Origin of the sequence: Paenibacillus aquistagni, from assembly GCF_900177815.1 — a bacterium.
Taxonomy (GTDB): domain Bacteria; phylum Bacillota; class Bacilli; order Paenibacillales; family Paenibacillaceae; genus Paenibacillus_B; species Paenibacillus_B aquistagni.
Map to the genome: position 1 here is coordinate 173,014 of NZ_FXAZ01000003.1, position 56,990 is coordinate 230,003.

General features: G+C 48.9%; 60 protein-coding genes (1 of these 60 running past the window's edge). 28 read left to right on the plus strand and 32 right to left on the minus strand.

The genetic code is table 11. From position 1 onward, the window contains the following. Positions 1-28: 28 nt before the first annotated feature. The 5 genes from B9Y93_RS12250 to B9Y93_RS12270 are packed head-to-tail and all read right to left on the minus strand — an operon-like array spanning position 29 to position 3,881. Positions 29-499 (minus strand): DinB family protein, encoded by a 471-nt coding sequence (locus tag B9Y93_RS12250; protein ID WP_085494711.1) that lies wholly within the window; start codon positions 497-499, stop codon positions 29-31. Between the two features lie 42 nt (positions 500-541). Further along, on the minus strand, positions 542-1,051 hold the full coding sequence (locus B9Y93_RS12255; protein ID WP_085494712.1) for a HugZ family pyridoxamine 5'-phosphate oxidase: 510 nt from the start codon (positions 1,049-1,051) through the stop codon (positions 542-544). 15 nt (positions 1,052-1,066) lie between these two features. Next, complete coding sequence (locus B9Y93_RS12260) at positions 1,067-1,846, minus strand: ABC transporter ATP-binding protein (RefSeq protein WP_085494713.1); 780 nt, start codon at positions 1,844-1,846, stop codon at positions 1,067-1,069. A 1-nt stretch (position 1,847) separates the two neighbouring features. Beyond that, entirely contained in the window at positions 1,848-2,843 is a 996-nt protein-coding gene (locus B9Y93_RS12265; RefSeq protein ID WP_085494714.1) for a FecCD family ABC transporter permease, read from the minus strand. 15 nt (positions 2,844-2,858) lie between these two features. Beyond that, positions 2,859-3,881 carry a helical backbone metal receptor gene (locus B9Y93_RS12270; RefSeq protein WP_085494715.1) on the minus strand — a complete coding sequence of 341 codons (1,023 nt, stop codon included), beginning with the start codon at positions 3,879-3,881 and terminating at the stop codon, positions 2,859-2,861. A 277-nt stretch (positions 3,882-4,158) separates the two neighbouring features. Between B9Y93_RS12270 and rlmN the strand changes: the two genes are divergently transcribed. Together rlmN and B9Y93_RS12285 are read left to right on the plus strand one after the other, a co-directional pair. Beyond that, positions 4,159-5,214: a dual-specificity RNA methyltransferase RlmN gene (rlmN, locus tag B9Y93_RS12280; RefSeq protein ID WP_085494717.1), complete on the plus strand. Its 1,056-nt coding sequence runs from the start codon at positions 4,159-4,161 to the stop codon at positions 5,212-5,214. Between the two features lie 309 nt (positions 5,215-5,523). Next, the gene (locus tag B9Y93_RS12285; RefSeq protein WP_085494718.1) at positions 5,524-6,360 is read left to right on the plus strand and encodes a YitT family protein; all 837 of its coding nucleotides are present in this window, start codon (positions 5,524-5,526) and stop codon (positions 6,358-6,360) included. Between the two features lie 213 nt (positions 6,361-6,573). On the opposite strand, the gene B9Y93_RS12290 is transcribed toward B9Y93_RS12285, so the two are convergent. Then, a complete protein-coding gene (locus B9Y93_RS12290; protein WP_085494719.1) occupies positions 6,574-7,065 on the minus strand; it encodes a DUF4912 domain-containing protein in 492 nt (163 codons plus the stop codon). Between the two features lie 460 nt (positions 7,066-7,525). Between B9Y93_RS12290 and B9Y93_RS12295 the strand changes: the two genes are divergently transcribed. From B9Y93_RS12295 to B9Y93_RS12315, 5 genes are all read left to right on the plus strand, one after another. Next, positions 7,526-7,714, plus strand: coding sequence for a hypothetical protein (locus tag B9Y93_RS12295; RefSeq protein ID WP_085494720.1), 189 nt, complete (start codon positions 7,526-7,528; stop codon positions 7,712-7,714). Positions 7,715-7,906: 192 nt separating this feature from the next. Beyond that, the gene (locus B9Y93_RS12300) at positions 7,907-9,103 is read left to right on the plus strand and encodes a ParM/StbA family protein (protein WP_085494721.1); all 1,197 of its coding nucleotides are present in this window, start codon (positions 7,907-7,909) and stop codon (positions 9,101-9,103) included. Between the two features lie 81 nt (positions 9,104-9,184). After that, positions 9,185-9,553, plus strand: a complete 369-nt coding sequence (locus B9Y93_RS12305; protein WP_244903404.1) for a hypothetical protein — start codon at positions 9,185-9,187, stop codon at positions 9,551-9,553. A gap of 473 nt (positions 9,554-10,026) precedes the next feature. Beyond that, the gene (locus B9Y93_RS12310) at positions 10,027-10,470 is read left to right on the plus strand and encodes a hypothetical protein (RefSeq protein WP_085494723.1); all 444 of its coding nucleotides are present in this window, start codon (positions 10,027-10,029) and stop codon (positions 10,468-10,470) included. 251 nt (positions 10,471-10,721) lie between these two features. Beyond that, complete coding sequence (locus B9Y93_RS12315; protein WP_342351859.1) at positions 10,722-11,468, plus strand: MerR family transcriptional regulator; 747 nt, start codon at positions 10,722-10,724, stop codon at positions 11,466-11,468. 121 nt (positions 11,469-11,589) lie between these two features. On the opposite strand, the gene B9Y93_RS12320 is transcribed toward B9Y93_RS12315, so the two are convergent. From B9Y93_RS12320 to B9Y93_RS12330, 3 genes are all read right to left on the minus strand, one after another. Then, positions 11,590-12,261: a GNAT family N-acetyltransferase gene (locus tag B9Y93_RS12320; RefSeq protein ID WP_085494724.1), complete on the minus strand. Its 672-nt coding sequence runs from the start codon at positions 12,259-12,261 to the stop codon at positions 11,590-11,592. Between the two features lie 74 nt (positions 12,262-12,335). After that, entirely contained in the window at positions 12,336-13,010 is a 675-nt protein-coding gene (locus B9Y93_RS12325) for a GNAT family N-acetyltransferase (RefSeq protein ID WP_085494725.1), read from the minus strand. A 132-nt stretch (positions 13,011-13,142) separates the two neighbouring features. Continuing rightward, a complete protein-coding gene (locus tag B9Y93_RS12330; RefSeq protein WP_085494726.1) occupies positions 13,143-14,000 on the minus strand; it encodes a carbon-nitrogen hydrolase family protein in 858 nt (285 codons plus the stop codon). A gap of 219 nt (positions 14,001-14,219) precedes the next feature. On the opposite strand from B9Y93_RS12330, the gene B9Y93_RS12335 reads away from it, so the two are divergent. After that, the gene (locus B9Y93_RS12335) at positions 14,220-14,651 is read left to right on the plus strand and encodes a peptidoglycan-binding domain-containing protein (protein ID WP_244903388.1); all 432 of its coding nucleotides are present in this window, start codon (positions 14,220-14,222) and stop codon (positions 14,649-14,651) included. A 209-nt stretch (positions 14,652-14,860) separates the two neighbouring features. On the opposite strand, the gene phnE (B9Y93_RS12340) is transcribed toward B9Y93_RS12335, so the two are convergent. The 5 genes from phnE (B9Y93_RS12340) to B9Y93_RS12360 all read right to left on the minus strand — a co-directional run bounded on the left by phnE (B9Y93_RS12340) (position 14,861) and on the right by B9Y93_RS12360 (position 18,832). Then, entirely contained in the window at positions 14,861-15,673 is an 813-nt protein-coding gene (gene phnE / locus B9Y93_RS12340; protein WP_085494727.1) for a phosphonate ABC transporter, permease protein PhnE, read from the minus strand. Next, positions 15,670-16,491 carry a phosphonate ABC transporter, permease protein PhnE gene (phnE, locus tag B9Y93_RS12345; protein ID WP_085494728.1) on the minus strand — a complete coding sequence of 274 codons (822 nt, stop codon included), beginning with the start codon at positions 16,489-16,491 and terminating at the stop codon, positions 15,670-15,672. Before phnE (B9Y93_RS12345) ends, phnE (B9Y93_RS12340) begins: the two co-directional genes overlap by 4 nt. Then, the gene (gene phnC / locus B9Y93_RS12350; RefSeq protein WP_085495123.1) at positions 16,488-17,261 is read right to left on the minus strand and encodes a phosphonate ABC transporter ATP-binding protein; all 774 of its coding nucleotides are present in this window, start codon (positions 17,259-17,261) and stop codon (positions 16,488-16,490) included. The genes phnE (B9Y93_RS12345) and phnC overlap by 4 nt, the downstream gene beginning before the upstream one ends. Before the next feature lie 142 nt (positions 17,262-17,403). Continuing rightward, complete coding sequence (locus tag B9Y93_RS12355) at positions 17,404-18,390, minus strand: phosphate/phosphite/phosphonate ABC transporter substrate-binding protein (protein WP_085494729.1); 987 nt, start codon at positions 18,388-18,390, stop codon at positions 17,404-17,406. Positions 18,391-18,529: 139 nt separating this feature from the next. Beyond that, positions 18,530-18,832, minus strand: coding sequence for a hypothetical protein (locus tag B9Y93_RS12360; RefSeq protein WP_085494730.1), 303 nt, complete (start codon positions 18,830-18,832; stop codon positions 18,530-18,532). Positions 18,833-19,020: 188 nt separating this feature from the next. Here B9Y93_RS12360 and B9Y93_RS12365 point away from each other — a divergent pair, with 188 nt between their 5' ends. Then, positions 19,021-20,619 carry a bifunctional metallophosphatase/5'-nucleotidase gene (locus B9Y93_RS12365; protein ID WP_085495125.1) on the plus strand — a complete coding sequence of 533 codons (1,599 nt, stop codon included), beginning with the start codon at positions 19,021-19,023 and terminating at the stop codon, positions 20,617-20,619. Between the two features lie 154 nt (positions 20,620-20,773). On the opposite strand, the gene B9Y93_RS12370 is transcribed toward B9Y93_RS12365, so the two are convergent. The 3 genes from B9Y93_RS12370 to B9Y93_RS12380 are packed head-to-tail and all read right to left on the minus strand — an operon-like array spanning position 20,774 to position 22,610. Then, the gene (locus B9Y93_RS12370) at positions 20,774-21,388 is read right to left on the minus strand and encodes an ABC-2 transporter permease (RefSeq protein ID WP_085494731.1); all 615 of its coding nucleotides are present in this window, start codon (positions 21,386-21,388) and stop codon (positions 20,774-20,776) included. Next, positions 21,385-22,233, minus strand: a complete 849-nt coding sequence (locus B9Y93_RS12375) for an ABC transporter ATP-binding protein (RefSeq protein ID WP_085494732.1) — start codon at positions 22,231-22,233, stop codon at positions 21,385-21,387. The genes B9Y93_RS12370 and B9Y93_RS12375 overlap by 4 nt, the downstream gene beginning before the upstream one ends. A 2-nt stretch (positions 22,234-22,235) precedes the next feature. Then, a complete protein-coding gene (locus tag B9Y93_RS12380; protein ID WP_085494733.1) occupies positions 22,236-22,610 on the minus strand; it encodes a GntR family transcriptional regulator in 375 nt (124 codons plus the stop codon). 278 nt (positions 22,611-22,888) lie between these two features. Here B9Y93_RS12380 and B9Y93_RS12385 point away from each other — a divergent pair, with 278 nt between their 5' ends. Genes B9Y93_RS12385 through B9Y93_RS12400 form a run of 4 tightly spaced genes read left to right on the plus strand, consistent with a single transcriptional unit; the run spans position 22,889 to position 26,056 of the window. Then, positions 22,889-23,515, plus strand: a complete 627-nt coding sequence (locus B9Y93_RS12385) for a TetR/AcrR family transcriptional regulator (RefSeq protein ID WP_085494734.1) — start codon at positions 22,889-22,891, stop codon at positions 23,513-23,515. 34 nt (positions 23,516-23,549) lie between these two features. Further along, positions 23,550-24,434 carry an ABC transporter ATP-binding protein gene (locus B9Y93_RS12390; RefSeq protein WP_085494735.1) on the plus strand — a complete coding sequence of 295 codons (885 nt, stop codon included), beginning with the start codon at positions 23,550-23,552 and terminating at the stop codon, positions 24,432-24,434. Between the two features lie 6 nt (positions 24,435-24,440). Next, positions 24,441-25,238 carry an ABC transporter permease subunit gene (locus B9Y93_RS12395; RefSeq protein ID WP_085494736.1) on the plus strand — a complete coding sequence of 266 codons (798 nt, stop codon included), beginning with the start codon at positions 24,441-24,443 and terminating at the stop codon, positions 25,236-25,238. A gap of 14 nt (positions 25,239-25,252) precedes the next feature. Beyond that, on the plus strand, positions 25,253-26,056 hold the full coding sequence (locus B9Y93_RS12400; RefSeq protein ID WP_085494737.1) for an ABC transporter permease subunit: 804 nt from the start codon (positions 25,253-25,255) through the stop codon (positions 26,054-26,056). A 155-nt stretch (positions 26,057-26,211) separates the two neighbouring features. Here the strand turns inward: B9Y93_RS12400 and B9Y93_RS12405 are convergent, their stop codons facing one another. Together B9Y93_RS12405 and B9Y93_RS12410 are read right to left on the minus strand one after the other, a co-directional pair. Then, positions 26,212-26,709 carry a ferritin-like domain-containing protein gene (locus B9Y93_RS12405; RefSeq protein WP_085494738.1) on the minus strand — a complete coding sequence of 166 codons (498 nt, stop codon included), beginning with the start codon at positions 26,707-26,709 and terminating at the stop codon, positions 26,212-26,214. Positions 26,710-26,885: 176 nt separating this feature from the next. Then, a complete protein-coding gene (locus B9Y93_RS12410) occupies positions 26,886-27,263 on the minus strand; it encodes a VOC family protein (RefSeq protein WP_085494739.1) in 378 nt (125 codons plus the stop codon). A 116-nt stretch (positions 27,264-27,379) separates the two neighbouring features. On the opposite strand from B9Y93_RS12410, the gene B9Y93_RS12415 reads away from it, so the two are divergent. The 11 genes from B9Y93_RS12415 (at position 27,380) to arcC (ending at position 42,196) form a co-directional block, all read left to right on the plus strand. Next, on the plus strand, positions 27,380-29,704 hold the full coding sequence (locus B9Y93_RS12415) for a helicase C-terminal domain-containing protein (protein WP_085495127.1): 2,325 nt from the start codon (positions 27,380-27,382) through the stop codon (positions 29,702-29,704). A 459-nt stretch (positions 29,705-30,163) separates the two neighbouring features. After that, entirely contained in the window at positions 30,164-31,705 is a 1,542-nt protein-coding gene (locus B9Y93_RS12420; protein ID WP_244903390.1) for a PucR family transcriptional regulator, read from the plus strand. Next, on the plus strand, positions 31,636-31,842 hold the full coding sequence (locus tag B9Y93_RS24885) for a helix-turn-helix domain-containing protein (protein ID WP_244903391.1): 207 nt from the start codon (positions 31,636-31,638) through the stop codon (positions 31,840-31,842). The genes B9Y93_RS12420 and B9Y93_RS24885 overlap by 70 nt, the downstream gene beginning before the upstream one ends. A 545-nt stretch (positions 31,843-32,387) precedes the next feature. Then, positions 32,388-33,620 carry an allantoate deiminase gene (gene allC, locus B9Y93_RS12425; protein WP_085495128.1) on the plus strand — a complete coding sequence of 411 codons (1,233 nt, stop codon included), beginning with the start codon at positions 32,388-32,390 and terminating at the stop codon, positions 33,618-33,620. Positions 33,621-33,679: 59 nt separating this feature from the next. After that, positions 33,680-34,924 (plus strand): MFS transporter, encoded by a 1,245-nt coding sequence (locus tag B9Y93_RS12430; protein WP_085494740.1) that lies wholly within the window; start codon positions 33,680-33,682, stop codon positions 34,922-34,924. Between the two features lie 133 nt (positions 34,925-35,057). Further along, positions 35,058-35,825 carry a (S)-ureidoglycine aminohydrolase gene (gene allE / locus B9Y93_RS12435; protein WP_085494741.1) on the plus strand — a complete coding sequence of 256 codons (768 nt, stop codon included), beginning with the start codon at positions 35,058-35,060 and terminating at the stop codon, positions 35,823-35,825. Between the two features lie 204 nt (positions 35,826-36,029). Further along, positions 36,030-37,079: an ureidoglycolate dehydrogenase gene (gene allD / locus B9Y93_RS12440; protein ID WP_085494742.1), complete on the plus strand. Its 1,050-nt coding sequence runs from the start codon at positions 36,030-36,032 to the stop codon at positions 37,077-37,079. Positions 37,080-37,145: 66 nt separating this feature from the next. Further along, positions 37,146-38,906 carry an acyl-CoA synthetase FdrA gene (fdrA, locus tag B9Y93_RS12445; protein ID WP_085494743.1) on the plus strand — a complete coding sequence of 587 codons (1,761 nt, stop codon included), beginning with the start codon at positions 37,146-37,148 and terminating at the stop codon, positions 38,904-38,906. 174 nt (positions 38,907-39,080) lie between these two features. Continuing rightward, positions 39,081-40,340, plus strand: a complete 1,260-nt coding sequence (locus B9Y93_RS12450) for a YlbE family protein (RefSeq protein WP_085494744.1) — start codon at positions 39,081-39,083, stop codon at positions 40,338-40,340. Next, positions 40,315-41,295, plus strand: a complete 981-nt coding sequence (locus B9Y93_RS12455) for an oxamate carbamoyltransferase subunit AllH family protein (RefSeq protein ID WP_085494745.1) — start codon at positions 40,315-40,317, stop codon at positions 41,293-41,295. The genes B9Y93_RS12450 and B9Y93_RS12455 overlap by 26 nt, the downstream gene beginning before the upstream one ends. Beyond that, positions 41,261-42,196, plus strand: coding sequence for a carbamate kinase (gene arcC, locus B9Y93_RS12460; protein WP_085494746.1), 936 nt, complete (start codon positions 41,261-41,263; stop codon positions 42,194-42,196). Before B9Y93_RS12455 ends, arcC begins: the two co-directional genes overlap by 35 nt. A gap of 128 nt (positions 42,197-42,324) precedes the next feature. Here the strand turns inward: arcC and rsiV are convergent, their stop codons facing one another. From rsiV to B9Y93_RS12500, 8 genes are all read right to left on the minus strand, one after another. Further along, a complete protein-coding gene (rsiV, locus tag B9Y93_RS12465; protein ID WP_085494747.1) occupies positions 42,325-43,200 on the minus strand; it encodes an anti-sigma-V factor RsiV in 876 nt (291 codons plus the stop codon). Next, a complete protein-coding gene (locus tag B9Y93_RS12470) occupies positions 43,193-43,708 on the minus strand; it encodes an RNA polymerase sigma factor SigV (RefSeq protein WP_085494748.1) in 516 nt (171 codons plus the stop codon). Before B9Y93_RS12470 ends, rsiV begins: the two co-directional genes overlap by 8 nt. 240 nt (positions 43,709-43,948) lie before the next feature. Then, the gene (gene qoxD, locus B9Y93_RS12475) at positions 43,949-44,236 is read right to left on the minus strand and encodes a cytochrome aa3 quinol oxidase subunit IV (RefSeq protein WP_085495130.1); all 288 of its coding nucleotides are present in this window, start codon (positions 44,234-44,236) and stop codon (positions 43,949-43,951) included. Between the two features lie 4 nt (positions 44,237-44,240). Then, positions 44,241-44,837 (minus strand): cytochrome aa3 quinol oxidase subunit III, encoded by a 597-nt coding sequence (gene qoxC / locus B9Y93_RS12480; RefSeq protein WP_085494749.1) that lies wholly within the window; start codon positions 44,835-44,837, stop codon positions 44,241-44,243. Next, positions 44,834-46,777: a cytochrome aa3 quinol oxidase subunit I gene (gene qoxB / locus B9Y93_RS12485; protein ID WP_085494750.1), complete on the minus strand. Its 1,944-nt coding sequence runs from the start codon at positions 46,775-46,777 to the stop codon at positions 44,834-44,836. Before qoxB ends, qoxC begins: the two co-directional genes overlap by 4 nt. Before the next feature lie 30 nt (positions 46,778-46,807). Beyond that, a complete protein-coding gene (qoxA, locus tag B9Y93_RS12490) occupies positions 46,808-47,767 on the minus strand; it encodes a cytochrome aa3 quinol oxidase subunit II (protein WP_085494751.1) in 960 nt (319 codons plus the stop codon). A 637-nt stretch (positions 47,768-48,404) separates the two neighbouring features. After that, a complete protein-coding gene (locus B9Y93_RS12495; RefSeq protein WP_085494752.1) occupies positions 48,405-49,274 on the minus strand; it encodes an AraC family transcriptional regulator in 870 nt (289 codons plus the stop codon). 56 nt (positions 49,275-49,330) lie between these two features. Further along, positions 49,331-50,056 carry a class I SAM-dependent methyltransferase gene (locus B9Y93_RS12500; protein ID WP_085494753.1) on the minus strand — a complete coding sequence of 242 codons (726 nt, stop codon included), beginning with the start codon at positions 50,054-50,056 and terminating at the stop codon, positions 49,331-49,333. 460 nt (positions 50,057-50,516) lie between these two features. Here B9Y93_RS12500 and B9Y93_RS12505 point away from each other — a divergent pair, with 460 nt between their 5' ends. Beyond that, positions 50,517-51,554, plus strand: a complete 1,038-nt coding sequence (locus B9Y93_RS12505) for a glycoside hydrolase family 18 protein (protein ID WP_085494754.1) — start codon at positions 50,517-50,519, stop codon at positions 51,552-51,554. Between the two features lie 87 nt (positions 51,555-51,641). Here the strand turns inward: B9Y93_RS12505 and B9Y93_RS12510 are convergent, their stop codons facing one another. Both B9Y93_RS12510 and B9Y93_RS12515 read right to left on the minus strand, forming a co-directional pair. Continuing rightward, complete coding sequence (locus B9Y93_RS12510) at positions 51,642-52,565, minus strand: lipoate--protein ligase family protein (protein WP_085494755.1); 924 nt, start codon at positions 52,563-52,565, stop codon at positions 51,642-51,644. Positions 52,566-52,619: 54 nt separating this feature from the next. After that, complete coding sequence (locus tag B9Y93_RS12515; RefSeq protein ID WP_139829168.1) at positions 52,620-53,072, minus strand: hypothetical protein; 453 nt, start codon at positions 53,070-53,072, stop codon at positions 52,620-52,622. 312 nt (positions 53,073-53,384) lie between these two features. Here B9Y93_RS12515 and B9Y93_RS12520 point away from each other — a divergent pair, with 312 nt between their 5' ends. Continuing rightward, positions 53,385-53,816, plus strand: coding sequence for an EamA family transporter (locus B9Y93_RS12520; RefSeq protein WP_085494757.1), 432 nt, complete (start codon positions 53,385-53,387; stop codon positions 53,814-53,816). 157 nt (positions 53,817-53,973) lie between these two features. Here B9Y93_RS12520 and B9Y93_RS12525 read toward each other — a convergent pair whose 3' ends face one another. Continuing rightward, complete coding sequence (locus B9Y93_RS12525; protein ID WP_085494758.1) at positions 53,974-54,516, minus strand: GNAT family N-acetyltransferase; 543 nt, start codon at positions 54,514-54,516, stop codon at positions 53,974-53,976. A 258-nt stretch (positions 54,517-54,774) separates the two neighbouring features. On the opposite strand from B9Y93_RS12525, the gene B9Y93_RS12530 reads away from it, so the two are divergent. Beyond that, the gene (locus B9Y93_RS12530) at positions 54,775-55,731 is read left to right on the plus strand and encodes a 1,4-dihydroxy-2-naphthoate polyprenyltransferase (protein WP_085494759.1); all 957 of its coding nucleotides are present in this window, start codon (positions 54,775-54,777) and stop codon (positions 55,729-55,731) included. A 56-nt stretch (positions 55,732-55,787) separates the two neighbouring features. Continuing rightward, positions 55,788-55,925, plus strand: coding sequence for a DUF4023 domain-containing protein (locus B9Y93_RS12535; RefSeq protein WP_085494760.1), 138 nt, complete (start codon positions 55,788-55,790; stop codon positions 55,923-55,925). A 271-nt stretch (positions 55,926-56,196) separates the two neighbouring features. On the opposite strand, the gene B9Y93_RS12540 is transcribed toward B9Y93_RS12535, so the two are convergent. Together B9Y93_RS12540 and B9Y93_RS12545 are read right to left on the minus strand one after the other, a co-directional pair. Beyond that, on the minus strand, positions 56,197-56,553 hold the full coding sequence (locus tag B9Y93_RS12540; protein WP_085494761.1) for an MmcQ/YjbR family DNA-binding protein: 357 nt from the start codon (positions 56,551-56,553) through the stop codon (positions 56,197-56,199). Positions 56,554-56,639: 86 nt separating this feature from the next. After that, positions 56,640-56,990 carry the 3' portion of a nitrous oxide-stimulated promoter family protein gene (locus B9Y93_RS12545; protein ID WP_085494762.1) on the minus strand. It continues 3 nt past the right edge of the window, so 351 of the gene's 354 nt are visible here — the last part of the coding sequence; its start codon lies beyond the right edge, outside the window; the stop codon is at positions 56,640-56,642.

Consider the following 56,990-nt stretch of genomic DNA (forward strand, 5'->3'; position numbering starts at 1 on the left):
GGTCACAATCGTCATAAGAAAGGGGGCCTTAGGACTCAGATTCTACAGCGCGCTCTGCATGCTTGCGGATTAATGAGATCTGACCCGCATGTATGCCGGTATGATACATGAGCCTGCCGATGGCTTCTATTGGGGTAGAAGGGCCCATTGGGGAATTCTTCGGCTCATGCCAGGCTTCTTCGGAGAGGCGATTCATCCCCTCGACAAGGTGAGTATAGGAGGCTTCAAGCAGCTGCATGAGCTCTTGATGATTCGTGAACGCATGCTCGCTTGCAGCAGCGCCTCGGTTCGTTAGAAGCTTAAGATCCGCGGGCATGGGCTGCTCGAAGAACCATTCTGCAAACATATACTCCACTTCGGCATTGTGGCGAAGCATGTAGCCGATGGATGCAGGCCCAATTCGAAGCGGCAGCTCTTCTTCGGCAAGCTCCTTGGCCGTCTTGTGGAATCTCAGCTGCAGCGCATCCCATACGGGGATGATCGCTTGACATGTATGCATACGAATAACCTCCTATTATGGCTGAGCGATCAGAACAAACTATTATTTGTCCGAGGATTGACCATGTCCGTCTCTAGCGATATGCAAGAACGTATCGGCAGTCAGATCAATATCGAACGCTTGCCCGAAGCCGGCTACATATCTTCCCTTGGAAGGAGTCAATTCAAACAAAGAGAAATCGAGGGATCTCAGCATATTCATCATGTTCTTATTGAACTGGCGATCGAATTGCGCAAATACCTCTTCATGGCCATCGTTGCCAAGATTGCAAGCAGTGCAGATGAAGCGCGCGCGCTGTCGTGCAAATAGATTCGGCGTGCTCGCTTCATCTTCGATCAGCATGACATCCACTGCGGAATTGGCTTCAAGATGACGATAGTGATTCGCAATCTTGCTGATATAGATATAGAACTTCCCGTTCTGGTTCACAAAGGGCGCATAGGAGATGAAGGGCTGGCCTTCCTCGTCTAAGGTGCTTAACATTACCGTCTTCAAGCGGCTGGCAAAGTCCAAATATTGAAATTTCATCGTTTCTAGATCCATCGCCTTCATCCACATTCCCCATTTCTATTTCATTTTGTGCAGCACATGAATGCGCGGGTGCTCGCTGTCCGTTCGTGTATCGATCTCGGTCTCCACTCCGTATACACGCCGAATGAGCTCTTCTGTAAATACTTCGCTTGGTCTGCCGTAGCGCTCGATGGTGCCTTGTTGGATCACGCATACCTTGTCGCTGTAAGTGCTGGCATGATTAAGATCATGAAGCACCATGACGACAGTCAATCCAAGCTCTTGGTTCAGTTGGCGAACCAGACCAAGGACTTCAAGCTGGTGTCCGATGTCTAGATACGTTGTCGGCTCATCAAGGAGCAGCAGCTTAGGTCGCTGTGCCAGAGCCATAGCGAGCCATGCTCGCTGCGCTTCTCCTCCAGACAGAGAAGCCATCAGTCTATCCTTATAACCGGTCATGCCGGTTTTGTCTAATGCCCATGCAATGATCTCATAGTCCTTGTGATCCAAGCGCTCATACCACTTCTTATGTGGAGAGCGGCCATAGCCGACAAGCTCCTGAACGGTCATATCCGCAGGACTGATATTCGCCTGACAGAGCATGCACATCACTTGCGAGACATGCTTCGCTGTCATTTGGGCAAGATGCTGGTCCGCGATGCAGACCTGGCCGCTGACACAAGGGAGCATGCCGGATACTCCCTTTAGGATCGTCGACTTGCCAGAGCCGTTTGGACCGATGATGGACACGATCTCGCCTTCTTCCACCTCAAGCGAGAAGTCTTGAACGACAGCGCGTTCCCTGAATTCCATGCGAAGAGAGTGAATCTTAAGCATGCTATGCTCCTCCTTTGCGCATAAGATAGAGGAAATACGGCCCTCCTGCCATCGCCATCACGATGCCCGCCGGAATCTCAAGCGGACTGAATACCGATCTTCCGATTGTATCCGCAATAATAAGGATGACTGGGCCAAGCATGAGGCTGAGCGGCAGACTGTACTTATAGTCCGATCCGATCACCATCCGAGCAATATGAGGAACGATTAAGCCAACGAATCCCACGAGTCCGACCTTGGCTACGGATACTGCCGCTAGAAAGACGGCCACAAAGGAAAGGGTGAAGCGCACCCGATTCAAATTCTGTCCCAGGTTGTGGGCGGTCTGTTCGCCAAGCCGTAGAATATTAGCTTGGCGAATGCATAGAATCGCCATGATCCAGCCGGCTGCGGAATAGGGCAGGATCGCATATACATCGGCCATGCTCTTGCCGGACAAGCTCCCATTCATCCATTGAAGGGCTGCGGGCAGCTTGTCGCTGTACAGGATGGACAGCAGGCCAATGACTCCGCCGAAGACAGCATTGACAGCCACGCCAGACAAAATGATGCGTATCGGGGTTATGCCGGTCTCCTTCTTCCACGCCCAAATATAAACCATCGCGGCAGCCACCGTTCCGCCTGCAATGGCAGCCAGGGGGATGAGCCCCGTATATTGCGGCATGACAAGGATGATGAACAGCACGGTTACGGCGGCGCCGCTTGAGACCCCCGTTAAGCCAGGGTCAGCTAGCGGATTCATCATGACCGCCTGCAGCAGTGCTCCTGAAGCGGCCAGATTCGCGCCTATCAGGAGCGCCAGCAGCACACGCGGAATTCGAATGTCCCAGATGATGGTGTTGGCTGCATCTGTTCCCTTGCCAATCAATGTTGTCCATGTCTCGGAAGGTAAGAAGCGCACACTGCCAATTCCGATCGCCAAGATGATGCAGATGACGAGCAGCACAGCGATGGTGCCAAGCAGGAGTGCTTTTTCCGTTGTTGGCTTGCTGGCCATATCTTTGCCTCCGAATTAGTTGTACAGAATGTTTGCCATTTCTTTATAAGCATCAGGTGCTTTTACGAGGGAGGCGATGCCAAACAGGTTATAGTCCAGCGTCTTCAGCTTCCCATTCTGGAAGGCTGCGAGCTTCTCCCATGCGCCGTTCTTCTTCACATCTTCCTCGAACTTCTGAGCGACAGCGGCGGGATCGCCGTGAGCAACGAGCAGAATGACATCCGGATTAGCGGTCACGATGCTTTCCATATTGAGCGGCACGTAGGTCTCGGTCTGCTTCAGCACATCCGATAATACATTGGCTGCGCCTAGATTGTGGGCGATGCTGCCTGCAAAGGTATTGTCATTCATCACCATCAAGGACTCGGCTGATCCAAATAAGATCATAACCTTAGGAGCATCTTTGCCTTTGGACGCTTCGATGGCTTCAGCTTCCTTCTTGGCAAAGTCCTCAAGCACTTGAGTGGCCTGCTCTTCCTTGTTGTACACGCGGCCGAGCACTGCTGTGGACAGCTTGAGCTCATCCAGCGAGTCCGCAGGAAGATATGCTGCAGGGATGCCGGCAGGCTTCAGCATTTTATCGATGCTGTCCTTAATCGATGCAGGCGCCAGCACGATGCTGGGCTCAAGCTTCGCAATTTGCTCTAGATCGGGCTGATGGGAAGAACCGACACGCGGTACTTCTGTATAAGCCTCAGGCAGTGTGCTCTTCGTTGTCGGTACACCAGTCAGTTCAAGCTTAAGGGCATCAAACAGCTCGGTGATGGATACAGAAAGGGTGATGGATTTGGCAGGGGTACCCTCGCTAAATTGGCTGGCAAGCTCTTGAAGCTTGGCTTCATCGACTTGAACAGCAGGAGCAGCATTCTCTGCCTCTCCAGCAGGTTGGGATGAAGATTGACTGGCTGCTGGCGTAGAAGCCGTTTCTTGCTGACCGGTTCCCTCGGACAATGAAGTCGTTGAATTGGCTGTGCTGCATGCTGCTAAAGATAATAAGATCAAGAACATGCATGCGAGCTTCGCACCTTTATGACACATTGGAATTCCCCCAAATTTGAATAATCTACTGATAACGATTCTCATTATATAGATATTGATAATCATTATCAACTAGTTTTTTGAGAATTTTTTTTAGAAATGGAAAGATTCTGGCTTGAGCAGCTGGATGGCTTTCCCTCTCCTTTCTGGCGTGGAAATATCGACTCCACGCTTGTGTTCCCAGTCAAGTTTTGGGACAATAAGGTACAGATTGTCTATATAAGATGCTATTGCATCTTCGGCACTCCAAGGAAATGCATTGAAATGAGGAACATACATGAATAAACCATCCATTTATGGCCTGACCATAGATCAACTGATAGCATGGCTTGAAGCGCATGGACAAAAGAAATCAAGAGCGGCGAAAGTGTGGGAATACCTTTATCGCCAACGGGTGAGCGCATTTGAAGAGATGACGGAGTTGAATGCCGATTGTGCTGCTCTGCTAGAGGAGCACTTCACCATTCTTAGCTTGGAAGAGCATCTGAAGCAGGAGTCATTGGACGGCACGATCAAGTTCTTGTTCCGGCTTCGCGACGGCAATCTTATCGAGACCGTGCTGATGCGCCAGAAGTTTGGTCTGTCCGTATGTGTTACGACTCAGGTAGGCTGCAATATTGGCTGCAGCTTCTGTGCGAGCGGCCTCTTGAAGAAGAGCCGTGACCTGAGCAGCGGCGAGATAATGGAGCAGATTATGAAGGTTCAGCACCATTTTGATCAAGTGGGCGAAGGCGAGCTCGTCACGAATGTCGTGGTAATGGGGATTGGCGAACCATTCGACAACTTCGATAATCTGGTAAGCGTGCTTAGCATCATGACCGATCACAAGGGACTGGCGATTGCACCTCGGCGAGTAACGGTATCGACGAGCGGCCTGCCAGACAAAATAAAGGACTTTGCTGATCTTAAGCTACCAGTCAGTCTGGCGTTGTCGCTTCATGCTCCCAACAATGAGCTTCGTACTCAGATCATGAAGATCAATCGCGCTTATCCAATTGAGATGCTGATGGAAGCTCTTGATTATTACTGGGAGAAGACCAAGCGGCGCGTTATGCTCGAATATATCCTGCTGCGAGGCATTAATGACCATGAAAAAGAGGCTCGCGAGCTGGCGGAACTGCTGAAAGATCGCAGCCAGCGGCTGAGTGTTAATTTGATTCCTTACAATCCTGTTGATGAACACAGCCAATATCAACGGAGCTCACAGGAATCCGTGCTTGCTTTTTATGATATTTTGAAGCAACATGGAATTAACTGCACGCGAAGAATGGAACATGGAACAGATATCGATGCTGCATGCGGGCAGCTTCGAAGCAAGCAGATGAAGTCTTAATCGAAAAGAGGATGGCGGATATCGCGCATGAGGCGCAAACAGCCGCTCCATCTGAGCAAAGAAGGCAGCGTATCCCTCTCTGGGTACGCTTTTCTTTGTGATTTTGATCGATTTGGCCTGATATCTCATCGCCAATGCTGCTTTATGATGCGGCAAGAAGCATGTTGAGAAAGCCTGTAACTGCCCATGATCTCGTCCTTTTGCATGCTCGCAGGCCCAATTTCTCATAAGTTCGGGTATAGAAGTGGAAAGATAGGAACACCATGGGCATTATCACTTATTTTCAGGCAGAAAGCGAAGGGGTTTTTTATGAAGAAAACGTTCTCCGACATGTTTATGATTCTGGCTGGCGCCGTACTGTTTGCGCTCGCAATCAATTTGTTTGTCATTCCTAATGAGTTCGGTGAAGGCGGCGTAACAGGCGTTACGATCATTTTGTACTATTTGTTTCAATGGTCGCCCAGCTTAGTCAATTTGATTCTTAATGCTATCTTGCTCGTTATTGGTTATAAGTTCTTGGACAAACAAACGACGATCTATACGATCATTGCAGTATTGCTTCATTCATTGGCTCTTCATTTGACCGCTGGTTGGACAATTGCTTCTGATGAGCCGATCATTAATGCCATCTTCGGCGGCATTTTCTCCGGTGTAGGCTTGGGTCTTATCATTCGTGTAGGCGGCACCACAGCCGGTTCAACCATCATTGCACGCATTCTGCACAAATACTTGGAATGGAATGTGAGCTATGCCCTGCTGCTGGTCGATCTTATCGTCGTCTTCTGCTCTTACTTTATTATTGGGGCGCAAAGTTTAATGTTCACGATTGTCATGCTGTTTATTGCGACGAAGGTGATGGACTTCATCATTGAGGGGCTTAATCCGAAGAAAGCAATCATGATCGTATCGAAGGAGCAAAATCAGATCGCTGAGCAGGTCAATCAGGTGATGGACCGCGGTGTGACCGTGCTTCATGGGCATGGGTTCTACACGAAGCTCCCGCAGGAGATTCTATACATTGTCATCAGCAAGCAAGAGGTCAGTCAGCTGAAAAAAATTGTAAAATCCGTCGATCCGCATGCGTTCATTACGATTCTTGATGTGCGTGATGTGTTCGGGGAAGGCTTCATGGAATTAGCTAAATAGAACGTGCGCAAAAGCTCTCTGCCTATCTCAACAGAGAGCTTTTTGTGTAGAGCTGGATAAGAGGAAGGGGGTAATGCTGCTCTCAACATGTTGACATCAACGCATCGGAGCGGTGGTAGCAGTTGGATGGCATGAGCGCCTCTAGGAGAATGCCGTTCAATGGACAATTACGTTATGAATGAAGAGGAAGCAGCACCGTCCCTATGCCGATCCCTAGGCAAGTCGTATGCAAGAAGCAAAGAAGGAGGCATCCGGATATTCCTCGTGGAACAGCCCAAGATTCATCGGGTGCTGCTCCTGCCAATGTCTTGCTTCCTCGTAAGGAATAAAGACAGAATTGGATCTTAGCAGCGTCATAAAGCGATTCTCGGGTGTCATCACTCCATAGTCCACGATATAGGTGCGGCCCTGCTCAATATCAGCGATAAACCAGTTCGTGGCGTCCTCCGGCACGACCAGTTCCCAGTAGCTGGTGGCCTCCGCTCCACTGAGCGAGCCCCATGTAATGTCATACACTCGAAGGGCGCGGTGGAGACTCCCTGCATCAAGCTCTAAAGATCGGCTGATATTAAGCAGTCGATCATTTGTTATTTCCCAATATACGTGCAGCGCCTCGTGATCACAAGGAAACAGCGCAATGCGATCGAGCGGTTTATGGGTTGTCCCATTTTGATCCAATGCCTCGATGATTTTTTGAATATCCATAGCTGTAAAACCTCCAGTTCTGACTTCAACACCTATTAAAGGATCGTCGTTTAGATTTGTAATGAATAGTGTATCGCATGATGACGGATATGTTTGCCGAAGCGTGCAAGTAGAATTGCTCTTCTTTTGTAGAAACGAAGGATAATTTGTTGCGAAGTACAGGGATATGGGGAACAGGAAGCCTTTTCAAAAGATTAAAATGCCATAAACAATCCTTTAACATTCATGGTTTATGATGGGCATCAGAAGCGAATAATCGGTTTAATGGACTTCTTATGTGGACGAATACGACAAGCCGCTGTTTCTCGTTGAGGCTGCTGATGACAGGTGAAGACAAGACGACGCTGTCTGCATGATGAGCGCAGAGGCCATAGTGATGGACCGCCCGATGCGGTGCCACACTTCGCGTTAGGGGAAGCTTGAGGTGCACTAGGATAACTAGACGAGGGGGGTGTTCACAATGGAGAAGGTATTGGCAGGAACACTCCTGCTTGTCACTTGCGGCATGCTGTTGGCATCGATGGTTCTTGTGTTCGTCATGGTTATTCCTGAGGAAGAACATGTTGTGACTTGGGCTGCAACGGTCGTGACGATGCTAGCGGCTATATTCGGTGTAGTGTATAAGTCCTTTCGTCCAAGCCAGTCGTGATTCCTTATGCACAGCCTTAGGAGTGAAGCTTCAAAGTGACAAGTGCGCTATATCTTGTGGGTTCAGCATTTTCCGACGGCATACGGCATTGCTTGCAGGGCTGTGTATAGGTCTATCAGCAGATTGTGTGATAACACGAAGTGTGGCAAAGTATTACCAAGTCATATTTTTACATATGAAGGAGGAGTTTTGATGAACTACCACTTTTATGTAGGCAATGATAATGGTAATAGCGAGCACGATCTGATTATCGATGGGCAGTTGATTCAACAGCCGAATGTCAATTGTACGGTGGACGAGCTCCCTTGGAGCGAAGAGCAGATGCCGGAGAGCTTTGTAAAGAATCTGCAGGATCAGCTCGTGGCCACGATAGATTCCCCAGCAGCCCGCCCGGGCATGTATTATGTAGGCCAATTCGCGCTTGAGAGCGGCGAGATTCTAGACAATCTACAGATTGGCATTGATCAGAAGTGCGAGATGGACCTTCCCATTATTAATACCCTCGCGCAGATTGCTGCTGCTGCGGTACAGAAGGCTTACACGGAGGAGAAGAAGCTGCCAGAAGATATTGAGGTTGAAGTCGATATGGTGACTGCGCTCCCCGTTACGCAGCATACAGATGAGACGGCAGCTCGATTCGAAAAGCGATTTATGCAAGGCCCCCATCATGTCACGGTGCATCTTGGCATGCGCCGCGTATCCGTCCGTATTATGTTCCCTTACACAAAAGTTGTTCCTGAAGCGACCCCTGTTATTTTCACGCTGCAAAAAGATCATGAAGGCAAGTGGCGAGACGGCGATATTTTTGAGCAATTTGTCGAGACCTATCAGCTCGATAAGAAGTTCAACGGCTCTTACTTCAAGGATAAGCGCATCCTTCATGTCGATATTGGAGATGGATCAACGGAATATCCGATCACAGAAGGCAATAAGTTCCTTCGCCAATTCGTTCATGGCAGCCACCATGGAGCAGGTTATGCCATTGAGGAAGCGCTGGAGGAATTCAATCGTCTTATTCATCTGCCGAACAGCCCGCGCCAATTCTTCAGCGATGTGCTGAAGAATCCTAAGCATAAGTATCATGCGAGAGCCATCAAGACGATTAAGCGGCCGCTGGATAGCCAAGTGAAGCAGATCGTGCAGCATGTGAAGCGCCAGCTGACGAAGGCGCGCAATGAGATCGATGTCATCTGCGTGTATGGCGGCGGCAGCATTCTGATGCGCTCCCTTCTCTATCCTGCGCTTGAGGAGCTGTGCAGCGAACGGGAAATGAAGCTCCTCTATGTTCCTGCACGTGAAGCGGTCCAATTGAACGCGATGGGGCTCGATGCCTTTGTCCGCGGCAAGATCTATGAGGCCTTGAAGAATAAGGCGCTGCAGCCCGTATAAGACGGTCTGTGAAGTAGAGCTTGGGACAAGCACCGGTATAAGGTGACATTGGACGGCAGGCGGTGAGCGCATGTGAAGAAAATGAAACGGCCTGGGGAGAACATCAGCCTCAAGACGAAGAAAAATGAGGACCCCGCGATCATGGACTGGATTAATTCGCAATCCAATCTGATGGATTCGTTGCGATATTTAATAGAACGTGAAATTTGCCAATTTGGGGTGCGCAACCTGCAAACGGTTGTTCCAACAGAGCGCAATGGCTGGCGGGAAGGCCAATATGGCTTTGCGAATGATAGCGAAGTGTCTCGTGCTGGTTCAGCAGACTCTTCCGCTTCAGGGATGGCTAGGCCTTCGATAGACAGCTCTGAAGAGGAGGCTTTGGAGGCTGTTCAGGAGCCAGAAGCTGAGGAAGAGGAGCTCGCGGATGAGGACATCGAGGCTTGGGTGTAATATTGAAGTAGTGCTGCGTACAACTAAGTCATATTTAGTAATACTTTGTGTTACGAAGGAATGCTGAAGAGCATAAAGTAATATCAAGCACTACCACTACTTTTGACGGGTTTATGTTAGTTTTTCTTTGATTAGTTAAAGTGGCTCAATTAGTGAAAACGTTAATAAGTCTTTATTTTAGGGTAAGTCGCTTTGAAGAAAGCTGGTCACATGGAATGCAATTCATATGGTTCAGATTCTTAAGGTTATTGAATGCTGTTCATATTGAAGCAAGTCTAGTAACTTAATAGTAAATAAGAGTTTAGTATGAAGTATAGAAGCTATTCGCTATACAATAGCAAAGTAGCTTCTATATTCTATTTTCCAGAAATGTTATAAAAATATGAAATATTTATAATATGTATATACATTTGTAATAGATTGTATTATTATGGAATTGCAGTCCAAAATATACTTATATAGGAGGATAAAGGGTGAAAAAGACAGTAAAGGCTCTTCTGTTGACTACTATTCTTAGTCTGACATTTGCAAGTGCTGCTTTTGCAGGTGATGTGCATGAAAATCCACAGAATGATTTTCCTCATCAAGCGGTTGTTGTTAGTCCTGGTACATTCAAGAGCGGTTATGTTGGACCAAGTGATCAAGATTGGTACAAGTTCACACCATATCTATCAGGACAACAACGTATTTTCTTTCTTCCACCAGACAACCAAGTATATTTTATAAACATTTATGATGCGGCTCAGGTAGATTCAGGAAGCAGCGCAAGTCCAATTGCATCCAAAGTTGTATATAATGGATACAACCAAACAAATGAATTTTCATTCAATGTTCAAGGCGGTAAAGCGTACTATGCATTAGTGTATGGTTCAACAAATGAGACGACACCGTATCACTTTGCAGTCATTGGACAATAATTTAATTTGGACATAAACTACAAGTAAAATGCACCCAATGTCAATGAGGAAACTAACTCTCCTTGTTGATATGGGTGCATTTTTTTGATAAAAAAATTAATTTAGCAATAGAAATTTATATGGAATGTGATAGGTATAGGTAGCGTCGTCAAAGAAAATAACTAGGTTTCGGCTATTCTAAATTTCGATATTTAATACTTGACTCTCACGTAACGTGATACTTTATAGTCAACAGTGAAGGGGGCATAAGCATGATGAAAGTGAAGGAAGTGGCGGATCTGGTCGGCATCAGTGTGCGCACACTGCATCATTATGATGAGATCGGGCTATTATCTCCGGATGAGGTGACGGAATCCGGATACCGTCTCTATTCTGATGATAATCTTGAGACGCTGCAGCAGATTCTGTTCTTCCGTGAACTGGGCTTCCCTTTGAATAAGATTAAAGAGATCATGAACCGTCCGACCTACGATCGGCAGGAGGCGCTTGAGATGCATCATAAGATGCTTGTGGAGAAGCGCAGACGCCTGGATCAAGTCATTGCTACCGTTCAGAGGACGATTCAACACACGAGAGGTGAGATTAAGATGTCAAATAAAGAGAAATTCCAAGGCTTTGACTTCAGCCATAATCCATATGAGCAGGAGGCTCGTGAGCGCTGGGGGGATCAAGCGGTGGACGAATCCAATGCGAAGGCAAAGGCTTTTGGCAAAGAGATGCAGGACCGCATGAATGAGGTGTACATGAACCTAGCTGCAGTGCGCCATCTTGCGCCAGAGAGCGAGGAGGCTCAAACGGCAATTAAAGCATGGTATAGACTGCTGAATGAGTTCGGCAGCTACTCACTGGAAGCCTTTAAAGGTCTTGGCCAGATGTATGTGGAGGATGAGCGCTTTACTAAAAATATTGATCAATTCGGTGAGGGCTTGTCCGTGTTCATGAGAGACGGGATGGCCATCTATGCGGATAAGCATCAGTCTAAGCATCCATCGGAATAAGACTAGAAGTGATGGTGCTTACTCGCAGCATGAAGAAGAGGGTGGACAGATCCTGCGGATCAGGGTCCACCCGTATTACATAGCAAGCGTACAAGCGCTGGACTTGAGCATTCCTGAACGCTTAGAGCGGAAGCAAGGCCACCTTGTCCTGCTGCTCCAGCTGCCTAACCATCTCGTTCCATGCTTCGGGCTTGTTGGGCAGCACGGTGTAGTAGCGTTTAAGGAACGCAACAATTAAGCCAGCTTCAAGCTCGGCTTGCTCCTCATCACTTGGCATGAAGCACAGATCAAGCCCTGATACCGCTTCGCCATCATTATTCCAGGATGGATGAACATAACGGAAATCAAGACGCTTATAGCCAAGGTGAGACAGCACTTCACGGCGCACATAAGGGTCCATCGGCTTCACCCCGCCGAATTCGTAGTGGTCCACCTGATAGGGATCGTAAATCTCGGCAAACATGCCGTATAACACCTTCCCATTGGCAATTGCCAGCGCATTCAAGTCTTTTTGTCGCTGCTGTGCAAGGAAGCGGCCAATGCCTTGCCCCGGACGTCCGATTATAGTGAAGTCCGTCATTGCTACATTGAAGTCCTCGTAATAGCGATATTCAGTCGCTCCTACGACTTCCCCGTTAACCTCTGCTACAAAGACGCGGATGCCCGGGTCTTCCAGCGGCTCCTTCCACAGGCTGTACTCCAGCACTTCCTCTGGAGGAAAGACCTCCTGCATCAGCTCATGCATCTTTTTGAACAACGGATCATCAATATGGGAAATGCGATGATAATTCATGCAGCTTGCTCCTCTCATTCATGCAAATCGTATGTTTGTGATTAATGGAGAAACGGTGAATCCATTCATGCATCCTACCGTGCAGAGGATACAAAGGGGTTGTTCCATTCCATCAACGCCCCGTAATGGCAAGACTCCTCATCCTCCAAGTAATGGGGAATTACTCTAACAGGCGTTCGCCCACAGCGCATCAGGAAGGTAATGACAGGGTCCTTGAGCTCCCCTTCAACAACGGCATTCAAATATTGCTCTGCAGTCCTCTCGCCTGCATAGAGATGGTATCCCGGCATCCGCCCTCCGCCGAGGAGACGCGTCAAGCCGAGATGGACCACGACGTCGTACATCGCCTGCATAAGGCATTTGCCGATGCCAAGCTTGCGATAGCGAGGACGAACGCTAATATCCACGACATACAGCGTGCCTCCTTGCGGGCGATGGCTGCGAATGTAGCCGGCATCTGTGATGCTCTCCCACGGATGGTCCTCATCGCGTGCCGAATCATCGACTCGGAGTGCGGTCATGGAACCTGCAAGCTGGCCGTCGATCTCGATGCATAGCGCACCCTCCGGAAACAGTCGAATATGATGATGCAGCTGCTCCTCGTTCCACCATAGTTCGGGGGGGAAAGGCGGAGGGAAGCTCTCCTGCTGAATCTGGATCAATGCCGGAATGTCTGCTGGTTCATAATTGCGCACAAGGGCTGGAATCGGGCGATGCTGATCAAATACGTATAATGACTTGTGGTACAGCGCAATCCCTCCTTACGTTCAAACAAGTGCATAGGGCCATGGTCCATGATCTTTGCAATAGCAGCCCCCTGAACGAGGGCTTTATTGGATTGGGCTTGGCACGAATGCCAGCATGAAAGGCAGCGCTGCGTCCTATGTCCAGTCGGTATACAAATCCGTTCTGCGATCCCGCCATGTCGTAACAGAACCACGCTCCCGTACCTCTTCCAGCAGGGAAAGATCAAGGTCAGCTGTTACGATCATATCCTGATTGATCTCGCCTTCAGCCAGCAGGCCGCGCGGCGGGAAAGGAATATCATTTGGCGTAATAATCGCCGCTTGACCGAAGTTCGCTCTCATGAAGTCCACGGTAGGCAGCGATCCCACAGTGCCCGTCAGCACAATATAGACTTGGTTCTCAATGGCTCTTGCATGGCTCGTGTAGCGCACGCGGTGGAAGCCGTGGCGGTCATCGGTACAGGAAGGACAGAAGATGACATCCGCACCGCGAGCCTTCGCCATGCGCACAATCTCAGGGAATTCGATGTCATAACAAGTAAGCATGGCTATAACGCCCTTATCGGTCTCGAACACCTGCAGGCCATCGCCCTTGTTCATGTTCCACTCCGTCACTTCGGTTGGCGTAATGTGAAGCTTGGCTTGAGTGGCTACACGGCCATCCGGATAGAACAAGTGAGCAACATTGTAGAGATGCTCACCTTTGCGAATGACGTGAGTACCGCCAATGATGTGCATGCTGCTGTTCTTCGCGAGCGTCGCAAATAGCTCCAGATACTGCTCTGTGAAGTCAGGGAGATCTTGTATCGTTAAGGCATGTCCTTGTTCATTCCCAATAGACATCAGCTGTGTCGTCATAAATTCAGGAAACAAAATAAATTCAGCGTCATATTCCTGGGCAGTCTTTACATAGTGCTCACACTGCTTTGCAAAATCATCAAAGCTATGAATGGTATGAAGGTCGTACTGTACGGCAGATACTCGAAGCTTCATAAGGACCTCCTATGCAGGTTATTTTTTCCTCATTATGCTATGAAATGATTTGCTGTACAACCAACAATTTAAAAATAAGATGGACAGCAGCTAAATATCTCGAATGGAGGCCTTATGGATGCTTTTTTATTGTGAAGATAACAGATGGTAGGAGTTGAACAATTGGGGAATAGTAAGAAAAAGAGCTTCACAGCATACCAACGAAGGGGGATTATGGCTATGATCATGGACTGGCACCACATCCGGCGTCTGTTCATAAAAGACGAGAGACATCATCGGCAGCTGATGAGAACCTTAGTGCTTGCCCTTGCCAGTATCATACTGTTTATTGGCCTGCCTCATCCGGGCACAGCCTTCGGCAAAGGCTCCCAAGGCGCGGACGTCTTTGTGATCCAAGGCATGCTCAAATCACTTGGCAGCTACTCGGGAGAAATTAATGGCCACTATGACCAGCTAACGGCCTCGGGCGTCATGCACTTTCAGAAGACACATGGCTTGCCCGCGACAGGCGTGGTAGACAACCGCACATTCAAATCCATTCACTATGCATACGTCAAACACAAATTCCCGGCTCATAGACGCTGGAATGGCGGCGGCAAGTCGATATCTGGCAACGAAGAGGAACAGGCATTAAGGGATAGAAGCTACTAACTTGAAGTTGTAAAAAATGCCAGGGTGAGCCGAATTCAGATCAGATAGACATGCAAAGGGGCAAGGCCGTCTGAAGAAGGCAGCGCTGGAACAATAACAAATGGACGGGTAATAGAAAAAACATTCAAAATATACAAAACAAGACCATACAGTAAAAACCCAAAAACGCTTCCTCCTCTTCGAAAGGACGAAGCGTTTTTTTGGCGCGGTTACACCAGTTTCTTGCGAATAGCCCCTGACAAGAGGTCGATCAAGGTAATCATGATGATGATGCCTAGCAAAATAATGCCCACCCGATCCCAGTTTCTTGTGCTGAGCGCAAAGATCAGCGGCGTACCGATCCCGCCTGCCCCAATGACACCGAGGATGGTTGCAGAGCGCACATTGATCTCAAAGCGATAAAGGGTATATGACAAGAAGCCGGGGAGAACCTGCGGAATGACCGCGTACCAAAGGATCTGGATGCGGTTCGCGCCTGTTGCGATCAGCGCTTCCGTTGGACCGCAGTCAATCTGTTCAATCTCTTCTGCAAACAGCTTGCCCAGCATGCCGATGGAATGCAATCCAAGCGCAAGCACGCCGGCAAAAGAACCCGGCCCAACCGCCTTGATAAACAAGATCGCCATGACGATCTCTGGGAAGGTGCGAATCACGCTTAGAATGATCTTGCCCGTCTTCGAGGTGATCCCCCATTCACTCATATTCGAAGCGGCCCAGAAGGCAAAGGGAACACACAGCACCGCTGAGATGAAGGTGCTTAAGATTGAGATTGCAAGCGTATCCAGCAGACCCCGGAGCAGATCCTCTCCGTCAGGCAAATACACATAATCCCAATCAGGCGAGAAGATGCCGGAAGCAATGGCTTTGGTTACTTGCAAGGCGGTTTCTTTAAATCCATTTAACGGAACGCCAGAGAACGCCCAAATATACACGACAGCAAGCAGTCCAGCAATGATCCAGCGTGATTTTTTGACAGGGGGCTTTTTGACTCGATGCTCCCAAGAAGCGTGTGGATGGCTCATAGCAATTTCTCCCTAAGCCTCGTACTCATCCAATCAATGAACAAGACGATTGCTAATGTAAACAAGATGATGGTGCACGTCTTATCGTATTCAAGGAATCCGAGCGTAACCTCGTAATAGTGTCCGATCCCGCCTGCCCCAACCAGCCCCAAGACGGCCGCGGCTCTAACGTTAATCTCAAACGTATACAGCACGTAAGACATGAAGTGAGCCTGAATCTGAGGTACTACACTGTAGATGATGCGCTGCATAGGGGTAGAGCCTACCGCGGTCATGGCCTCAAGCGGTCCCCGATCAATCGTCTCCAGCGCCTCATAGGTCAGCTTCCCGATCAGTCCAAGCGAGAAGATTGTCAGCGCGAAGATGCCAGGCAGCGGCCCTAAGCCGAAGATGGCTACGAATAGAGCTGCAAGCAGGAGATCAGGAATGGTCCGAATCAGGTTCAGGACAAAGCGCACAGGATAGCTGAGCCACTTGATCGTGTTCAGATTGCTTGCACAGAGCAAGGCAATCGGAATGGCGAATATGGCGCCAAGTGTAGTGCCAACGATCGCCATGCGGATGGTCTCAAGCATAGCGCCTGTGATGTCGTCAAAGTATGACCACCTTGGCGGGAACATCTCCTTGATGAGATCGAGCATGTTGGGGAGCCCCGTGAACAGCTCGCTGAAGGAGGATTCCGTCTTGATCGCGCTTCCGGCAAGCAGCAGTAGCACAATAAGCCCCGTTAAGATTGCTTTTAGCTTGCGCGGCGGCTTCGGCCTTGGCAACGAAGAGGCTTTGGATGGAACAGCAGACTTCATATCGTGTGCGCTCATCCGACTAGATCCCCCAGCAGCTCTTCTTGCTGAATCGGGCGTCCATAAATATGGTTGAACACGTCATCAGTCGCTTCCTCCACCGGCCCGTCAAAAACAATCTCGCCGGCACGCAGCCCAATAATGCGGGTGGCATACTGCCTGGCCAGATCAATGAAGTGCAGGTTCACGAGCGTGGTGATGCCAAGGTCTTGGTTGATGCGCTTGAGATCATCCATAACCTGCTTGGTTGTTAGCGGATCAAGGGAAGCTACCGGCTCATCCGCGAGAATAATCTTGGCCTCTTGGGCGAGGACGCGTGCAATCGCCACACGCTGCTGCTGTCCTCCTGACAGCTCGTCCGAGCGTGTATAAGCCTTCTCCACGATGTTGACCCGCTCTAGCGCACGGAAGGCGAGCTCCTTATCGTGATCGGGGAAGAGGCCAAACAGGGTGCGCATCGTGGAATGATAGCCGACGCGGCCAGCTAGTACATTGCGAAGGACCGTCGTCCGCTTGACGAGATTGAAGCTTTGGAAGATCATGCCAATGCCGCGGCGAATCGTCCGCAGCTCTTTGCCAGACGCCTTGGTGATGGACGCGCCATCAATGAGGATCTCCCCATCTGTGATCTCATGCAGACGATTAATGGAACGAAGCAGCGTCGATTTGCCGGCACCCGACAGCCCTACGACGGCGATAAATTCACCGGGGTGGATGGTCAAGTTAATGTTATGAAGCCCCTTAACGCCGTTAGGGTATGATTTGGATACATGACGAAGCTCTATCAAGATGATCAGTCCTTTATCGATTAGGTTGACATAAGCAGAACCAGCTGAAGCACATCTGCACTCCAACTGGTTCCGCTGCGGGTTATATGCGAAATGAGGGGGGATATGCACGAAATCGCAATGCTTTGGTTATTGCCGAATGCTATTCCGTCTTCACTTTCTCACCATATTCACGCACGATGTCAAACACGCTGTCCTGAGACTTCGCATAGCCTTCGTGGGAGTAGATATCACGGATGATGCCGCGGCCTTCTTCATCTTGGCCAATATCGATAAATGCGTTCTGCAGCTTCTCGATCCATTCTTTGTTCATGTCCGAGCGAACAGAGATCGTATCGTTAGGGATCTTCTCGGTAAAGGTCAATACGCGAGTATCTTCAAATACAGTCGGATAGTCCTTTTTCACCACATTGCGTGCATCCTGGAAGATCGCTGCCGCATCCACATCGCCATTCAGCACTGCAAGCACCGCTTGGTCATGCCCTTTTACGGTAATCGGCTGAACATCCTTCAGCGGGTCCAGTCCTTCTTCCATCAGCTTGCCTGCAGGCCAGACAAAGCCAGCCGATGAAGTAACGTTTTGATAGGCGATCTTAGCCCCTTTCAGATCCTTGATGCTCTGGATAGGGGAGTCTTTTTTGACAATAATCATCGATTTGTAAAAATCAACGAGCTCTTCGGTTGGAGCGCCTGTATCATCTTGAACACCATAGCGCTGAGCTTGAAGGATAACGTCAGCTGCGCCTTTTTCTTTAGCTAGCACATAGGCGGTTGGAGGCAGGAAGCCGACATCTACTTTCTTGGAGGCCATGGCTTCAATGATCGTGTTGTAATCCGTAGAAATGCTGACCTTGACCGGGATGCCCAAGCGATCGCCAAGAAGCTTTTCAAGCGGCTTGGCTTTGGCTTCCAGTGTATCCGCATTTTGAGAAGGAACGAATTGAACGGTTAACGTCTCAGGCACATACCCTTCTTGCTTCGGAGCAGAGCTGTTGGCTTGATCAGGCTGGTTGGATGCTTGGTCTGTCGTACCAGACGAGCTATTGGTGCCGCAAGCGCTAATAAACACGAGGGACAGCAATAGAGGAATGATCATTTTAGCTACGTTTTTCAAAAGAATACCCTCCATAGTAGGAATAAATTGACTGCTTCTTGCTCTACTATAAAGGGACAGGATTATCGGGCCGTAAAGCGGATGCGAATAATTTGTAAAGATTAGGAAGGAGAAGCTGTTTTTGTGAGGGGGTCAAGGGCTGCTGAAGAGCCTTCTAAACGTGTCGTGTTCCATCCTTATCCTCTATTTGTTGGCGAAGGGCTGCCAGCTCCTTGCGAAGCTGGAGGGTTTCCTCCTGCAGGAGATGAAACATGCGAAGGTTCAAGCTGCCGATGATGATTAAGGTGATGCCGCTCAAGGGAAAGGCGATTCGCATCGCTGTCCATGTCCAGTAGACATGATCAGGGGTAGTAGATTCAACCGAACGGGGAATCGTATACCACAGGCCAAGCAGCAGAAGCAGCATGCCGACGAATATAAGGAAATAGGATATCTTTTTTAAGCGTGTTGTAAACAAATGTAGGTCGCCTCCAATCATGAATAGGTTGTTGTGCTGTTTCACTGCGAGCAGCTTAGGTTTTTTTACATAATGAAGGATGTGCGTTAACAAATCAGACGTACACTATAGATGTAGCAGACGAAGGACGCTCGGTCATGGTTCCTTCTACATATATAGAAGAGGTGAGTGCATTGACAGAACAAGCGATGAAGCGCTGTACCATTCTCGTAACCAGCGACATTCACGGGTATATCAGCGCAGCCAGCTATCGTACGCAAGAGGACGTGGATACGGGCTTGGCAAGGCTCGCAACCAGGATTAAGGCGGAGCGGGCACAAGAAGCAGATCTGATCCTCATCGATAATGGCGACCTTATTCAAGGAACCCCTTTAACGTACTACGCGGCCAACTTCAAATCGAGCAAACCTCATCCTGCGATCGCAGCCTTGTCTTCACTAGACTATGATGCTGCTGTCGTTGGCAATCATGAATTTAATTATGGATTATCTTACTTGCAGGAGGTGATGACGGAAGGTTCCTTTCCGTGGCTGTCGGCAGGCATAGTGGATGAAGGAACGGACACACCAGCATTTGGAATGCCTTATATTATTAAACGGTGCGGAGAAGTAAAGGTTGCCATTCTTGGTGTGACTACTCACTATATTCCGAATTGGGAGCATCCCGATCATATAGCAGGCCTGGACTTTCAAGATGCGCTTAACACGGTAAAGACCTGGGTACCGCGTATTCGTGCCAAGGAAGAGCCGGATCTTATGATCGTTGCCTATCATGGCGGATTCGAGCGGGACGTGGTAAGCGGAGAATGGACAGAGCGGTACACAGGCGAGAATCAAGGCTATGCAATGTGCATGGAGGTCGAAGGCATCGACATGCTGATAACAGGGCATCAGCACCGGATGCTGACAGGAGAGATTAATGGGGTGAGCGTTATTCAGCCGGGCTGCAACGGTCAGGCGCTCGGCAAGCTTGAAGCCGTATTCGAGCGTGTTGAGGGACGTTTTCGTCTAAGATCCAAGCGTGCGGAATTGATTCCTTGCCAAGGCTCGTATGCCAAGGACCAAGAAGTGCTTGAGGCTATTCGGCCATATGAGGAACAGACACAAGTGTGGCTGGATGAGAAGCTTGGCAGCGTGGATGGAGACATGAAGATCGATAGTCCCCATGCGCTGCGGCTTGCGGATCACCCCTTTATCGAGTTCGTGAACAAGGTGCAGATGGAGGCAGCAGGTGCAGACGTGTCCAATACGGCACTGCTCAGTGAAGATACACATGGCTTTGAGCATACGATTACGATGCGCGACATCCTGACGAACTTCATCTACCCTAACACCCTTACGGTGCTGCGCGTATCAGGCGACGATATTCGCAAGGCGTTAGAGCAGAGCGCCTCCTACTTTACATTGCAGGCAGATGGCTCGATTGCTGTAAGCCGGTCGTTCCTTGAACCGAAGACACAGCATTACAACTATGATATGTGGGAAGGCATTGAATACGAGCTTGATGTATCGATGCCAATCGGACAGCGTGTGGTGAAGCTTACTCGGCAGGGAACTCCTATTGAAGGGGGGCAGACCTATGAGGTTGTGATGAACAACTATCGTGCCGGGGGCGGCGGAGAATATGAGATGTATCGCAGCAAGCCTGTGGTTCGGGAAGTGACGGTTGATATGTCGGAGCTCATTGCAGGATATATTCGGGAAAAAGGGACTGTTGAAGCATCGTGCAATCATAATTGGCGCGTGATTGCCTCTGAAGCTATCGGATCTAGCAATGAGCAGCGATAGCTAGCACAATGGCTGTTCATGCATGGCGCAGCTTCGGTATTCTAATACATGCAAGCCAAAACAGACCTTTGCACCTTCAACAGCAAGCTGGTTGAATGCGTGTAAAGGTCTGTCTGTTATTGTCGTCATTCGTCTATTTCCTGAGAAATAGTCCTCACACGATTTCCTTCTTCTCCATGATGCGTAGGGAAAGCAGCATCGATGCAATGAAGATGAGTATAATAGCAGCTGCTATCACACCCACAACCGTGTAAAGAGAGGCTTCAGCAGGGCTAAAGGAAGCCAAGCGGTCATTGCTCAATATGAAAGTACCGATGCCAACGACGCCGAACACAATAATGATTAGGAACAGCCGCGCCTTTTCGGTCCCGAGCTTGAAGCACAGCGGCAGCAGAAGCGAGATCAGCAGCATGCCGAAGAGAAAGCTGCCTCCAATCATGGCGAGATTGGCCGCAGGGTCTCCTTTATGAATGAAAAACATGAAGCCTGAGCTTAACAATGTTCCAAGTACGAGAACGACAAGTGCCAGTACATATTTGCTTATCGTTAGATCCTTCCTCGAAATAGGCATCGTGAGCGCATACTTGTCCCAATTCGCCCTTTCATCAAAGGCAATAGCATTGACAGGGATGGTAATGCCTAGAATCACGATTAAGAAGCCGGCATTCCCATTGGAATACGTAAGAAAAGCACCCAGGAAGACTATAAGCAGCAGGAATGTCGATTGCATCTTGATGGTATACAGATCCTTGAACAGCAGCCCTTTCATCGTCCATTCTCCTTTGCAAAAAAGATCATAATATCCTCGATCGTCGCACGTTCCACCGTCCAAGTTCCCTTCAGCGCATCTCGGTCCACGAGCGCCTCAGCACCGAATTGATGCTGTCTTACGCCCTTGATGATGGATGGATTCAAGCGATCAAGATCCTCCTTCGCGCATTTCAGGACGCCATATCGATCCAAAAGCGCATCCTTCTCCTCGCAAAACAGCAGTTTTCCTCGGTGCATGAATGCAATATAGTCGGATACCTTCTCAAGATCACTCAATATATGAGAGGACATGAGAATGGAGTGCGTCTCATCCTTCATAAAGTCTAGGAATACATCAAGCATCTCATCTCGAACGATTGGATCAAGACCGCTTGTTGCTTCATCTAGGATGAGCAGCTTGGAATCATGAGAGAGGGCGGCTGCAATGGACAGCTTCATCTTCATCCCGCGGGAGAGCTCCTTCACCTTTTTCTGCGCAGGCACTTGAAATCGTTGGATATAAGCATGGAATTGATCTTCATTCCACGTCTGAAAGATGTTTTTAAGAATCTTGTTAATATGATGGGCGGTCAAGGTGTCTGGAAATGTACATTCCTCCAGCACGACTCCAATATGCTCGCGAAGAGGCTTGGGCAGGGCTCGATTAGGCTGCCCCAGCACCTGAACCTCTCCTTTGTCACGAGAGATGAGGTCCAAGATGAGCTTGATCGTCGTGCTCTTGCCTGCGCCGTTCTCTCCAATTAAGCCCATAATGGTTCCTGCCGGCAGCGTGAAGCTAAGATTGTCCAGCTTAAAGTCCTGATAGTGCTTCTCTACGCCTGTCATTGAGATTGCATGTTCCATTGCTATTCTCCTTTGTAGATCAAAGTCAGCAGCTCAATCAATTCCTCCAAAGGCACGTCGCTCATTGCGGCTTTATCGACAATCTCCTGCATATGCCATTCGATCTGCTTCAGGTTCTCTTCTCGAATGAATGTCAGGTTCTTATGAGCAACAAAGCTGCCTTTCCCGACGATGGATTCGATAAATCCATCTCGCTCCAGCTCTTCATAAGCTCGCTTGGTTGTGATCACACTAATACGAAGCTCCTTGGCCAACAAACGCATGGAGGGCAAGGGATCGCCTTCGTTCAGCTCACCTGTCATAATCATATTCTTAATCTGGGCGGTGATCTGCTGATAGATTGGCTGCCCGTTGGCATTGCTAATGATGATGTTCACGTGAAATTCACCCTAACAAAATAATGTATATATATAATATACACAATATATGCTATTTTGAAAACACCCTTCACAAAATGACCAAAATTGGCATGCCATCATAAATAAAGCCCTCACCGGATGGATGTCCAATGAGGGCTGAAGGATGGAATAACGGGAGATTGCAGACGCGGATTGCTTGAGGAAAAGGCGCAGCAGTTTATTATTGACCGACATGGTCAATGGGAATATACTGTAGTTGACCACTTTGGTCAACAGCTTGCTGGGGGTTTATTAACATGACAGAAAAGTTCTTCAATCTGGATGAGGAGAAGCAGGCGCGCATCATTAATGCCGCCATGAAGGAATTCTCGGATCACGGTTATGCACAAGCTTCGACCAATGAGATGGTGAAGCAGGCTGGGATCTCGAAGGGGCTGCTTTTTCACTATTTTAAGAACAAACAGGGATTGTATTTATTTCTATATGATTATGCCATGCAAAAAATGTTGGCTGAGATGGAAGCCAGCATGGATTGGGCGGAGAGAGATCTCTTCATGATGTATCGAAGAATTGTGGAGGTCAAGTTCAGGCTGTGCCGTGTATATCCGGATATGTTCAACTTTCTTAAGGTCGCGAATACCGCTGATACGAATGAGGCCACGCCAGAGCTTCAACGACGCAATGAACAGCTCATCAGTAAATGGTACGAGCGCATGTATCGCAATGTGGACTACTCCTTGTTCAAAGAAGGCGTAGATGTACAGCGGGTCATACATGTTTTGAGGTGGACGATGGAGGGCTTCAGCTACACACAGTTGGAGCACATGAAGAAGCTCTCCTTGGAAGAGCTTGATCTTGATGCGATGATGGTGGAGATTGACCAGTATCTGGAGCTTCTAAAGCAGGCCTTTTACCGCTCCTGAGCAGGCGGAAAGCAAATCATGAGGAGGCAGGGACATGAGCATTATCGAGCTTCAGCAATTAACGAAGACGTATGGCAGCGCAAGAGGCATCAAAAATCTAAGCTTTCGCGTGGAGGAGGGGGAGATCTTTGGTTTTATCGGCCCTAATGGAGCCGGGAAATCTACCACAATCCGCACCTTGCTTGGATTGATCTATCCAACAAGCGGCAGCGCCAAGATCTTTGGCAAGGATATTCTGCTGCATGGGCAGGAGATCAAGAAGGAGATCGGATATCTGCCTTCAGAGGTGTTCTACTATGACAATATGAAGGTGAAGGATCTGCTTCACTATTCCGCAAGCTTCTATAAGAAAGACTGTACGAAGCGAATGAACGAGCTGGCAGCGCTGCTGGAGCTCGATGTAAACAAGAAGATTGATGACCTGTCGCTTGGCAATAAGAAAAAGGTAGGCATCGTTCAAGGCCTCCTTCATGAGCCTAGGCTAATCATCCTGGATGAGCCTACGAGCGGGCTAGATCCTCTAATGCAGCAGCGCTTCTTTGAGCTTCTGCTTGAAGAGAACAAGAAGGGCTCAACGATTCTGTTCTCCTCTCATATCTTGAGCGAAGTTCAGCGCCTCTGCCATCGTGTTGCGATCATCAAAGAGGGCGAACTAGTCAGCTTGGAGAAGATGAGCACGCTGAAGGCGAACAATTATAAGCGATTCAAGCTTGAAGCTTCTACAGCCGTAGAGGAATCGTCCTTTGCTATTGAAGGCGTAACGGAACTCGTTATTCGGGATAAGGAAGTCAGCTTCATGTACAAAGGAAACCTCAACGCTATTCTAAGGGTTATTGCCTCCATCGAGATTGCGAATCTATGGATTGAGGAGCCGGATCTAGAGGAGATCTTCATGCATTACTATGAAAAGGAGGCGTAGATCAGCATGAATATGTATAAGCATGAGCTGAGCGCTTACCGGAAGTCCTTGTTCGGCTGGATCAGCGCCTTGGTTGGCATCAGCATTCTGATGATGTCCATGTTTCCCACCTTTTCAAAAGATGCTGGGGCCTTTGTTGCCTTGCTCTCTAATATGCCGGATGCGGTATTGGCCGCGATGGGGATTCATATGGAGACCATCACTTCAGTGCTTGGCTTCTATGGTTATATTTTTGTTTACATTCTACTTGGCGGGGCTATTCAAGCGATGCTGCTCGGCACCACTATCCTGTCCAAGGAGGTTCGGGATAAGACCGCTGATTTTCTACTGACGAAGCCGGTCACCCGGCAGGCGATTGTGTCATCCAAGTTACTGGCAGCCCTGACATCGCTGGCTGTTACCAATATCATCTATATGGCTGCAGCTTGTCTCATCACTGCGCTTGTATCGGAGTCAGCATTCAGCTTGAAGCTGCTAATTCTTGCGACACTCCCGCTCTTCTTCGTGCAGCTGATCTTCTTTGCGACAGGGCTGCTTGTCTCGGTTATCTGGCCGAAGATGCGAACGGTGCTTCCCGTATCGCTTGGCGTGGTGTTTGCCTTTTTCCTGATTGGGGCGCTTGGGGCAACAACAGGCGATGATAAGCTCCGTCTGTTAACGCCGTTCAAGTATTTTGATACGTCATACATTGTCGAACACTCGTCTTATGAGAGCCTGTATCTATTCATCACGATCGCTTGGGTTATTCTCGCGACAGCTCTCAGCTATATCATTTATATGAAGCGCGATGTGCATGCGGTGTAGGGAGGGAACCGGAGATGAATATATTTTGGAGAGAGATGAAGGCCCAGCGGAAATCACTCATCATCTGGTGCGTCGGCATGGTCTTCCTGTTGATTGCGGGAATGAGCAAGTATGCCACCTTATCTGTTCCTGGTGAATCGCAAACGCTGAATGAGCTGATGGCGGATATGCCGAAGTCCTTGCAGGCTATATTTGGGGTCGGCTCGCTTGATTTATCTACGGTAAGTGGATATTACGGCGTACTGTTCCTGTATATTGCGATGATGGCCACGATCCATGCTGGCATGCTTGGGGCCACGATCATTGCGAAGGAAGAACGGGATAAGACTGCGGAGTTCCTGCTTGTTAAGCCGATCACACGCAGTATGATGCTGACCTCGAAGCTCGCTGCTGCATTGGTCGGCGTGGTCATTCTGAATGGAGTGACGTCAATAGGCTCGCTGATGGCCGTGCAGAGCTACAGCAATGGCGAGAACGTGAATCAAGACATTATGCTCTTGATGGGAGGACTCTTCATACTTCAGCTTCTCTTCATGCTGCTGGGGAGTGCAGTAGCCTCGCTCTTGAAGCTTCCTAAGCGTGCTGCAGGATTGACATCAGGCCTATTGCTGCTGACCTTTTTCATATCTGTTGTAATTGATATCAGTGGCAATCTGGATGCTCTCAAATTCCTCACGCCGTTCAAATACTTTGATGCCAAGACCGTGCTTGAGGCAGGAAGCTTAAGCATGGGATACATGCTGCTGTCGCTTGCACTTATGGTGCTGGCGCTAGTAGGGACTTATGTTGGGTATAACAAACGGGATTTGAAGGTATAGGGGCGAACCGCTTCTCGTTCGGATGAAGCAGGGCATCTATTCAATCCATAGGACAGCTATCTATGGAGGGAAATGTTCGATCGTCCACAAGAGGCCGCGGCTTACAGCGAAGCTGGCTCGTATGAGTCATGCAGCAGGTCAGCCGCGGTCTTTTTTTATTTGTTCAAGGCAAAAAGAAAGTTATATTTGGAGGCATGCTTCAATTCGTCGGTAATAATCTCAAATAACATATCGCGGTACTTTCCCTCGGGCAAGCATTGCCGAATGACCCGGTAACGCTCTACGGCTTTTAATTCCCCAAATAATGCCTGCTGGATGCCTTGAATGTAGCTGGAAGGCTTGTTGAAGGTTTCCTGATTGGAGACTTGAACCTCTTGACCTGTGAAGTCCCGATAAATGTCCCGAAACATTCGATTATGCTTGCGCTCATCGTCTCGAATCGAAGCGATGATGTCTTTTTGTTCTTGTGTAGGAGCTATGCTAATCAAATATTGGTAAAACATTTCATCCTCACGTTCTCCTTGCACAGCCTCGTGAACCATCTGAAGAGCAGTCTGCAAGCAGGAGGTCGATTCGTTGCGGTACGGAATAGGGGGAATCATCATAGGCAGGCAGGGTGAATAAGGATAAGGCGGGGGATACGGAATATACATAAACGTACTCCTTTCCATATGCTGTCATCATGACAATCTATGATGGAGCTTGAGGCAGGTGAATGCCTAGCGAAAATAACGACATGATAAAAACGCCCTTTCGCCAATAAGGCAGCGATAGGGCGTGAATCTGCCTGAGCGGCAGCCGCGTGAAAATGGTTCATAACCGTTACTGGTCAGCCTTGCTTTTTGAAAAAGTTCAGCACCCAATGGATGTTGTACTTATCTTGAATCTGGCCATGCAGGGCGCCAAAGAACGTATCCTGCAGCTCCACAACCGTCTTGCCTTCCTTCGCCAGCGCTTCATAGATAGAGCGAATCTCTTCCTCCTGCGTAAATTGCACCATAACGCGAGTAGAATCTCCTACGGTTATGTGGTGCCCGAATGTGGCGGAGAAATGAAGCGTGCCTCCATTGGCCAAAAACAGCTCAGCGTGGAGCACGCGCCCTTCTTGCGCATTTAGAATTTTGGTTGTGCCTCCGAAGACCTCGGTGTAAAAATTCAGGGCTCCTTGTACATCTTCGACAATGACATAAGGATACAACTGGTTCATTGTGAATGCCTCCCGCTTTACTCAAATGAACATCTTCTCTATTCATTATGGAACGAAGAAGATATGTTATACTATAAAGAACAAACGTTCCCTAGTAAAGGAGAAACCTTCAAGTGATGAACGAGCCAACCTCTGTCGTGCAGATTGCGGTCAAAGCCTTGGTGCAGCATGTCTTTCTCAGCGGCAGCATTGATTCGGAATTCAGTACCGCAAGTCCTTTGATAGAAGGCACGAGAGCGCATCAGAAGCTGCAGCAGCAGTATGGTGAGCAGGATGAGAAGGAAGTCTATGTGAGCTGCGAGATTCCGTATGGAAGTCTAGTCTATAAAATAGATGGCCGGTGCGATGGCGTGCTGGTGAAGGAGGAAGGACTCACCATCGATGAGATAAAGTCCACCTCTTTGGACCTCGCGCTGTTAACGAAGGAATCGTATCCGGTGTATTGGGCACAGGCAAGATGCTACGCCTATATTCTGGCCAAGGAGCGGGGGCTTGAGCGCATCCGTGTGCAGCTTACTTACATTCACACGGGATCAGAAGAGATCCAGGTGTTTCAGGAGGAGCTGACTCAAGGTGAGCTGGAGGCATTTGTCCACAAGGTGATCGAGCAGTACGCTCCCTTCGCAGAGATGCTGGTGCGTCATCGCGAGGAGCGGGATGAGAGCATTCAGGCGTTGGCGTTCCCATTTGAGCGATACCGTCCAGGTCAGCGCAAGCTGGCAGGCGCGGTGTATCGAACGATTGACGAAGGTGTTCGCCTCTTCGCCAAAGCCCCGACAGGCATCGGCAAGACGATATCGACTTTGTTCCCTGCAGTGAAAGCCATGGGGCAGGGGATGCTGAAGCGAATCTATTATTTAACCGCGAAGACCATTACCCGCACTACTGCTGAGGAAGCGTTTCATCGAATGGAAGCACGGGGACTGAAGCTGCACAGCGTCACTTTAACGGCTAAAGAGAAAGTATGCTTTCAAGACAAGATGAGCTGCCGCAAGGAAGATTGCCCTTATGCGAATGGCTATTACGATCGTTTACACGAAGGGCTGCTGGACATGCTTACGCATGAGACGAGGATCACTCGTCCCGTTATCGAAGCCTATGCCAGAAAACATACCTTATGTCCGTTCGAGTTCGGACTGGACGCTTCGTATGCAGCGGATGCGGTCATATGCGATTATAACTATATCTTCGATCCGCGCATTTCCTTAAAGCGCTTGATGGGAGAAGTGCGCAGCAAGACTGCGCTGCTTGTCGATGAGGCGCACAACCTGGTTGATCGTGCGCGTGAGATGTATTCAAGCACGCTTGTTAAGTCTGAGGCGCTAGAGATTCAGAGGGCTTACAAAGGCGTAGATGATGGTGTCTCCCAAGCGGCTAAGGCGATCAATCAATATTTTATTGATCTTAGAAAGACCACGGAGGAGAAGGAGTGGGTTCAGCAGGAATCGCCTGAGGCATTATTGGCACTTGCAGAAGCCTTCTCGATACAGGCAGAGCATTATCTTATGTCGGCTTCGACAGGTCATGATGGGGATGAGCGGCTGCTGGATGTGTATTACCAGATCCAAAGCTTTATTCGTACGGGCAAGCTGTATGGCGAGCAGCATGTGACTTATGTGGAGCAGAGCAGAAATGAGGTTACACTGAAGCTGTTCTGTCTGGATCCTTCGGATCTCCTAAGACAGATGGGCAAAGGCTTCCGCAGCCATATCTATTTTTCCGCGACGCTATCTCCCTTGTCTTATTACCGAGATATGCTGGGAGCGAACGAGGAGGATTATTCTTTATCCGTTCCGACGCCGTTCTATCAGGAGCAGCTTGATGTAATCGTGCAGCCGCTGTCAACTCGATACCATGATCGGGAGCGCACGCTGGGTACATTGCTCCAACTCCTCACGCAGCTTGTCGAGAATCGCCAAGGCAATTACTTGTTCTTCTTCCCTTCTTATGCGTATTTGCGAATGATAGAGGAAGCCTTTATGACAGAGGAGCGGACAAGCCAGTATGATATCTTGATCCAAGAAAATAGGATGGATGAAGAGGCGCGCGAGCAATTCCTAGCGAGATTCGACGCTGACAACGAGCGTACGATGATTGGGTTCGCCGTGCTTGGCGGAATCTTCTCGGAAGGGATCGATCTTGTTGGAGACCGGCTGACGGGTGTCGTTGTCGTTGGCGTGGGGCTGCCGCAGCTAAGCTTTGAACGCAATATTATTCGTGATTACTTTAACCAGGCAGGGCGCAATGGCTTTGACTATGCCTATATTTACCCGGGGATGAACAAGGTTCTTCAGGCTGGGGGCCGGCTCATTCGCTCGGAAGAGGATGAAGGCATTCTCGTGCTCGTAGACGACCGTTATCTCAGTCCACAATATCAACGGCTGCTGCCGGAGGAGTGGGCACATTATCGAGTGAGCAGCATCAATGATTCGATGCATTAGGTTGATGGATAGTCTGGGGAGCAGAAGGGACATCCGGAAGCTTCAATGGCTCGGACAAGTCATCAGTGTTCCATGTCGAGTCATGTACCCAGTCTAATGAGCGCCAAGCGGTGATACGGATACAGCAGCAGGGTAATCTGGTAGGTTGCTGCTGTATCGCCATGCTCCCACCATCGCAGTTCCTCCATGGGATGAAGGCTGGCCCCTATCCAGCATGCTGAGAGCTGCGCTCGCCGCTCCCTTTTACCATAGAATTGCGATTAGTCCTGGCTTGTCTGACTCGGCAACAAGATATGAGGAGGACGGGGTTTCTAGTCACCGAATCTTCAAGGAGCTGCCGTTCTTAGCAGATGCATTCTCTATGGAATTACGTTACGCTTATAGAAACACCGTGCATATGTAGATTGATTATAGATCTGATATGTAGAATCTACTTCTACTGTGATAGGAGCTGGAGTGATGGAATTCAGAGTAAAGGATCTGTTTCAAATGGATACGCTGCAGCAGGCCTTTGTGGTAAGCGGCAAGCAGGGACTCGACAATCCCATTCGGGGAGTCACTATTATTGAAGCGCCTGATATCGCAGAATGGATTAGCGGCGGGGAACTGCTGCTGAGCAGTCTATATCCCTTGCAATCCTATAACGACCAAGAGCAGCATAACTTTATGATTCAATTGGTTGACAAAAATGTAAGCGCTTTAGTAATTAAGACCGGAAGATTCGTTCAAGATATCCCAAAAGGCATTATTGCAGCATCGGATGAGTATCATCTGCCTGTTATCCAAATTCCACGGCAGATTCCCTATCGAGAGATCATGTATCCGATCATGGAATCGCTATTTAACCATCAGGTCACCAAGCTTAAGTATTTCAAAGAAGCGCATGATCGGTTTATTGCCTTAACGCTCTCCAACAAAGGATCGGAGCAGATTGTGCATACACTTGCCAATCTGATTGGCAATCCGGTGACCTTGTATGATCGGAATTTCTTCCCGATGTCGACGACCGATTCCCAATTCAGTTCGTTTGAGGTGCTGCAAAAGGAAACCGACGCTTTGGCGATTGATACGGAATTCCCATGCCATAGACAGCGTGCGAGCTATCCGGACTGGGGAGGCAAGACGTGCAATCAGTATGTCATTCCGATTGAGACGGTCAATCAGATCAGGATTCAACTCGTGATTCACGAGGTGTACAAGCTGGTGGAGGCACTGGACTTTATCGCGATAGAGAATGCGGCGACCTCCATGTCATTGGATCTGGTCAAGCAGTATGCGGTGGCTGAGGTGGAGATGAAGTATAAGGATGATCTTATCGATGATCTGCTTCATGCGAAGATTGATTCCTTGCAAAGCGTCTACCAGCGTGCTAATTTGATTGGCTGGGACTTAAACAAGACCTATGTCGTGGTGCTGTTTCGCCTTCAGCATTCAGGGGGCAGCGAAGCGGAAGAGGTGGATCTATACGGCTTGCATCACCCTTATCAGCGTACTCTCTCTGACATGATCCAGCAGCGCATTCCAGAAGGGCCGATTCGGATCAGGAGCGATCAGCTCGTTGTGCTGTGGGGAGTAGATCCTGCAGAGGAGGATAAGGGCGTCTGCATTCAAGGCATTAAGGAGGCAGCCAAGAGCATCCAGCAAGCCTTCTACAAGCGTGTTCAGCATCTCGATATTCAGGTTGGCATCGGCAATGCGGCATATGCGATATCCGAGCTGCCAAGAAGCTATAAGGAGGCACAGGATGCCTTGCAGCTTGGCGCGACGATTAAGGGCCAATCCGCAGTAGCGGCTTTTTCTGATCTAGGCATTTATCGGCTGCTTTGTCAGATTGAAGATCCGGAGTCGCTTACGAATTTTTCCCGCCTTCCTTACAGAAGCTGCTCGATTACAAGCAGCCCAATCGGGATGATCTCATTCAGACACTGCGAGTGTTTTTGCAGCAGCATCACAATGCGGCCAAGACCGCTGAGGAATTGTTCTGCCATTATAAGACGGTGACGTATCGGATGGATCGGATCAAGGAGATTACAGGTCTTGACCTTGATGATCCAGATGAAGTGCTGTCGATCCAAGTGGGGCTGAAGATTGTGACGCTGCTTGGCGATGAGCTTATCGAAGCGGGGGCCAAGGCATGAATACTACGGCTTGGAGCCCGCTTTAGTTCAGGTGCAGGTGTAGGTGCAGGTATAGGTGTAGGTGTAGGTGCTCCTTGAAGATAGCAAGGCGCCGCCATCAATCAATCGTCCGCGTCAGCTCTTTAGTCGAATAACGTGATAGTCCATTATTTACTCCGCTCATGAGAATGATGACATTCTTGTGGGCGGATTTTTTTGTCTGCATTTTTGAATGTCTGCGAATGCATGCAGCGTGCAGCCGCTCCAATTGTAGAGATTACAGGAGCTTACTCACAAGAATCACTCACACCAAATCAGGACGCTCACTTGTCAATCGACTTCGCAAGACATATTTATGTTATCCGATATGGATAAAAGTTGAGGCTGTTTTTTATCGAGATGCCTCGATGTTTAATTTTTATAAAGCGCTTACAATCGAGTTGTAAACAAAAATCAGCCTCGAGAAGAGGCAAAGAGCGTATCTTTCGTTGCTTCGCTGAGGCTTAGGAAGGCTGTTGAATGGACTTCAAGCTTGCACACATCTTGCAGAAAGGACAGATACGATGATGGATGCGATCCAAACCGATACGATTCGATTGATTGAATGGTTAAGCCAGTTCGGGAACGACCCTAAGGGGGGCGTTTCACGTTTGCTGTATACCGAAGAATGGGTAGATGCACAACGCGCATTAGAGCAATACATGCAAGAGGAAGGGTTTACGACGTATTACGATGAGATCGGCAACTTGTACGGAAGGCTCGAAGGCAGCCAATATCCAGATGAAACGATCGTGAGCGGCTCCCATGTGGATACCGTGCGCAATGGCGGCAAGTATGACGGACAGTATGGAATTATAGCAGCGATCATGGCTATGAAGGCGCTCAGACAAGAGCATGGGGAGCCGCTTCGCACCTTGGAGGTTGTGTCATTTGCCGAGGAGGAGGGCAGCCGTTTCCCTTACACCTTTTGGGGCAGCAAAAATTTGGCCGGCATGGCGAAGAAGGAAGACGTGCAGGAGATTCAGGATTTCAACGGCGTGCCTTTCGTGGATGCCATGAAGCAGGCGGGATTTGGCTTCCGTGACGAATCGAGTACGCTTCGCAGCGATATTAAAGCTTTTGTCGAGCTTCACATTGAGCAGGGTAGCGTGCTGGAGCATGAGCAGCTGTCCGTGGGTGTCGTTCACAGCATCGTTGGACAACGCCGCTTTACGATCGAGATTCATGGCGAGGCCAACCATGCGGGAACAACGCCGATGGGCTATCGCAAGGATGCGGTGCATGCCGCTGGACGCATGATTCAGCAAATTCTAGATTTGGCGCAAGCCTATGGCGATCCGCTTGTATCTACGGTCGGAAAGATCGATGTGAAGCCGAATGTGGTCAATGTCGTACCGGGGAATGCCCTGTTTACCTTGGATATTCGCCATACCGACAAGAAAGAGCTGATTCGCTTCACGGACGAGGTCACTGAGCTGATGAAGCGTACGGCGGAATCGCTAGGTGTCGAGATCACGATTGACATGTGGATGGACGAAGATCCTGTTCCGATGAATGCCGAGATTATACAAGTTCTGGAGAAGCAATGCGAGAAGCACCATATTCCGTTTAAGCTGATGCACAGCGGCGCAGGACACGACTCACAGATCATGGCCAAATTCGTGCCAACCGCCATGCTGTTCGTTCCAAGCCGCAAGGGGATCAGTCATAATCCCGAAGAGTATACAAGTCCGGAGCATCTTGCAGACGGTATCCGTGCTCTAACTTATGCGCTGTATGAGCTGGCTTATGAAGCATGAGGCATTCAATCTGACACAATAGCGAGCAAACAACCAATTGCGCAGAGGAGAGTGAAATAGTGAAGGACACAAGCCAACAGGAAAAGTGGGAGTATTGGAAAAAGGTCATCGTGATGCTTTGTCTTGGATGGACAGTGATTTGGATCTATCGGACCATCCTGAATCCGATTCTTCCAGAGATTCAACGTGATCTCAATGTCACATCAGATGCAAGCATGGGCCTTATCTTCAGTGTCTTTTTCTTTGCTTACACGATGATGCAGATCCCGTCAGGGCTGCTTGCCGATAGGTTTGGGCGCAAGTCGATTATTATACCGGGTTTTATCTTATTTACGTTAGGAGCCGTCCTCGTCGGCTTCTCCACCTCGCTCATGTTCATCTTAGTCGCGAGCTTCATTACAGGACTTGGCCAAGGAACGTATTATGGCCCGGCGTACTCGATCTCTTCTGAAACGATACCAAAGGAAAAGCGGGGGATATCCACAGCCATCATCAATAGCGGTTCCGCTTTAGGTATGGCGATCGGATTAATCGGCTCCAGCTTTCTTGTGAAAGAGGCCGGCTGGAACTGGCGCGTGCTGCTCTTTATTACGGCTGGTCTCGCATTCAGCTTAATGCTGGTCTTCGCGAAGAACATCAAGAAGACGGCGGTGCCGGCTAAAGCTTCGGGAGCAGCACAGGATGATGCAGCGGATGCGGAGGAGAGAGCGACGCTGAAGCGTCTGCTCGCCAATCCGAAGATGGTCGCTTCCTATGTGCTTTATTTTGCAACGTGCTACGGGTACTACATGATTGTCACCTGGCTGCCTTCCTACTTGCAGGAGGAGCGCGGGTTCCATGGGACAGCCATTGGTTTTGCTGCTGCGCTCGTTGCCTTTAGCGCGGTGCCCGGTGCCCTCTTATTCAGCCGCTTGTCCGATAAGTTCATGAACAAGAAGATTACGTTCATTATTATACTGGAGCTTCTGGCTGCTGTGATGCTGTACCTGACGGTATCGGTAGGCACCACGACGATGCTGATCGTGTGCTTGATTCTTTACGGCTTCCTCGGGAAGCTTGCGGTAGAGCCGATTCTAATCTCTTATGTAGCGGATATTGCGCCTAAGCAGGGGGTTGGAACAACGTTTGGCTTCTTCAACTTCTTCGGCATGATGTCGTCGGTCGTAGCGCCATTTGTTACCGGTCTGATCTCGGATGCGACAGGCAGTAAGGTGCTAGGCTTCTATCTGGCCACGATCATCATTCTCGTAGGAGCTGCGGTGATGCTGCTGGCTAATATCAAGAAGACGCCGCAGAAGGCTTAGGCCGTAACTTGTAATCAAAGCGAATCTCATTCTAGCAGAACCGTTTCCCTTTAAAGACACTTGAATAGGAATGGAAGACAGACATAAATAGCCGTATATGAAAACGGATTCAACAAAAAGGAGAGTATCAATTATGGGATATCCACAAGATTTGCTAGCAAGCCGCTCCATTATTAAAAGAGGCAATTTTGCCTTAATTCCGCCGGAAGGTCTCGTCAAGAATGTCGTGCCAGGATTCGAACAATGTGATCTGACGATACTGGCTTCTCCACGGCTTGGCGCCAAATTCGTTGATTACCTGGTAACGATGCACGAGGGCGGCAAAAATGCTCAGGGCTTCGGTGAAGAAGGCGTAGAAACCTTCGTGTACTGCATGGAAGGACAGGTAAGCGCTTCGGCTGATCAGGAGACCTTCTTGCTTGAAGCAGGCGGCTACCTGTATTGCCCGCCAGGCGTAAAGCTTTATCTGGAGAATGCGCAGTCGAAGGATACGAAATTGTTCTTGTATAAGCAAAAGTATGCGCCGCTCAATGACAGCAGCCGTAAGCCATGGGTCGTATCCGGCAATGTGCATGACATCGTGGCAGTGGATTACGACAACATGACGAACGTGAAGATTCAAGACCTGCTGCCCATCGATCACGCATTCGATATGAACTTCCATATTCTATCGTTTGAGCCGGGAGGCTGTCATCCCTTTGTAGAGACGCACTATCAGGAGCACGGCGCCATTATGCTCTCAGGCGAAGGCGTCTACAATCTGGACAATGAATGGATTCCGATCAAAAAGGGCGACTACCTCTATATGGGGCCTTATGTTCCGCAAGCAACCTATGCGGTAGGCAGAGAGCCGTTCGCTTACTTGTATTCCAAAGATTGCAACCGGGATGCCGCCTTGTAATTCGGCTTACGATGATAATCGCTCAACCGTCTGCTGCCTGCATAAGCAAACGCCGGGTGGTGTGTCTGCTCCGTGAGGTCGCAGCTTAAGGCGAGGCCAACGGCGTAGTCGAAGGCAACAGGCTAAGATTCCTGCGCCATCGTAAATCGTTATGAATGGCGCGAGCCAAGCAGCAGACGGAATACATGCAGAGAGGGAACTGACATGAGAGTAACCAAACAGAAGTTGCATCAGCTTATTCGTACCAAGTTGTCTCTGGCAGGCTTGTCCCCAAGCCATGCAGATGTTGTAGCGGACGTGCTCGTTCATGCAGATGTCCGCGGCGTCCATTCCCATGGCGCGATGCGAGTTGAATATTATGCCGAGCGCATCGCGAAGGGCGGCACGAATGTGAACCCGCAATTTACATTCGAGAAGACAGGGCCATGCTCGGCTGTCTTCGATGGGGACAATGGCGCGGGCCATGTCGCTGCGAAGCAGGCGATGGAACACGCGGTGAATATGGCCAAGGAGAACGGCATTGCCATCGTTGGCGTCCGTCGCATCGGCCACAGCGGCTCCTTGTCGTATTATGTGCAGCAGGCTGCAAGAGAGGGGCTGATTGGAATCTCGGTGTGCCAGTCCGATCCGATGGTGGTGCCATTTGGAGGAGCAGAGGCCTACTATGGAACGAACCCTATAGCCTTTGCCGCACCTGGAGAGGGAAGTGCGTTAATCACCTTCGATATGGCAACCACGGTTCAGGCCTGGGGCAAGATTCTCCATGCACGCTCCAAGCATGAGGCCATTCCAGACACTTGGGCGGTAGATGAGCATGGGGTAAGGACCAATGATCCGTTCAAGGTTCATGCGCTGCTGCCAATTGCAGGTCCGAAAGGCTATGGACTCATGATGATGGTCGATATTTTGTCCGGTGTGCTGCTAGGCTTGCCATTTGGCAATCGTGTCAGCTCGATGTATCACGACTTGACGGAAGGCAGGAATCTTGGACAGTTGCATATCGTCTTGGACCCTTCCTTCTTCACGGATCTTGAGACCTTCCGCCGCAACATTTCGCAGACGATGCAAGACCTGAACGGCATCAAGCCTGCGCCAGGGTTCGAGCAAGTGCTGTATCCCGGACAGAACTATGATCGGATTGAACAGGAGAATGAGGCCAACGGCATCGAGATCGTAGATGAAATCTACGATTATCTCACATCTGATGTCATTCATCATCATAAGTACGACCATAAGGACCCGTTTGCTACGTAAACAAGCGATTGCTGCAAGTTCACACATTCCTATTTTCGACTACAAGACAATCTGAGGTGAAGCAGGATGCTGAATACAATCATTAAGAAAAATGCCTATCAAGATTCCGTCAATTTGATGCTGCTGACGAATCATGTTTCAGCGCTTCAGGGCGTATATCAGGCCTCGATCATGATGGGGACGCCGGCAAATAAGGATATCATGCGCAACTCCGGGCTCTATACGGAGGAGCTTGAGCAGGCTGGAGCAAACGATATGTGTATCGTCATTGATGCAGAGGGAGACGACAAGCTGGATCAGATCCTTGCTGCTGTGGATGAATTCTTAAGCGACCAATCCGTCAGCACCAGCCAGTCATCGACAACGAGCGTACGCTCATGGGAGCGTGCGATAAAGGAAAGCCCGAATGCCAATCTCGCTATGATCTCGGTGCCGGGTCAATATGCAGCGGCAGAAGCCGAGAAAGCACTCGATTATGGGCTGCACGCGTTTATCTTCAGTGATAATATGCCGCTGGAAGAGGAGCTTAAGCTGAAGCAAAAGGCGCATGAGAAGGGGCTGCTTGTAATGGGTCCAGACTGCGGAACAGGAATCCTGTCTGGCGTTCCGCTTGCCTTCGCGAATCGGGTGAAAGCAGGCAATATCGGCGTTGTCGGCGCATCAGGCACTGGGATTCAAGAGGTGACGACGCTGATTGACCGCATGGGCGGGGGAATCAGCCATGCGATTGGTACAGGAGGACGCGATCTCTCAGAGGGCGTCGGCGCTATTACGATGATGGACGGCATTCGCGGATTGGCGAACAACAGCCAGACAGAGGTGATTGTAGTCATCTCGAAGCCACCTGCGAGGGAAGTGCGCGACAAGGTGATGCTGGAGCTGCATGGTCTATCGAAGCCGGTTGTAGCCTTGTTCCTCGGGGAGAAGCCTGCTTGCCATGAAGGCCATGTATATCAGGCCTATACCTTGGAGGAAACAGCAAGAATTGCGATTGATCTGGGCAAAGGCGTTTCGGTACAAGCGGCGTACAGTGTGCCAATTGAAGCGCCGAGCGTTGAGCTGAAGCCAGAGCAGGTCTCGATTCAAGGCTTGTATGCAGGAGGAACCCTGGCTGCTGAAGCGGCGATGCTGATTGCGGACGCACTTCAACTGCAGGATGGATTGATCCATGAGTCCGGCTATGTGCTTCGTTCGAATGGACATTCCATCGTCGACCTTGGTGACGATATGTATACCCAAGGCAAGCCGCATCCGATGATTGATCCGGCTACTCGAATTCAGCATATCGAGAACGCTGCGGCAGATCCATCCACGGCTGTCATTTTATTCGATGTGGTGCTTGGCTACGGCGGACACGATGATATGGCGAGCGTGCTCGCTCCTGCGATTGGAAAGGCAGCCGCGAAGGCAAGAGAGGAAGGCCGCAATCTGTATTTCGTGGCAGCCTTGTGCGGTACGCATCAGGACCCTCAATCCTACACGGAGCAAAAGCGCAAGTTTGAAGAAGCCGGCGTTATTGTTAAGGAGAGCAATAACCAAGCAGTGCGCACGGTCCTCGCTATGATGAAGCTTGATATGGAGGATATGCCGAAGCATCATCGTCCAGCGGAAGCTGCTGCTGCTTCAACAAAACCAGCTTCTGAGGCGATTGAAGCACTGCTCAGCAGCAAGCCGGCCGTTATTAATGTGGGGCTGTCCAAGTTTACAGCATCGATTACAGAGAGCGGCGCTGCTGTTGTTCAGTACGATTGGCGTCCGGTTGCCGGGGGCAATGCGAAGATGCAGCATATCTTGCATCAATTGAATCAATATCGCTTTGAAGAATAGTACTTTTCCATTCTATATGGATTTCGTTTCTACATTTTTTAAAGCTAGGGTTAAATCATAGCGTTCGCAAGGCGCCTCCGTCTTTACGGCGGCAGCGTTACGCTACACATGGTTAGCATGAAGCAATCATTAGGATCATGGATACAGTAGATAAACGGCTGGGAGGGAACTCATATGAAGATGAAGACGATAGATGATGCCAATAAGGCTGTTATCGATAAGATTGTCGGCGCAGCGCCGTTTCTGGTAGACGTTGTGCCCGCGCATACCGTAATTCCTGAGCTCGAAGAGAAGGCATTGCTGCATGCTGGACCGCCGATTGCCTATCAGGATATGACGGGACCGATGCAAGGGTCATGCGTAGGCGCTGTGTTATTTGAGGGCTGGGCAGAGGATGAGGCAGAAGCAAGGAGCATGCTCGAGGGCGGCAAGATCACCTTCATCCCTTGCCACCATGTGAAGGCAGTAGGTCCTATGGGAGGCATAACGTCAGGTCATATGCCGGTATTTGTCGTCCAGAACCGTTCAGAAGGCAACGAAGCATACTGCATTATGAATGAAGGAATTGGCAAGGTGCTGCGCTTCGGCGCATATTCCGAAGAGGTTATCAATCGATTGACCTGGATGAAGGATGTGCTTGGTCCCACGCTATCGCGTGCGCTTCAATCAACCAAGGATGGCCTTAATCTGAACGTGATGATCGCGAAGGCGATTACGATGGGCGATGAATTCCATCAGCGTAATATTGCGGCTTCGCTCGTTTTTTTGAAGGAAATCAGCCCTTATATCGCCAGTCTGGATATGGACAAGCAGGACATGCAGAGCGTCATCAAGTTCTTAGCGGACACCGATCAGTTCTTCCTGAACATTATGATGGCCGCCTCCAAGGCAGTGATGGATGGCGCGCGCATGATGGAAGCGGGCACAGTCGTCACCGCTATGTGCCGCAACGGCAAGGACTTCGGCATTCGGATCAGCGGTATGGGGGATCAATGGTTTAGCGCACCTGTAAACACGCCGCAGGGCTTGTTCTTCACCGGTTATTCACAGGAAGATGCGAACCCGGATATCGGAGACAGTGCGATTACGGAAACCTTCGGCGTCGGGGGGATGGCGATGATCGCAGCCCCAGGTGTTACACGCTTCGTCGGCGCCGGGGGATTCCAAGATGCCTTGGCAACGAGCAACGAAATGGTGGAGATCTCGATTGACCAGAACCCGAACTTCACGGTGCCGACATGGGATTTTCGCGGCATTTGCCTAGGCATTGATGCGAGAAAAGTTGTAGAGACGGGCATTACGCCAGTCATTAATACCGGTATCGCGCATAAGGAGCCAGGGGTAGGGCAGATCGGTGCCGGAACGGTTCGTCCGCCTGTGGAATGCTTTGAGAAGGCGCTTGAAGCCTATGCAGCTAAGCTCGGATTGGTTTAACGCGCCGCTCTACACCACTTCCTTCAAGGGAGAGGAGATGCATGCTGAACTGCCGGCACTGCTCTCCCGGAAGCGGTTTGGACATGTCCATAGTTTATTTGACAACGGCATCAATATCGCGATGGGAGAGGAGCTTATCTTTATCGGTACGACGAAAAATGGCCGACTGCCCTTCGGCATCCATCTGGAGATGGAGAACTTACGAAGATTGTGTCAGTCGGTCAGGCATCATGATATTGTCGTCGCTTCGATGCCGGATCTCCTCTTGTTTCGCCATCCAAGCTATCCGCTCGCGCTGGACTTGTCTCAAGCAAAGCGGTATCAATACAAGCTTCGGACAGAGCAGTACAATCGCTATCTTGATTTATATCATGCGGATCAAATGGTGGACATTTGCCGCCATTGGGGCATCTCTAATGGCCTTGATGCAACATGGGGCGCCGTTCTAGCTGCCAGTCCGGCACAAGCCGATTCGCCAAATGATCTGTCTATAGGCGTGCAATTCCCTTTGGAGACTTTGTTTGATGCGATACGGATCGGCGAAGAACGGTCTATAGAGCAGCACTTGCGCTATTATCTAGGCAGAGGACAAGGCCTAACGCCGTCAGGCGATGATATTCTGCTTGGCATCCTAGCTGTGCAGGCCTTAACGGCCGCCTTTCATCCGTCATTATTGGAGCAGATGGATCGTATTCTATCAACAGAACAGATAACGACTGATGTTAGCAAAGCTTATTTGAAGCATGCGCTGCATGGTCGCTTTAGTGATAAAGTTGTCGCGGTATTAAATGCGATGATGCAAAAAGACGTTTCTCATTTTCAAGCAGCGGTTGTTCGTTTGCTGCAGACCGGGCACAGCTCGGGGATCGATACAGCGTATGGAATCGCGAATGCCGTCATGGCCCTAAGGAGGTATAAGCATGTCAAGACGAGTTGTGATTGCATTGGGAGGTAACGCGATTCTGCGGCCCCATCAAGAAGCAACCTATCTGAATCAGCTTGAAAATGTGCGCAAGAGCAGTGAGATTATCGCTGAAATTGTACAGCAGGGTTATGAGGTCATCGTTACACATGGCAACGGCCCGCAAGTAGGTCTAATTTTAAGGCAGAATGAAGAAGCGAAGGGCGTCGTTTCTCCTTTTCCACTCGATGTATGCAATGCGAAATCGCAAGGCATGATTGGGTATATGCTCGATCAGTGCTTGAAGAACGAGCTGACAAGACGCGGACTGCGCCAGCAGGTCGTCAGCGTGCTGACACAGACGCAAGTCTTGTCTGATGATGTAGCGTTTCAGCGTCCGACCAAGCCGATCGGAACGTTCTACACCGAACAGGAAGCCCGCATCATTATGCAGGAGAAAGGCTGGGAGATGCAAGAGGATGCGGGAAGAGGCTGGCGTCGTGTGGTTGCTTCTCCTCAGCCTCAATCGATCATGGAAGCAAAAACGATTATGGAGCTTGTGGCAAGCGGTGTTATCGTTATTGCTTCAGGCGGAGGAGGCATTCCTGTCGTGCAGGCCGCAGATGGCACGATTGCCGGCGTAGAGGCTGTAGTTGACAAGGATCGCAGCGGTTTGAAGCTTGCGCAGGAAGCAGACGCCGACATCTTTATGATGGTAACCGATGTGAACCATGTGTTTATCCACTACGGAACGCCTGAGCAAGAGGCGCTGCGTCAGGTCAGCGTGCAAGAAGCAAGACAACATATGGAAGATGGCCAATTCTCCTCTGGCAGCATGGGGCCGAAGATGGAAGCAGCGATTCAATTCGCTGAATGGGGCAAACGCGCCATTATTTGTTCCCTTGATGAAGCGGCTGCCGCCATTGAAGGCCAATCAGGTACACATATTTCTTAACTGCCTGCTTTTGTGGAGCAAGATAAGGGATATTCCCATTCAAAAAAGAAGAACAGCTGCAGTAGAGGCAGCTGTTCTTTCACGTATATAAGGGGATGATTTACACGGATGGAACAAAAGAAAATAATTTATTTGATATAGGCGTGACTGACAAGCGCATTGGTAATCACGTCTGAAGGAATCGTGAATTCCACAGAGCCCATGCTCCCAGGCGCTACTTCATATTTATCGAAGGAGATGACGAGCTTGCCGTTGTTGTTGATATAAAAGTGTTGATCAGGTTTGATGGTGGTGAAGGCATCGCCATCTTCCGCATTCTCACCGATCCAATACACCTTGTCGCCATCTTTTTTCATTTGAGCTTCCATTTGTTCTCGAATGTTATTGCTGATCAAGGCAATGTAGCTGTCATCCTTGAACAAGCTTGGCAGGGTAAGCAGTACTTCATTCTTTTTATCAATAGTATCAAATTGCAGCGTTTCCTCTGTTGAACCCACGGTCTTTTCCACATACCGCGCTATGGAGAGAATACGGTCATTGTCTGTCTTCACCTCATAACCGCTGACAACGCCGAGGTGGCCTTCGCCTTTTTGCTGCTTCATTTGTTTCATAAAGCTTTGATACAGTTCTTTATTCTCGTTGACATATTTACTGTTCAGCAGCTCCTCGAGTGCTTTGTTGTTCATATCTTGAATCGCAGGCACTTGAAAATCTGCATTATAATGGCCTTCGTCGACTTTATAGTCACGGAAGGTGACCACCTTGACGAGCGAATTGAGCACAGGTACCTCTGACAATGCATGTACCACAGCTGGACTTGCATTTACGCTCCCTACAAAGATGACCACTGCAGCAGCGGCAGAACCTACAGCCCATTTTATCGTTTTCATTCCTCGAACATCCTTTCTTCTGCTAGCTTTCAAAGCTTGATTCACGACATCATCCAATTCTTGAGGAATAGGAATATTGTCATACCTTTTTTTCAACGGATCCAAATTACGCATGTTGGCGGACCTCCTCCATAGAATCATCCTTTAGCTTTACTCGCAGCAGCTTCAAAGCTTGATAGAGGCGAGTCTTAATGGTATTTACATTTTCACCCAGAATGTCTGCGATCTCTTCGATCTTGAGATCCTCAAAGTAACGCAGCACGATGACACTTTTATATTTAAAGGGCAGTTCTTCGAGCGCCTGCTCCAAATCCAAATTGTGATAGTGATCCTCCGATTCCAGACCCAGCGTGAGCAGGACCTCATCATCGACAGGCTGAACCCGGCTTCGCTTGCGCAAGAAGTCCAGCGCAGTGGTAACCACGATCCGGAAGTACCAGCTCTTCATGGATGCGGGCTTATGCAGGGTGTTCAGCGAAATAAATGCCTTTTGGATCGCTTCTTGGACGATATCAAGGGCATCCTCTTTGTTGTGCACATAGCTGTAGGCTAATCGATACGTGCTCTCCTTATGTTCGGTTATGCACGAGACCAACAGCTCTTCGAAGCGTCTACGATTCATGGAGTGAGCTCCCTCCTTTTTTGTACATGCTCCTTGTTCTCGTCTCTGTAAGCAAGACGTATGAAGGCTAGCAAAAAGTTTGGATGCATCATAAATTTATTTGTTTCGCATTTATGGCATGGAAATGTGTGGATGAACATCTTCGGATGACAAAACAACGTCAGAACAGCAAAAAAGCAGAGACACCGTGATGGCGTCTCTGCTTGCATTGAACATACGCATATGCGATTTGATTGGTTCTTACATGTAGCCCCAGATCATCGTTAACAGAGTACCGAAGATGGTGACAAGACCAACAAACAGCGCATAGATAATGTTGATATACAGGGTAGACTTCGTTCCTTTCTCTTCTTGAATATGCATGAACAAGAAGAGCTGGATGGAAGCTTGAATCGCGGCGCTGACAAGCAGTATCGTCAGCTTCACGTTATATGACAAATCTGGAATCAGCACTACCAAAGCGACTGCGGATAGGACAAGTGACAACAGATAGCCCATGACATGCTTGATTGGAAATAGCTGTTTCATCATATCACATCAGTCCTTTCAGATAGACGAAGCTGAAGATGAAGATCCAGACAACGTCCAAGAAGTGCCAGTACAAGGAGAAGATAAACGACTTGTTCGCTGTGTATTCATTAAAGCCCTCACGCTTGATTTGAATCATGATGGCGATTCCCCACAGCAAGCCTAGCGTAACGTGGGCACCGTGAGTACCGAGCAATATGAACAAGCTGGACAAGAATGCACTTGTCTGAAGTGTCGCACCTTCATGTACATAGGTATAGAATTCGAAAATCTCAATCCCTAGGAAGCCTGCGCCCAAGAGAAGGGTTATCAGATAAAATACCAGAGTCGGCTTCTTGAGTCCTAAGCGCATGCTGTGGACGGCAAGGCCAATCGTAAAGCTACTTGTTAAGAGAAGGAAGGTCTCGGCAAGAACCGGCTTCATCTCAAAAATCTCTGCTGCAGTCGGACCGTTACCAGCCCGCTGCCATAAGGTTAGATACACGGCGAACAGCGTAGCGAAGAGTGCAATCTCTGCCCCCAGGAAGATCCAGAAGCCAAGAATCTTGTTGCTATTCTCTTCCGTGCGATATTCTAAAGGCAACGTATGATTTACTTTCATACGGTCTCACCCCGCAATCGTTGTTCCGTTTTTTTGATCTCGCTGACAGGGATGTGATAGCCATGATCGCGCTCGAAGGTGCGAATACCAAGCATAACGAGAACGCCGAGCCCTCCAATAATAGCCGGTACCCACCAGCTGAATACGAGAGCAAAGCCAAGGAAGAAGAAGATAACGCCGAGAATAAACGGCTGCCCGCTGTTGCTAGGCATGTGAATCTCTTCAAGCTCGTCTTCAAACAGCTTTTCTTTGCCCTTCTTCATGTTCCAGAAGCAATCCAAGCTTTGTACTTTAGGCGTAATCGCAAAGTTGTAATCTGGAATCGGGCTATGTGTTGCCCACTCCAATGTACGTGCATCCCATGGATCGCCCGTTGTGTCGCGTGGCGCATAACGGAAGCTCCAATAGATGTTGTACACGAGAAGACCAAAGCCGATTGCAAGTCCGACCGCACCGATGGATGCAATCAAGTTAAGCGGACCGAAGCCCGTCTCGGCAGAATACGTGTACATACGACGTGTCATCCCTTTAAGTCCTAAGAAGAACAATGGCAAGAAGGTTACGTTGAAGCTGATCGCGATAACCCAGAATGTAAGCTTGCCTTGGCGCTCATTAAGACGGAAGCCAAACAATTTAGGGAACCAGTAGTACATCCCTGCGATAACCGCAAATACCGTACCTGGAATCAATACATAGTGGAAGTGAGCGACCAAGAACATCGTGTTGTGATATTGATAGTCGGCACTTGCCATCGCAAGCATAACCCCTGTTACGCCGCCAACCGTAAAGATTGGAATAAAGGCTAGGGAGTACATCATTGGTGTCGTAAATTGAATCTTCCCTTTTCGCAGCGTAAACAGCCAGTTGAAGATCTTGACACCGGTTGGTACGGCAATCGCCATCGTGGTGATGGAGAAGATTCCGTTGACCATCGCACCATGTCCCATCGTGTAGAAGTGATGAGCCCATACAAGGAAGGATAGTGCGGAGATCGCAACCATACTGACGACCATGGATGTATAACCGTACAGGTTCTTTTTCGAGAAAGTTGAAATAATTTCACTATAAATACCGAATGCAGGCAGGATAACAATATATACCTCAGGATGTCCCCATACCCAGAACAGGTTCGCCCACAGCATATCCATACCGCCGTTGGCCATCGTAAAGAACTGCCCGCCAAAGAGCCGGTCGACTGTCATCAGCGCAAGCGCAATCGTCAATACTGGGAATGCGAACGTGATAATGACACAAGTGATCAATACAGACCATGTGAACATTGGCATTTTCATCAAAGACATGCCAGGCGCACGCATTTTAATAATCGTAACAATAAAGTTGATTCCCGTCATCAATGTACCAATACCGGCAATCTGTAAGGCAATTGCGTAATAGTTGATCCCTACTGTAGGGCTGAACTCATTGCTTGCAAGCGGGAAGTATGCCGTCCAACCTGCATCAGGCGACCCACCGATAACAAAGCTAATGTTGAACAGCATTGCACCAAAGAAGAACAACCAGAAGCTGACGGCGTTCAGCCTTGGGAATGCAACGTCGCGTGCACCGATCTGAAGGGGAACGACAACGTTCATTAGTCCAATAATAAATGGCATTGCCATGAACAGGATCATGATGACCCCGTGTGTTGTAAAGATTTCATTATAGTGCTGGGCATCAAGCAAGCCATTCTCAGGCCTTGCCAGCTGTCCTCTCATCAATAGGCCATCCATGCCTCCGCGGAAGAGCATGAGAAGGGCAGCGATGATATACATGATGCCGATACGCTTATGGTCAACAGTAGTCAGCCACTCTCTCCAGAGATAGCCCCACTTTTTGAAATACGTTAACCCGACAACGATGGCTACGGATACCAAGACAATACTGGCCATCGCACCGTAGATCATCGGTTCACCGGTAACGAAAAATTCATCCCATTTCATACCGTGCTGGCTCCTTTCTGAGCTGTCTTTTTACTCATGATTCGAATGTTCCGATTCGGAATGTTCACTTTGATCCATATCTTCATGATCCATATCGCCATGGTCCATATTGCTGTGATCCATATCGTCGGATGTAGAGTCTGAACCGTGATTATGTCCGGCATGCTCGCCTTCAGGAGCAGGACTGAACGTCAGGTGTGTTCCTGTGTAGGATTTACGTCCTACATGTGGTGTTGCAAGAAGCTTGTCAAACTCAGCTTCCGTAATCTCGGATTCGTTTGCTTTTACATCATTGACCCATTCATCGAACTTCTTCGGAGACATGGAGAGCACCTCGAATTCCATATGTGCATAACCTTCACCGCTGAAGTTGGAATTGCGCCCCATCATGGATGCTTCATGCTCGGCCACAAAATGGAGCTTTGTTACCATGTCGCTCATCGCATACTTTTGACCGCCAAGCTGCGGAATCCAGAAACTCGTAATTGGGCCATAAGAGTACATACGGAATTCTACAGGACGGTTCGTCGGAATGTTGACATAGTTTACGGTTTCAATATTCTCCTCTGGATAGCTAAAATGCCATTTCCAGTTGGAGGATGCTGCGTAGATGACAAGCGGCTTTTGATTCTCATAGCCGACAGGTACTTTCTCTACGGCATTGGTTGTCTTCACGGTTACAACAGATAGCACGGCTACGATGAGAACCGGAATGGCGATCCAAATGATTTCAAGCCATTTGTTCCCTTTCTCGTAAGGAGGCTCGTAATCGTCAGGCAACTTGGACGCGCGATACTTGGACAAGAAGACAACGAATAAAACATAGACTACCAATAACACGAAGGCCATTACAATAATGGAGAAAATAATTGTATTTGCCTGTGTTTGTGCTTGCGGACCTTTAGGATTCAAGACGAGCAACGGCTCGCAGCCCGTGAGCAGAAGGAGAAGAGTTGACATTAATGCGAGTAACAACCCTTTTCGTTTCATAAGGCACCCCTTTCTCTAAGAAGAAACAATGTATATTTAATGTTGGGATAACGCTGGTCACCGTATATCTTAGTAAGTAAGGATTAGGAAAACAAATTGAATAAAAGAACATTAATGTATTATATATCCATAACTTGAAGTGAAATATGTCATTGAAAAAGCTTCGAAACCCCAAATGTGACGAAAATCACTGAAAATCAGCCGAAATCGGGCATTTTGAATTTCTATCACAAATCCATAATTTACATCCACATCAATTTTCAATATTGTCACAAAGTTCACCATTCTGTAAGGATTCAGGGATTTTTAGTCTATTTTTAAAGGGTTGAGGATGTTCGCTCATCACGATATAACCGTTTTCAAACAAGTGTAAATGAGTTTAGTGCCTAATTTCACGTTGTAAAAAATGGCAGTAAGGGATTGAAATAGGTGAAAACACGGGTTTAAATCTCTTGATTTCTCCTGTTTTGATAAACCTCATTGCAAACCTATTTGAAATGTGCTTGGGGAGAGCGAAAACCGCCTTGTAGCGGTCTCTATTGGTTTTCATTTTGTTGAAACAGCAACAAGGCATTCTGCCAGCAGGTGGTAGAATGCCTTGTTCATGCGCAGAGCACGTCAGATGGCTTTTATATCTTTACTTCTTCGTGACTGGAATCCAAATCTCGCAGCGATGCCTTGGATCGAATGGATCATCATGCGGTGGATAGACTTCCATCTCAGGTCCGCCGGTATGTTCGTATCCAGTCGCTGGAAGCCACTCCTGGAAGATGCGCTGCCAAGTCTTCTGTACAGCGTCAGGCACGGGTCCTATCGCAGTAAAGATCGCCCATGTTGCGGCAGGTATTTCCTCTATCTCAAATTTTTTGGTCTCCTCTAGGCTTGCCGCAGGCGTATCTACAGCAATCATATAATCGTAATATTGAGTTTCCATATCCATATGCAAACAAATGCCGTACATCTTCGATTCAGGAGACAACTTACACAAATAGTCGCTCATGCCACTGCTGTTCATTTCATTCCAAAAGGCGGGGATTGCTTCAAGATTTTCATCATCAGCACAGGTTACATGAAGCTTCTTGCCGAGTACTGAAAATGCCTCTTTTTGTTCAATGCGATAATCCATGTCTTGATCTCCTCTCAAGGAAAAGTGGAAGGAGAGACGGGGAAAGGCCTTCAGGGTAACACCCGGCTGCCGAGCAGCCGTGGGTGTGATGCCATGAGCCTTGCAGAACGCCTTGGCGAACGATTCGGGAGTATCATAACCGAACTTAAACGCAATATCGATAACTCTCGCGTCTGTCATGGCAAGCTCTTGAGCAGCAAGGGTCAATCGGCGTTTGCGAATATACTCTGCCAGTGTAACATTTGTCAGCATATAGAACATTCGCTGGAAGTGGAAAGTGGAGGAGCAGGCTGCCTTGGCAACATCCTCGCTTGTTAGTTCCCCATCGATATGCTGTTCGATATATTGAATCGCCTTGGTCATCCGGTTCAGCCATTCCATTCTGTCATCTCTCCTTCTTTCGTTTCATTATAGAGGGGATGACAGGGATCATCCTGTCATTCCGTGCGTTCTGAGGACAGCCTCCAGTTGGCTTTGCTGTTCCTGCGCCACCACATGCCTGCCCATTCCTGAACGGTTGTCAGCTGCTCGTTACGAATGCGGCGAGCAAGCTCGCTGCCGAAGAAGAACTCTGCACAGGCTTCGGCTTCATCTACAGATGCAAATTGATAATCCAGCCGAATGGCGCGGGAGACGAATCCGTATTCCAACTCCAGGGCATGGTAATAGGCTTTCAGGAAAGCCGGGGGCTCGGGACGGCTCGTTAATGTGCCCATCGTCTCGAAAATGAGCACGGTTCCATCTTGACGGAGCACACGTTGAATTTCACTCATCATCAGCTCCAGATTCCGCGCCCAATCGGGCTGATCATCGGCAGCAAGGTAGCAGAGTGTCCAGCCAGCGGTGATTAGATCCGCGCTATTGTCAGAGAGCGGCAGCTGTCGGTGGTCTGCTTGCTGGACCTGCCAATTGCTTAGTGCAAGCTTAAGCAGACGCTGCTTATTGATAGAGAGCATCGCTTCGGATTGGTCTAAGGCTGTAATGGACCGTGCCAGCGGTGCAAGCTGAGCTGTTAATCTCCCTGTGCCAGCGCCGAGATCGACGATATCCTTATCGGCATAGTCGAAGACGCGTTGAACCTCATGCCGCAGATCCGGCTGTGCGGCAATCAGTTGGTGGTACTGCTCCGGATATCGACGGTAGATTTCTGCATGATTTGGCATCTATAAGCCCTCCCTTTGTGGATGTAAATACGAATACATTCTATTTGAAGGGTACAGCTTGCCGCAGCGTGAAGGTCAAGAGAGGCCATCACCGCATTGTTGACTTCATGACGTTATCATTATGTATGGAGGTCATGTATGGGCCGCAGCGCAAATGAGCGATAAAGCTCATGAAACGGTTAATGTTCGTATTAAACATGTCGAAGCGGTTTTTTTTCCTCATGATAGCAATGATAGGCAGAATGTGCCAGAACGAATGGGGACGCTATTGATGCTAAGCTGTCCTTTTTGCTTGATGATAAGGCAAAGCTCACATCCTTGTTTTTTCCAATGATAACGTATTCGTAATTGCTTTCATCTTATAGTATAATGCACGTAACACGACTATATTGGGCAATTCGCCCAGCATAGTTACCGATAACAATAACGAGACTGTACTGGTATTGGAGAGGAGATAATCATGACAAAACAATCTCGCATTCTTGCTGGCTATGTCGGCGATCCTACCCTTCATTTGGTGACGGAGGACGATGCAAGAAAGCTGACTCATATCAACATTGCGTTTGGTCACGTGAAGGAAGATCGCATTACGATTGCTCACTTGAAGCAGCTTAAAGAGTTGGACCGTTTGAAAACGATTAATCCAGACCTGCTGATCCTGCTGTCTGTTGGGGGCTGGAGCGCTGGCGGCTTCTCAGAAGCAGCTTCTACAGCTGAAGGCAGACGCGCATTTGCTGAATCTGCGGTTGAGGTGCTGAAGGCTGCGCCATTTGACGGCGTGGATCTCGATTGGGAATATCCATGCTATTCCGAAGCAGGCATCGCTTCTTCTCCAAATGACAAAAAGAACTTTACCCTGCTCTTAAAGGAAATCCGTGAAGCACTTGATGCGTACGGCAAAGAGCAAGGACGCCACTTTATGCTGACGATTGCAGCAGGAGCAGATCAATACTATATCGACGGTACCGAGATGGATAAGGTGCAGCAGTACCTTGATTTTGTTCAGTTGATGACATATGACATGCGCGGCGGCTTCCAAGTGCTAACGGGACATCATACGAACCTCTACACTTCTACAGGAGACTTGTTCCGCATCAGTGTGGATCAATCCGTTCGCTTGTTCATGAATGCAGGAGTGCCGGCAGAGAAGATCGTTGTTGGTGCTGCGTTCTATTCCCGCATGTGGAAGGATGTTCCGAACGTGAACAACGGCTTCCTGCAAATGTCGCCTGGCAATGGCGGCTATGGCCCTAGCTATGCGGAGCTTGTGAAGGAATACATCGATAAGAATGGTTATGCTCGTCACTGGGATGATGAAGCTAAGGCTCCGTTCTTGTTCGACGGCAGCACATTTATTACGTATGAGGACCCGGCTTCTGTCGCTCATAAATGCGAGTACATCATGGAGCACAACCTGGCTGGCATCATGTTCTGGGAATACTGCCAAGATGATACGCACACGTTGATTGAGTCCATGAATAAGACGTTTAATCCGTAACGCCAAGCATCATGATTCGGTGCTGTTGAAAAAAGGTGGCCACCATTCGGTGACCACCTTTTTGTGCGCGTTGCGTTGTATATTGCGTTATTGTTCTTCAATCGCATATCGCGTTCGAAGGATTTCCATCATGCTGATGATCTCCTCGTGCGCGGGCAGCTTCAAGCGGGCAGAGGCCTGCCGCAAGCCCTCCTCGGTCTGGCGCTCGCGAACGACGCGCTTGATGGCCTCAATGAAGGCATCAACAGGCTTGTCGCCCAAGCCGATCAGCTCCTCTAGGCTTGCCGTGCTGTCGCTCGTTACCTGCGGATAGGATACCCGGCTGGCTTGTGCAGCTTCTGCTTCAGCAGAAGAATTCGTCTTAGCGGATGCTTTGCCAAAGTTCTGCTGCGAGGCGATCGCATAGAAGTCATGCACGAACTGTGCGCTTGCCTGACCGCTGCCTTCCACAATAACAAAGGCCTGCACAATATAGGCATTCGCTTGTCTTCGCTGTGCAATGCCGCAGAATTTCTTGCCATTGATGCTTAAGTCAAAGTCACCAGGACAATAAGCGCCGGCGACCTCACCTGTATCCACCTTGTATCCCGTCTTCTGCAGAGCGAGCCGAATCAGATGCACCATACGCTCAAAGTCTTGGTGGAAGTGCAGATCCCCTCTTGCCGGCTTCGGAAGAATCAAGGAAATATTGATGACACCAAGATCAAGCGGTACTGCCGCACCACCGGAGTTCCGCACCGCTGCAGCATAGCCCTGAGCCTCCAACCAGTCATTCGCCTGCTTGGCACTTGGGAGACGACTGTCACGCAGCCCCATAATGAAGGCACGGGGGTGACGCCATAGATGACAGATGGCGGGCCCGCCGGTACCAGTCATCTTGCACAGCAGCTCGTCGAGCGCGAAGGCATATCGCACGTCCTGCATGCTGATCTCCTGTGTTCGATCCAGCAGAAGCAGCTCATGTAGGCTCTCCTCCACATCCTCAGCCGATGTTGAATATTGTGCTGGCATGATGCCCACCTCTTCTCTGAAAAGCTTGTCATCCGATAGATGAGAACGGCTCGTCTAGATGCGCTTCGTTCCATGAACGGTATAGCGATCCGTCGAGTATCCCTGCTTATGCTGCTCCTGACGGCTGCGAATTTGCTTCGTATCAGGGTCATACTCGTATCCATCCTCAAGAAACAGGTTCTTCACCTCTAGGTTGAACTTGGCTGCGCAATCGCGGCACAGATACCCTCTGTTAATTTGATGATCGCAGAAGTAACAGCCATAGGTTAGGTTAGGGTGTTGATGGACATACAGCTTGCCTTCGTTCATATAACGAATAATTTTCTTGACAGGCACTTCTGTCGCTTCGCTCAGTTCATGAATATCACTGTCCGGATTGTTCTTCAAATATTCATTGCAGCGAGTAAGCTCAGAGCGAATAAAGGCGAAGCAATCCGGGCAGAAGCTCGAATACGCCTTTTTAAACACTTTGCCGCACCTCTTGCAGTTTTCAACCTCTATAGTCATGGTTTGCACCTCTTGCTTTCTTGACAGTTCCTATACATGGATTATTTATCTAGTATACCTCTTTTGCTCTTTAGAGGCACGAACAATGATGAGAGAATAGGAGCTATGCAGCTTATAGAATGATTATCGGCTAAAAAATAAAGGTTGTTAGCTTGTAGACGCTTCTAAAGCCAAGAGGGGTGATAATCTGGCAAATGGTCATCATAAGTGTGAGGAAGAGGCATGATCCTCAAGCTTATGGTTTTCATCTCCGGCATCGAACAATGCGGTGCAGCAATATACATACATTCAATCCTATAGGAGGGCATGGGCATGGCAAGCTGGCTTATATATGCGCTGCTGTCGGCAGCAATGGCAGCGCTCGTATCTATTTTTGGGAAGATTGGTTTGCAGCAGGTTGATCCGAATACAGCCACTACGATAAGGGCGGCGATCATGATGATCTTTTTGTTTGGGGTTATCGCTGTACAAGGGAAGCTTGGCCAGATCGGAGAGGTGCTCGCGAACAAGAAGGCGATGTTTTTCATTGTATTAAGCGGTGTTGCGGGGGCTTTATCTTGGTTGTTCTATTTTATCGCCATTCAAAAAGGGGATGTGTCCAAGGTTGCGCCCATCGATAAGCTAAGCGTCGTGCTGGCTGTTGGCTTCGCGCTGCTGTTTCTGGGAGAGAAGCTGTCATTCTGGGGAACAATTGGCATTGTGTTGATCGCTGTTGGTGTGTTCATTACAGCAGTAGCGGCCTGACACCAAGATCTGCACAAGGCTGACCAAACTGTGAAGTTATGGTGATGATCCGGCTTCATCTAATAAAAACCATCCTTAGAACGGCGAGTCATGATGAAAGTTCGTCGCTTCAAGGATGGTTTTTTCATGCAGCTGAACCAGTTGAATCGGATAAGTCTTAATGTGTATGTGATTGAGGCTGTTCAAATAAATGAAAGCCTTTTACACTCCCGCGATAGGCCATGCCAAACCGGTTATAGAAGCGATACAGCGCATCGTTGCTCTCAATGCAGTCAAGTCGGACATTCGATTTGCCCTCGATCGCGATGCCTTGATGGATCCAGGCTAGAATCTTGGCGCCAAGGCCTTGGCCAGCATAGTCGCGATTAATCGCGAGGCGATGCACGTAGATCGACTCCTCGTGGCCAGTCTCGCCCCATAGATTCATATCCCATGTGCTTGGCTCAGTTAGCAGGATAACCATTCCTGCGATGAAGTCCCCATCCTTGAACAAGAACACATTCCCGCGAGCAATGGCATCGCTTGTGCCATGGACATCCTGTCCCTCCAGCAGCGCGCTCCACTGGGATGAGCCTTGTGCTTGCAGCCATCTTGCGGTTTGCATAAGGAGGTGCTGGATCTCCTGAGTGTCCTCAATTGTGGCTTGCTGCACACGGAAAGCAGGAGGCAGCTCATGTTGTATCAGATGGAAGGGTTTCATAGGGATACTCCTTTTTCTCGTCAAATGGTTGTAGATTATATTATAGCTTGTACAGCGCTGAGATACACTTTATGGTTTTGTAATGAAAAGTAGACGGTGTTGAGCTCGGCCACTGGCGCGGAAAATAATTAAATTTTACATTTATTTTGTCATTTTCAGTGTGAAAATCAGCACAATCCAGTATAATGCACATGTTAAAGCTTTACCGATGAAAGACTAATGATGCAGAGATTGATCTGATGCAAAGGAGTTTGTTCCATGTTGTCACGTTACCTTCAGCTGGTAGAAATCAAGACCAAGACGGCGAGCATGATTCCATTCGCCATTGGCACCTTATATGCTCTGATTCGATTTGATACGTTTGAGCTCGATCATTTCTTCATGATGTTCATTTCCTTGCTTTGCTTCGATATGGCGACGACAGTCATCAACAATTATTACGATTATAAAAAAGCAGTGAAGAAGCATGGGTATGGCTATGAAGTGCATAATGCGATCGTCAAATACGGCATGAAAGAGGGGACCGTAGTCTTGATTATCGCTGCACTGCTGATCATGGCTATTGGCACAGGCGTGCTGCTGTATCTGAGCACCGATCTCTTAATACTGCTCCTTGGCGGCTTATCCTTCCTCGTAGGATTCTTATACTCGCTCGGGCCGATTCCGATCTCGCGCATGCCGTTAGGGGAGATCTTCTCGGGATTGTTCATGGGATTTGTAATCATTTTTATTGCCGCATATGTTCATGCAGAGCCCGGACAACTTATCGATGTTCTTTATAACAAAGGAATACTTGATGTTCATATCAATATTTTGGAGGTCATCCTCATCTTCTGGGTATCCATTCCTGCCATTATGGGGATCGCGAATATTATGCTGGCCAACAACATAAGCGACATGGAAGATGATATCGAGAACCGTCGATACACGCTTCCTGTGTATATCGGCAAGCGCAATGCTCTGTTATTGTTCCGCTATGCTTATGTCTTTTCTTACTTTGATCTTATTGCATTATACATGCTGGGCGTTCATCCTTTTCTACTCTTGCTCTTGCTGCTCACTTTTATCCCGGTTCATCGCAACATTAAGGCCTTTGAGGCGCTGCAGACGAAGAAGGATACGTTTGTACTGGCCGTACGGAACTTTGTGATATTGAATGTCAGCCGGATCATCGTGCTCGTGTTGACGCTGCTTGTGCAAGCTTGGTTTTCATGAGATGAGCCTGAATGGGATATCCTAATCTGAGAATAGCCATTAGAGGAGGATATCTTATGGATAACAACAGCACCCATGAGTTTGTTGAAAAGGTTCACGATACCCAGGAGAAAGCGCGCAAGAATCAGCAGCGCTTTGGCAAGGGAACACCCGGGGACAAGCTTCCTGGCAAGCAGCACAGTACCAATAAATAATTAGACATGCTACCCTCTCTTGAACTGTCGAAGAGAGGGTTATTCTATATTAAGTGAAATTCTTCGCTATTCGGATGATTAAAAGAGGTCGAGTGGCTTTAAATAATGGATATAACAATACATCTGTGGAGGCAAGGATAAGCTGAATATCGAGTAGGATTCGAATAAAAAAGCATTCCCGAGGCAGGGGCGAGTGGACTTTAACATCCTTACCCTGTGGAGGGAACGCTTTTTTTGCTTGATAGACCGCAGCTTTAATGCAGATCAGGGCTCAATTGGACTCCGCTTGAATCGGTTCCTTTTCAGCACGTGTTAAGCTTTTGAATACAAGGTCATAGGAATGGTCGATCAGCATGCTAATCTCTTCTTCTCCGAGCGAACCGGTAAGCACGACCGTATTCCAATGCTTCTTGTTCAAATGGTAGCCGGGGACAACCTCCTCGAATTGCTCTCGCAAGGACTGCGCACGGAATGGCTCGCATTTTAAGCTGATGCTTGGCTTGCCTTCGTGCTGACCAAATAAGGCAAATATCTTTGTACCAACCTTAATGACAGGGATATGGTTGTCAAAAGGGTAGGACAAGGTGGACCCGGGCTTTGCTAGGCAATAGTCAATCCACTGCTGCATGATATAGCTCCTTTTTATGTCACAAATAGTAAGATTATTATAGCGCAGCAGAATCTCTGAAGGAAATGGCCTCTTCCGCTTCGCCTCTAGTCTTGTGTCCGAGATGGCTTGCTGTGCTTCGGATGCTTAGGCGCAGGCTTCAGGCCATCTAATAAGTGATGGACAGCCAATACAGGATGCTTCACGATCATACGTGGACCGGCATATCTCATAACCTGCTTGATTTGTTGTTTGTAATGCGGCTTATAGCAATGGATGGGACATTTGCCGCAAGTCGACTTGCGTTCGCCGAATACACATAAGCCAAGCCGTTTGTGCGCATATTGAAGCAGCTCCTCACAGGTGTTGCAGAGCGGGGAGCTATGATGAGCCGCGCAATACATATGAATCATGCGTTCGACGGTTGTCTTCTCTCGCTCAATACGAGGACCGGCGTT

Coding starts and splice junctions, on each gene's coding strand:
- B9Y93_RS12250 (WP_085494711.1), bottom strand. CDS start 499: ATGCATACATGTCAAGCGATCATCCCCGTATGGGATGCGCTGCAGCTG.
- B9Y93_RS12255 (WP_085494712.1), bottom strand. CDS start 1,051: ATGAAGGCGATGGATCTAGAAACGATGAAATTTCAATATTTGGACTTT.
- B9Y93_RS12260 (WP_085494713.1), bottom strand. CDS start 1,846: ATGCTTAAGATTCACTCTCTTCGCATGGAATTCAGGGAACGCGCTGTC.
- B9Y93_RS12265 (WP_085494714.1), bottom strand. CDS start 2,843: ATGGCCAGCAAGCCAACAACGGAAAAAGCACTCCTGCTTGGCACCATC.
- B9Y93_RS12270 (WP_085494715.1), bottom strand. CDS start 3,881: ATGTGTCATAAAGGTGCGAAGCTCGCATGCATGTTCTTGATCTTATTA.
- rlmN (WP_085494717.1), top strand. CDS start 4,159: ATGAATAAACCATCCATTTATGGCCTGACCATAGATCAACTGATAGCA.
- B9Y93_RS12285 (WP_085494718.1), top strand. CDS start 5,524: ATGAAGAAAACGTTCTCCGACATGTTTATGATTCTGGCTGGCGCCGTA.
- B9Y93_RS12290 (WP_085494719.1), bottom strand. CDS start 7,065: ATGGATATTCAAAAAATCATCGAGGCATTGGATCAAAATGGGACAACC.
- B9Y93_RS12295 (WP_085494720.1), top strand. CDS start 7,526: ATGGAGAAGGTATTGGCAGGAACACTCCTGCTTGTCACTTGCGGCATG.
- B9Y93_RS12300 (WP_085494721.1), top strand. CDS start 7,907: ATGAACTACCACTTTTATGTAGGCAATGATAATGGTAATAGCGAGCAC.
- B9Y93_RS12305 (WP_244903404.1), top strand. CDS start 9,185: ATGAAACGGCCTGGGGAGAACATCAGCCTCAAGACGAAGAAAAATGAG.
- B9Y93_RS12315 (WP_342351859.1), top strand. CDS start 10,722: ATGATGAAAGTGAAGGAAGTGGCGGATCTGGTCGGCATCAGTGTGCGC.
- B9Y93_RS12320 (WP_085494724.1), bottom strand. CDS start 12,261: ATGAATTATCATCGCATTTCCCATATTGATGATCCGTTGTTCAAAAAG.
- B9Y93_RS12330 (WP_085494726.1), bottom strand. CDS start 14,000: ATGAAGCTTCGAGTATCTGCCGTACAGTACGACCTTCATACCATTCAT.
- B9Y93_RS12335 (WP_244903388.1), top strand. CDS start 14,220: ATGATCATGGACTGGCACCACATCCGGCGTCTGTTCATAAAAGACGAG.
- phnE (WP_085494727.1), bottom strand. CDS start 15,673: ATGAGCCATCCACACGCTTCTTGGGAGCATCGAGTCAAAAAGCCCCCT.
- phnE (WP_085494728.1), bottom strand. CDS start 16,491: ATGAGCGCACACGATATGAAGTCTGCTGTTCCATCCAAAGCCTCTTCG.
- B9Y93_RS12355 (WP_085494729.1), bottom strand. CDS start 18,390: ATGGAGGGTATTCTTTTGAAAAACGTAGCTAAAATGATCATTCCTCTA.
- B9Y93_RS12365 (WP_085495125.1), top strand. CDS start 19,021: ATGAAGCGCTGTACCATTCTCGTAACCAGCGACATTCACGGGTATATC.
- B9Y93_RS12370 (WP_085494731.1), bottom strand. CDS start 21,388: ATGAAAGGGCTGCTGTTCAAGGATCTGTATACCATCAAGATGCAATCG.
- B9Y93_RS12375 (WP_085494732.1), bottom strand. CDS start 22,233: ATGGAACATGCAATCTCAATGACAGGCGTAGAGAAGCACTATCAGGAC.
- B9Y93_RS12385 (WP_085494734.1), top strand. CDS start 22,889: ATGACAGAAAAGTTCTTCAATCTGGATGAGGAGAAGCAGGCGCGCATC.
- B9Y93_RS12390 (WP_085494735.1), top strand. CDS start 23,550: ATGAGCATTATCGAGCTTCAGCAATTAACGAAGACGTATGGCAGCGCA.
- B9Y93_RS12395 (WP_085494736.1), top strand. CDS start 24,441: ATGAATATGTATAAGCATGAGCTGAGCGCTTACCGGAAGTCCTTGTTC.
- B9Y93_RS12400 (WP_085494737.1), top strand. CDS start 25,253: ATGAATATATTTTGGAGAGAGATGAAGGCCCAGCGGAAATCACTCATC.
- B9Y93_RS12405 (WP_085494738.1), bottom strand. CDS start 26,709: ATGTATATTCCGTATCCCCCGCCTTATCCTTATTCACCCTGCCTGCCT.
- B9Y93_RS12410 (WP_085494739.1), bottom strand. CDS start 27,263: ATGAACCAGTTGTATCCTTATGTCATTGTCGAAGATGTACAAGGAGCC.
- B9Y93_RS12415 (WP_085495127.1), top strand. CDS start 27,380: ATGAACGAGCCAACCTCTGTCGTGCAGATTGCGGTCAAAGCCTTGGTG.
- B9Y93_RS12420 (WP_244903390.1), top strand. CDS start 30,164: ATGGAATTCAGAGTAAAGGATCTGTTTCAAATGGATACGCTGCAGCAG.
- allC (WP_085495128.1), top strand. CDS start 32,388: ATGGATGCGATCCAAACCGATACGATTCGATTGATTGAATGGTTAAGC.
- allE (WP_085494741.1), top strand. CDS start 35,058: ATGGGATATCCACAAGATTTGCTAGCAAGCCGCTCCATTATTAAAAGA.
- allD (WP_085494742.1), top strand. CDS start 36,030: ATGAGAGTAACCAAACAGAAGTTGCATCAGCTTATTCGTACCAAGTTG.
- fdrA (WP_085494743.1), top strand. CDS start 37,146: ATGCTGAATACAATCATTAAGAAAAATGCCTATCAAGATTCCGTCAAT.
- B9Y93_RS12450 (WP_085494744.1), top strand. CDS start 39,081: ATGAAGATGAAGACGATAGATGATGCCAATAAGGCTGTTATCGATAAG.
- B9Y93_RS12455 (WP_085494745.1), top strand. CDS start 40,315: ATGCAGCTAAGCTCGGATTGGTTTAACGCGCCGCTCTACACCACTTCC.
- arcC (WP_085494746.1), top strand. CDS start 41,261: ATGTCAAGACGAGTTGTGATTGCATTGGGAGGTAACGCGATTCTGCGG.
- rsiV (WP_085494747.1), bottom strand. CDS start 43,200: ATGCGTAATTTGGATCCGTTGAAAAAAAGGTATGACAATATTCCTATT.
- B9Y93_RS12470 (WP_085494748.1), bottom strand. CDS start 43,708: ATGAATCGTAGACGCTTCGAAGAGCTGTTGGTCTCGTGCATAACCGAA.
- qoxD (WP_085495130.1), bottom strand. CDS start 44,236: ATGAAACAGCTATTTCCAATCAAGCATGTCATGGGCTATCTGTTGTCA.
- qoxC (WP_085494749.1), bottom strand. CDS start 44,837: ATGAAAGTAAATCATACGTTGCCTTTAGAATATCGCACGGAAGAGAAT.
- qoxB (WP_085494750.1), bottom strand. CDS start 46,777: ATGAAATGGGATGAATTTTTCGTTACCGGTGAACCGATGATCTACGGT.
- qoxA (WP_085494751.1), bottom strand. CDS start 47,767: ATGAAACGAAAAGGGTTGTTACTCGCATTAATGTCAACTCTTCTCCTT.
- B9Y93_RS12495 (WP_085494752.1), bottom strand. CDS start 49,274: ATGGAATGGCTGAACCGGATGACCAAGGCGATTCAATATATCGAACAG.
- B9Y93_RS12500 (WP_085494753.1), bottom strand. CDS start 50,056: ATGCCAAATCATGCAGAAATCTACCGTCGATATCCGGAGCAGTACCAC.
- B9Y93_RS12505 (WP_085494754.1), top strand. CDS start 50,517: ATGACAAAACAATCTCGCATTCTTGCTGGCTATGTCGGCGATCCTACC.
- B9Y93_RS12510 (WP_085494755.1), bottom strand. CDS start 52,565: ATGCCAGCACAATATTCAACATCGGCTGAGGATGTGGAGGAGAGCCTA.
- B9Y93_RS12515 (WP_139829168.1), bottom strand. CDS start 53,072: ATGACTATAGAGGTTGAAAACTGCAAGAGGTGCGGCAAAGTGTTTAAA.
- B9Y93_RS12520 (WP_085494757.1), top strand. CDS start 53,385: ATGGCAAGCTGGCTTATATATGCGCTGCTGTCGGCAGCAATGGCAGCG.
- B9Y93_RS12525 (WP_085494758.1), bottom strand. CDS start 54,516: ATGAAACCCTTCCATCTGATACAACATGAGCTGCCTCCTGCTTTCCGT.
- B9Y93_RS12530 (WP_085494759.1), top strand. CDS start 54,775: ATGTTGTCACGTTACCTTCAGCTGGTAGAAATCAAGACCAAGACGGCG.
- B9Y93_RS12535 (WP_085494760.1), top strand. CDS start 55,788: ATGGATAACAACAGCACCCATGAGTTTGTTGAAAAGGTTCACGATACC.
- B9Y93_RS12540 (WP_085494761.1), bottom strand. CDS start 56,553: ATGCAGCAGTGGATTGACTATTGCCTAGCAAAGCCCGGGTCCACCTTG.